51 protein-coding genes, 2 rRNA genes and 2 pseudogenes (1 of these 55 running past the window's edge) are annotated in these 55,585 nt (G+C 72.1%); 27 read left to right on the top strand and 28 right to left on the bottom strand.

All coding sequences use genetic code 11. The features are described 5' to 3' along the window. The 10 genes from ACQZOG_RS16395 to ACQZOG_RS16440 all read left to right on the top strand — a co-directional run. Window positions 1–2,628: ribosomal RNA gene (locus tag ACQZOG_RS16395) — 23S ribosomal RNA — on the top strand; it begins 496 nt to the left of the window's first position. An 84-nt stretch (window positions 2,629–2,712) separates the two neighbouring features. Then, a 5S ribosomal RNA gene (rrf, locus tag ACQZOG_RS16400) occupies window positions 2,713–2,829 on the top strand. Window positions 2,830–2,894: 65 nt separating this feature from the next. Continuing rightward, window positions 2,895–3,560: an HAD family hydrolase gene (locus ACQZOG_RS16405; protein WP_354796348.1), complete on the top strand. Its 666-nt coding sequence runs from the start codon at window positions 2,895–2,897 to the stop codon at window positions 3,558–3,560. Window positions 3,561–3,619: 59 nt separating this feature from the next. Further along, the gene (locus ACQZOG_RS16410; protein WP_387787244.1) at window positions 3,620–4,849 is read left to right on the top strand and encodes an MFS transporter; all 1,230 of its coding nucleotides are present in this window, start codon (window positions 3,620–3,622) and stop codon (window positions 4,847–4,849) included. Then, window positions 4,800–5,972 (top strand): acetoin utilization protein AcuC, encoded by a 1,173-nt coding sequence (locus ACQZOG_RS16415; RefSeq protein WP_079031498.1) that lies wholly within the window; start codon window positions 4,800–4,802, stop codon window positions 5,970–5,972. Before ACQZOG_RS16410 ends, ACQZOG_RS16415 begins: the two co-directional genes overlap by 50 nt. Before the next feature lie 221 nt (window positions 5,973–6,193). After that, entirely contained in the window at window positions 6,194–7,009 is an 816-nt protein-coding gene (locus ACQZOG_RS16420; protein WP_359520248.1) for a phosphatase, read from the top strand. A gap of 129 nt (window positions 7,010–7,138) precedes the next feature. Then, the gene (locus tag ACQZOG_RS16425) at window positions 7,139–7,351 is read left to right on the top strand and encodes a helix-turn-helix domain-containing protein (protein WP_157842153.1); all 213 of its coding nucleotides are present in this window, start codon (window positions 7,139–7,141) and stop codon (window positions 7,349–7,351) included. A gap of 155 nt (window positions 7,352–7,506) precedes the next feature. Next, window positions 7,507–7,605 carry a 30S ribosomal protein bS22 gene (locus tag ACQZOG_RS16430; RefSeq protein WP_003948845.1) on the top strand — a complete coding sequence of 33 codons (99 nt, stop codon included), beginning with the start codon at window positions 7,507–7,509 and terminating at the stop codon, window positions 7,603–7,605. 200 nt (window positions 7,606–7,805) lie between these two features. Continuing rightward, on the top strand, window positions 7,806–8,867 hold the full coding sequence (locus ACQZOG_RS16435) for an NAD-dependent epimerase/dehydratase family protein (RefSeq protein ID WP_163089509.1): 1,062 nt from the start codon (window positions 7,806–7,808) through the stop codon (window positions 8,865–8,867). Between the two features lie 14 nt (window positions 8,868–8,881). Next, complete coding sequence (locus ACQZOG_RS16440) at window positions 8,882–9,946, top strand: lysophospholipid acyltransferase family protein (protein WP_193455997.1); 1,065 nt, start codon at window positions 8,882–8,884, stop codon at window positions 9,944–9,946. Between the two features lie 195 nt (window positions 9,947–10,141). Here the strand turns inward: ACQZOG_RS16440 and ACQZOG_RS16445 are convergent, their stop codons facing one another. The 3 genes from ACQZOG_RS16445 to ACQZOG_RS16455 all read right to left on the bottom strand — a co-directional run bounded on the left by ACQZOG_RS16445 (window position 10,142) and on the right by ACQZOG_RS16455 (window position 13,703). Further along, complete coding sequence (locus ACQZOG_RS16445) at window positions 10,142–11,383, bottom strand: DUF5667 domain-containing protein (protein ID WP_365167133.1); 1,242 nt, start codon at window positions 11,381–11,383, stop codon at window positions 10,142–10,144. A 250-nt stretch (window positions 11,384–11,633) separates the two neighbouring features. Next, complete coding sequence (locus tag ACQZOG_RS16450) at window positions 11,634–12,410, bottom strand: ECF subfamily RNA polymerase sigma factor, BldN family (protein ID WP_078492972.1); 777 nt, start codon at window positions 12,408–12,410, stop codon at window positions 11,634–11,636. 381 nt (window positions 12,411–12,791) lie between these two features. Beyond that, window positions 12,792–13,703 carry an HAD family hydrolase gene (locus ACQZOG_RS16455; protein ID WP_051724340.1) on the bottom strand — a complete coding sequence of 304 codons (912 nt, stop codon included), beginning with the start codon at window positions 13,701–13,703 and terminating at the stop codon, window positions 12,792–12,794. 115 nt (window positions 13,704–13,818) lie between these two features. Here ACQZOG_RS16455 and ACQZOG_RS16460 point away from each other — a divergent pair, with 115 nt between their 5' ends. The 5 genes from ACQZOG_RS16460 to ACQZOG_RS16480 all read left to right on the top strand — a co-directional run bounded on the left by ACQZOG_RS16460 (window position 13,819) and on the right by ACQZOG_RS16480 (window position 19,536). Beyond that, a complete protein-coding gene (locus tag ACQZOG_RS16460) occupies window positions 13,819–14,091 on the top strand; it encodes a glutaredoxin family protein (RefSeq protein ID WP_033272641.1) in 273 nt (90 codons plus the stop codon). A 288-nt stretch (window positions 14,092–14,379) separates the two neighbouring features. After that, window positions 14,380–15,171 (top strand): redox-sensing transcriptional repressor Rex, encoded by a 792-nt coding sequence (locus ACQZOG_RS16465; protein ID WP_033272640.1) that lies wholly within the window; start codon window positions 14,380–14,382, stop codon window positions 15,169–15,171. After that, window positions 15,168–16,877 (top strand): glutamyl-tRNA reductase, encoded by a 1,710-nt coding sequence (locus tag ACQZOG_RS16470; protein ID WP_403257536.1) that lies wholly within the window; start codon window positions 15,168–15,170, stop codon window positions 16,875–16,877. Before ACQZOG_RS16465 ends, ACQZOG_RS16470 begins: the two co-directional genes overlap by 4 nt. Further along, window positions 16,874–17,833, top strand: coding sequence for a hydroxymethylbilane synthase (gene hemC, locus ACQZOG_RS16475; RefSeq protein WP_033272638.1), 960 nt, complete (start codon window positions 16,874–16,876; stop codon window positions 17,831–17,833). Before ACQZOG_RS16470 ends, hemC begins: the two co-directional genes overlap by 4 nt. After that, window positions 17,830–19,536 carry a uroporphyrinogen-III synthase gene (locus tag ACQZOG_RS16480; protein WP_037640928.1) on the top strand — a complete coding sequence of 569 codons (1,707 nt, stop codon included), beginning with the start codon at window positions 17,830–17,832 and terminating at the stop codon, window positions 19,534–19,536. Before hemC ends, ACQZOG_RS16480 begins: the two co-directional genes overlap by 4 nt. Window positions 19,537–19,600: 64 nt before the next feature. Here the strand turns inward: ACQZOG_RS16480 and ACQZOG_RS16485 are convergent. From ACQZOG_RS16485 to ACQZOG_RS16495, 3 genes and pseudogenes are all read right to left on the bottom strand, one after another. After that, window positions 19,601–19,825, bottom strand: a pseudogene (locus ACQZOG_RS16485) (nucleotidyltransferase family protein); the annotation flags it as partial. A gap of 127 nt (window positions 19,826–19,952) precedes the next feature. After that, on the bottom strand, window positions 19,953–20,312 hold the full coding sequence (locus ACQZOG_RS16490; RefSeq protein ID WP_430741584.1) for a DUF397 domain-containing protein: 360 nt from the start codon (window positions 20,310–20,312) through the stop codon (window positions 19,953–19,955). Continuing rightward, window positions 20,309–21,141: pseudogene (locus ACQZOG_RS16495) on the bottom strand (helix-turn-helix domain-containing protein). The gene ACQZOG_RS16490 and the pseudogene ACQZOG_RS16495 overlap by 4 nt, the downstream one beginning before the upstream one ends. Before the next feature lie 384 nt (window positions 21,142–21,525). Between ACQZOG_RS16495 and ACQZOG_RS16500 the strand changes: the two are divergent. Continuing rightward, entirely contained in the window at window positions 21,526–22,512 is a 987-nt protein-coding gene (locus ACQZOG_RS16500) for a helix-turn-helix domain-containing protein (RefSeq protein ID WP_430741585.1), read from the top strand. Window positions 22,513–22,523: 11 nt separating this feature from the next. On the opposite strand, the gene ACQZOG_RS16505 is transcribed toward ACQZOG_RS16500, so the two are convergent. The 10 genes from ACQZOG_RS16505 to ACQZOG_RS16550 all read right to left on the bottom strand — a co-directional run bounded on the left by ACQZOG_RS16505 (window position 22,524) and on the right by ACQZOG_RS16550 (window position 31,742). Beyond that, window positions 22,524–23,144 (bottom strand): DUF4232 domain-containing protein, encoded by a 621-nt coding sequence (locus tag ACQZOG_RS16505; RefSeq protein ID WP_430741586.1) that lies wholly within the window; start codon window positions 23,142–23,144, stop codon window positions 22,524–22,526. Window positions 23,145–23,393: 249 nt separating this feature from the next. Beyond that, window positions 23,394–23,921 carry an SMI1/KNR4 family protein gene (locus ACQZOG_RS16510; protein WP_430741587.1) on the bottom strand — a complete coding sequence of 176 codons (528 nt, stop codon included), beginning with the start codon at window positions 23,919–23,921 and terminating at the stop codon, window positions 23,394–23,396. Between the two features lie 37 nt (window positions 23,922–23,958). Next, a complete protein-coding gene (locus ACQZOG_RS16515) occupies window positions 23,959–24,624 on the bottom strand; it encodes a DUF4232 domain-containing protein (protein ID WP_430741588.1) in 666 nt (221 codons plus the stop codon). A 114-nt stretch (window positions 24,625–24,738) separates the two neighbouring features. Beyond that, window positions 24,739–25,947, bottom strand: a complete 1,209-nt coding sequence (locus ACQZOG_RS16520; protein WP_193456005.1) for a hypothetical protein — start codon at window positions 25,945–25,947, stop codon at window positions 24,739–24,741. A gap of 89 nt (window positions 25,948–26,036) precedes the next feature. Continuing rightward, complete coding sequence (locus ACQZOG_RS16525) at window positions 26,037–26,423, bottom strand: hypothetical protein (protein ID WP_387787225.1); 387 nt, start codon at window positions 26,421–26,423, stop codon at window positions 26,037–26,039. Window positions 26,424–26,585: 162 nt separating this feature from the next. Further along, on the bottom strand, window positions 26,586–28,058 hold the full coding sequence (locus ACQZOG_RS16530; RefSeq protein WP_430741589.1) for a PLP-dependent aminotransferase family protein: 1,473 nt from the start codon (window positions 28,056–28,058) through the stop codon (window positions 26,586–26,588). 14 nt (window positions 28,059–28,072) lie between these two features. Continuing rightward, entirely contained in the window at window positions 28,073–28,789 is a 717-nt protein-coding gene (locus tag ACQZOG_RS16535; RefSeq protein WP_430741590.1) for a B3/B4 domain-containing protein, read from the bottom strand. Continuing rightward, on the bottom strand, window positions 28,789–29,394 hold the full coding sequence (locus ACQZOG_RS16540; RefSeq protein WP_193469397.1) for a LysE family translocator: 606 nt from the start codon (window positions 29,392–29,394) through the stop codon (window positions 28,789–28,791). The genes ACQZOG_RS16535 and ACQZOG_RS16540 overlap by 1 nt, the downstream gene beginning before the upstream one ends. A 125-nt stretch (window positions 29,395–29,519) precedes the next feature. After that, on the bottom strand, window positions 29,520–30,284 hold the full coding sequence (locus ACQZOG_RS16545; protein WP_430741591.1) for an alpha/beta fold hydrolase: 765 nt from the start codon (window positions 30,282–30,284) through the stop codon (window positions 29,520–29,522). 81 nt (window positions 30,285–30,365) lie between these two features. Next, entirely contained in the window at window positions 30,366–31,742 is a 1,377-nt protein-coding gene (locus ACQZOG_RS16550) for an FAD-binding oxidoreductase (protein WP_033272624.1), read from the bottom strand. A 183-nt stretch (window positions 31,743–31,925) separates the two neighbouring features. Between ACQZOG_RS16550 and hemB the strand changes: the two genes are divergently transcribed. Beyond that, on the top strand, window positions 31,926–32,918 hold the full coding sequence (gene hemB / locus ACQZOG_RS16555) for a porphobilinogen synthase (RefSeq protein WP_037640943.1): 993 nt from the start codon (window positions 31,926–31,928) through the stop codon (window positions 32,916–32,918). 15 nt (window positions 32,919–32,933) lie between these two features. On the opposite strand, the gene ACQZOG_RS16560 is transcribed toward hemB, so the two are convergent. Together ACQZOG_RS16560 and ACQZOG_RS16565 are read right to left on the bottom strand one after the other, a co-directional pair. After that, entirely contained in the window at window positions 32,934–33,428 is a 495-nt protein-coding gene (locus ACQZOG_RS16560; RefSeq protein ID WP_430741592.1) for a hypothetical protein, read from the bottom strand. 155 nt (window positions 33,429–33,583) lie between these two features. Next, a complete protein-coding gene (locus ACQZOG_RS16565; protein ID WP_430741593.1) occupies window positions 33,584–34,351 on the bottom strand; it encodes a DUF4232 domain-containing protein in 768 nt (255 codons plus the stop codon). Window positions 34,352–34,564: 213 nt separating this feature from the next. Here ACQZOG_RS16565 and ACQZOG_RS16570 point away from each other — a divergent pair, with 213 nt between their 5' ends. Next, window positions 34,565–36,040: a helix-turn-helix domain-containing protein gene (locus ACQZOG_RS16570; protein ID WP_430741594.1), complete on the top strand. Its 1,476-nt coding sequence runs from the start codon at window positions 34,565–34,567 to the stop codon at window positions 36,038–36,040. A 117-nt stretch (window positions 36,041–36,157) separates the two neighbouring features. After that, window positions 36,158–37,372 carry a PLP-dependent aminotransferase family protein gene (locus ACQZOG_RS16575; RefSeq protein ID WP_033272620.1) on the top strand — a complete coding sequence of 405 codons (1,215 nt, stop codon included), beginning with the start codon at window positions 36,158–36,160 and terminating at the stop codon, window positions 37,370–37,372. Window positions 37,373–37,435: 63 nt separating this feature from the next. On the opposite strand, the gene ACQZOG_RS16580 is transcribed toward ACQZOG_RS16575, so the two are convergent. Further along, window positions 37,436–38,287 carry a helix-turn-helix domain-containing protein gene (locus ACQZOG_RS16580; RefSeq protein WP_033272722.1) on the bottom strand — a complete coding sequence of 284 codons (852 nt, stop codon included), beginning with the start codon at window positions 38,285–38,287 and terminating at the stop codon, window positions 37,436–37,438. Next, complete coding sequence (locus ACQZOG_RS16585) at window positions 38,284–39,087, bottom strand: peptidoglycan-binding protein (protein WP_033272619.1); 804 nt, start codon at window positions 39,085–39,087, stop codon at window positions 38,284–38,286. Before ACQZOG_RS16585 ends, ACQZOG_RS16580 begins: the two co-directional genes overlap by 4 nt. 318 nt (window positions 39,088–39,405) lie before the next feature. Between ACQZOG_RS16585 and ACQZOG_RS16590 the strand changes: the two genes are divergently transcribed. Then, window positions 39,406–39,849 carry a peptidoglycan-binding protein gene (locus ACQZOG_RS16590; protein ID WP_430741595.1) on the top strand — a complete coding sequence of 148 codons (444 nt, stop codon included), beginning with the start codon at window positions 39,406–39,408 and terminating at the stop codon, window positions 39,847–39,849. Window positions 39,850–39,925: 76 nt separating this feature from the next. Here ACQZOG_RS16590 and argS read toward each other — a convergent pair whose 3' ends face one another. After that, window positions 39,926–41,683, bottom strand: coding sequence for an arginine--tRNA ligase (argS, locus tag ACQZOG_RS16595; protein WP_033272617.1), 1,758 nt, complete (start codon window positions 41,681–41,683; stop codon window positions 39,926–39,928). A gap of 245 nt (window positions 41,684–41,928) precedes the next feature. Here argS and lysS point away from each other — a divergent pair, with 245 nt between their 5' ends. Then, entirely contained in the window at window positions 41,929–43,671 is a 1,743-nt protein-coding gene (lysS, locus tag ACQZOG_RS16600; RefSeq protein ID WP_037640945.1) for a lysine--tRNA ligase, read from the top strand. A gap of 68 nt (window positions 43,672–43,739) precedes the next feature. On the opposite strand, the gene ACQZOG_RS16605 is transcribed toward lysS, so the two are convergent. The 3 genes from ACQZOG_RS16605 to ACQZOG_RS16615 form a co-directional block, all read right to left on the bottom strand. Next, on the bottom strand, window positions 43,740–45,005 hold the full coding sequence (locus tag ACQZOG_RS16605) for a DUF2637 domain-containing protein (RefSeq protein ID WP_033272615.1): 1,266 nt from the start codon (window positions 45,003–45,005) through the stop codon (window positions 43,740–43,742). Window positions 45,006–45,093: 88 nt separating this feature from the next. Further along, complete coding sequence (locus tag ACQZOG_RS16610) at window positions 45,094–45,936, bottom strand: DUF3558 family protein (protein WP_084206919.1); 843 nt, start codon at window positions 45,934–45,936, stop codon at window positions 45,094–45,096. Between the two features lie 118 nt (window positions 45,937–46,054). After that, window positions 46,055–46,888, bottom strand: a complete 834-nt coding sequence (locus tag ACQZOG_RS16615) for a hypothetical protein (protein ID WP_033272613.1) — start codon at window positions 46,886–46,888, stop codon at window positions 46,055–46,057. A 216-nt stretch (window positions 46,889–47,104) separates the two neighbouring features. Here ACQZOG_RS16615 and ACQZOG_RS16620 point away from each other — a divergent pair, with 216 nt between their 5' ends. Next, complete coding sequence (locus ACQZOG_RS16620) at window positions 47,105–48,298, top strand: RtcB family protein (protein ID WP_261675420.1); 1,194 nt, start codon at window positions 47,105–47,107, stop codon at window positions 48,296–48,298. Between the two features lie 19 nt (window positions 48,299–48,317). Here ACQZOG_RS16620 and ACQZOG_RS16625 read toward each other — a convergent pair whose 3' ends face one another. The 4 genes from ACQZOG_RS16625 to ACQZOG_RS16640 form a co-directional block, all read right to left on the bottom strand. After that, entirely contained in the window at window positions 48,318–48,881 is a 564-nt protein-coding gene (locus ACQZOG_RS16625) for a dihydrofolate reductase family protein (protein ID WP_261675421.1), read from the bottom strand. A 49-nt stretch (window positions 48,882–48,930) separates the two neighbouring features. Beyond that, window positions 48,931–49,119, bottom strand: coding sequence for a hypothetical protein (locus ACQZOG_RS16630; RefSeq protein WP_203550350.1), 189 nt, complete (start codon window positions 49,117–49,119; stop codon window positions 48,931–48,933). After that, on the bottom strand, window positions 49,116–49,895 hold the full coding sequence (locus ACQZOG_RS16635) for an SDR family NAD(P)-dependent oxidoreductase (RefSeq protein ID WP_261675422.1): 780 nt from the start codon (window positions 49,893–49,895) through the stop codon (window positions 49,116–49,118). The genes ACQZOG_RS16630 and ACQZOG_RS16635 overlap by 4 nt, the downstream gene beginning before the upstream one ends. A gap of 87 nt (window positions 49,896–49,982) precedes the next feature. Further along, the gene (locus ACQZOG_RS16640) at window positions 49,983–50,318 is read right to left on the bottom strand and encodes a YnfA family protein (RefSeq protein WP_033272608.1); all 336 of its coding nucleotides are present in this window, start codon (window positions 50,316–50,318) and stop codon (window positions 49,983–49,985) included. 235 nt (window positions 50,319–50,553) lie between these two features. On the opposite strand from ACQZOG_RS16640, the gene ACQZOG_RS16645 reads away from it, so the two are divergent. From ACQZOG_RS16645 to ACQZOG_RS16665, 5 genes are all read left to right on the top strand, one after another. Then, complete coding sequence (locus tag ACQZOG_RS16645) at window positions 50,554–51,015, top strand: MarR family winged helix-turn-helix transcriptional regulator (protein ID WP_193469422.1); 462 nt, start codon at window positions 50,554–50,556, stop codon at window positions 51,013–51,015. Between the two features lie 64 nt (window positions 51,016–51,079). After that, entirely contained in the window at window positions 51,080–52,189 is a 1,110-nt protein-coding gene (locus ACQZOG_RS16650) for an LLM class flavin-dependent oxidoreductase (RefSeq protein WP_033272607.1), read from the top strand. Next, complete coding sequence (locus ACQZOG_RS16655) at window positions 52,186–53,043, top strand: FMN reductase (RefSeq protein ID WP_430741596.1); 858 nt, start codon at window positions 52,186–52,188, stop codon at window positions 53,041–53,043. The genes ACQZOG_RS16650 and ACQZOG_RS16655 overlap by 4 nt, the downstream gene beginning before the upstream one ends. Window positions 53,044–53,116: 73 nt before the next feature. Further along, window positions 53,117–53,845, top strand: coding sequence for a response regulator transcription factor (locus tag ACQZOG_RS16660; RefSeq protein ID WP_033272605.1), 729 nt, complete (start codon window positions 53,117–53,119; stop codon window positions 53,843–53,845). 48 nt (window positions 53,846–53,893) lie between these two features. Next, on the top strand, window positions 53,894–55,288 hold the full coding sequence (locus tag ACQZOG_RS16665) for a sensor histidine kinase (RefSeq protein ID WP_033272720.1): 1,395 nt from the start codon (window positions 53,894–53,896) through the stop codon (window positions 55,286–55,288). The last annotated feature ends 297 nt before the right edge of the window (window positions 55,289–55,585 follow it).

The following is a 55,585-nucleotide window of genomic DNA, read 5'->3' on the forward strand; positions in this document are numbered from 1 at the left end:
GGGACCACCCGCTAAGCCTAAATATTCCCTGGTGACCGATAGCGGATAGTACCGTGAGGGAATGGTGAAAAGTACCGCGGGAGCGGAGTGAAATAGTACCTGAAACCGTGTGCCTACAAGCCGTGGGAGCGTCGCGCAAGGACTTGTCCTTGCGTCGTGACTGCGTGCCTTTTGAAGAATGAGCCTGCGAGTTTGCGGTGTGTTGCGAGGTTAACCCGGGTGGGGAAGCCGTAGCGAAAGCGAGTCCGAATAGGGCGATTTTAGTAGCACGCTCAAGACCCGAAGCGGAGTGATCTAGCCATGGGCAGGTTGAAGCGGAGGTAAGACTTCGTGGAGGACCGAACCCACCAGGGTTGAAAACCTGGGGGATGACCTGTGGTTAGGGGTGAAAGGCCAATCAAACTCCGTGATAGCTGGTTCTCCCCGAAATGCATTTAGGTGCAGCGTCGTGTGTTTCTTGCCGGAGGTAGAGCACTGGATAGGCGATGGGCCCTACCGGGTTACTGACCTTAGCCAAACTCCGAATGCCGGTAAGTGAGAGCGCGGCAGTGAGACTGTGGGGGATAAGCTCCATGGTCGAGAGGGAAACAGCCCAGAGCATCGACTAAGGCCCCTAAGCGTACGCTAAGTGGGAAAGGATGTGGAGTCGCACAGACAACCAGGAGGTTGGCTTAGAAGCAGCCACCCTTGAAAGAGTGCGTAATAGCTCACTGGTCTAGTGATTCCGCGCCGACAATGTAGCGGGGCTCAAGCGTACCGCCGAAGTCGTGTCATTGCGATATGTACCCCCAACGGGGATCGTGATGGGTAGGGGAGCGTCGTCTGCCGGGTGAAGCAGCCGCGGAAGCGAGTTGTGGACGGTTGACGAGTGAGAATGCAGGCATGAGTAGCGATTCACACGTGAGAAACGTGTGCGCCGATTGACTAAGGGTTCCTGGGTCAAGCTGATCTGCCCAGGGTAAGTCGGGACCTAAGGCGAGGCCGACAGGCGTAGTCGATGGATAACCGGTTGATATTCCGGTACCCGCTGTGAAGCGTCAAACATCGAATCCAGTGATGCTAAGCCCGTGAAGCCGCCGGCTGAGTCTTCGGACGAGGTCGGAGTGGTGGAGCCGGTGACCCGAGCTGGTAGTAGGTGAGTGATGGGGTGACGCAGGAAGGTAGTCCATCCCGGGCGGTGGTTGTCCCGGGGTAAGGGTGTAGGACGTCAGGTAGGCAAATCCGCCTGACATGTGTCTGAGACCTGATGCCGAGCCGATTGTGGTGAAGTGGATGATCCTATGCTGTCGAGAAAAGCCTCTAGCGAGTTTCATGGCGGCCCGTACCCTAAACCGACTCAGGTGGTCAGGTAGAGAATACCGAGGCGTTCGGGTGAACTATGGTTAAGGAACTCGGCAAAATGCCCCCGTAACTTCGGGAGAAGGGGGGCCACAACCGGTGATCGGATTTACTCCGTGAGCTGGGGGTGGCCGCAGAGACCAGCGAGAAGCGACTGTTTACTAAAAACACAGGTCCGTGCGAAGCCGTAAGGCGATGTATACGGACTGACGCCTGCCCGGTGCTGGAACGTTAAGGGGACCGGTTAGCTCACTTTCGGGTGGGCGAAGCTGAGAACTTAAGCGCCAGTAAACGGCGGTGGTAACTATAACCATCCTAAGGTAGCGAAATTCCTTGTCGGGTAAGTTCCGACCTGCACGAATGGCGTAACGACTTCTCGACTGTCTCAACCATAGGCCCGGTGAAATTGCACTACGAGTAAAGATGCTCGTTTCGCGCAGCAGGACGGAAAGACCCCGGGACCTTTACTACAGTTTGATATTGGTGTTCGGTTCGGCTTGTGTAGGATAGCTGGGAGACTGTGAACTCTGGACGCCAGTTCAGGGGGAGTCGTCGTTGAAATACCAGTCTGGTCGTGCTGGATGTCTAACCTGGGTCCGTGATCCGGATCAGGGACAGTGTCTGATGGGTAGTTTAACTGGGGCGGTTGCCTCCTAAAGAGTAACGGAGGCGCCCAAAGGTTCCCTCAGCCTGGTTGGCAATCAGGTGTTGAGTGTAAGTGCACAAGGGAGCTTGACTGTGAGACCGACGGGTCGAGCAGGGACGAAAGTCGGGACTAGTGATCCGGCGGTGGCTTGTGGAAGCGCCGTCGCTCAACGGATAAAAGGTACCCCGGGGATAACAGGCTGATCTTCCCCAAGAGTCCATATCGACGGGATGGTTTGGCACCTCGATGTCGGCTCGTCGCATCCTGGGGCTGGAGTCGGTCCCAAGGGTTGGGCTGTTCGCCCATTAAAGCGGTACGCGAGCTGGGTTTAGAACGTCGTGAGACAGTTCGGTCCCTATCCGCTGTGCGCGTAGGAGTCTTGAGAAGGGCTGTCCCTAGTACGAGAGGACCGGGACGGACGAACCTCTGGTGTGCCAGTTGTTCTGCCAAGGGCATGGCTGGTTGGCTACGTTCGGGAGGGATAACCGCTGAAAGCATCTAAGCGGGAAGCCTGCTTCGAGATGAGGACTCCCACCTCCTAGAGAGGGTAAGGCTCCCAGTAGACGACTGGGTTGATAGGCCGGATATGGAAGCACGGTAACGTGTGGAGTTGACCGGTACTAATAGGCCGAGGGCTTGTCCTCAGTTGCTCGCGTCCACTGTGTTGGTTCTGAAACCACGAACAACCCCATGTGCCACACATGGTGCGGTTGAGTGTTTCATAGTGTTTCGGTGGTCATAGCGTAGGGGAAACGCCCGGTTACATTCCGAACCCGGAAGCTAAGCCTTACAGCGCCGATGGTACTGCAGGGGGGACCCTGTGGGAGAGTAGGACGCCGCCGAACAATTCTTATAGAGAAAGCCCCCGTGCCATTCGGCACGGGGGCTTTCTGCGTTTAGGGTCAGGTTCATGCGCTATGACCTGGTGATTTTCGACAACGACGGTGTCCTCGTCGACAGCGAGCCCCTTTCCAACCGGCACCTCGCCGCCTATCTCACCGAGGTCGGGCACCCCACCACCTACGAGGACTCCATCCGCGACTACATGGGGTCGGCCATGCACCGCGTGCACGACCTGATCGAGGAACGGACCGGGCAGCGGTTGCCGGCCGACTTCGACGACGTCTTCCACGCCCGTGTCTTCGCAGCGTTCGAGCGGGAGTTGAAGCCCGTGCCCGGGGTCGCCGACGTGCTGGAGAAGCTGACGGCGGACGGGGTGCCGTACTGCGTGGCGTCCTCGGGGAGCCACGAGCGGATCCGGGTGGGACACCGGGCGGCCCGGCTGGACCGGTTCTTCGACGACGCGCGGATCTTCAGCTCGCAGGACGTCGGCCGGGGGAAGCCCGCCCCCGATCTGTTCCTGTACGCGGCCGAGCGGATGGGCACGGCTCCCGAGCGGTGTGTGGTCGTCGAGGACAGCCCGCTCGGCGTCCAGGCGGCCGTCGCGGCCGGGATGGACGTCTACGGGTTCACCGCGATGGCGCCCGCGGAGAAGCTGGACGCCGCCACCCGACTCTTCGGCGACATGCGGGAGTTGCTGCCCCTGCTCGCGGCCGGCGACCGCCCCGGGAACTGAGCACGATTCATCTTTGACCGGATCTACCCACCGGTACCCCCGGGGCCTACGCTCCCGCCATGACTGATGTGCTGCGGCGCGGCAGGGCCTCGCTGGCGTTCAGCTTCCTGGTGCAGGGTGTCGCCTTCGCTCTGCTCGTGACGCGCATCCCGGGCATCCAGAACCGGTACGGGGTCTCGGACGGGATGCTGCCCGTCTTCCTCGCCGCCGTGCCCATCCTGGCCGGCATCGGCAGTGTCTCCACGGAGCGGCTGGTGCGGCGGGTGCCGCCGAGCCGGGTGCTGCGGTGGTCCCAGCCGGTCGTGCTGCTGGCGCTGCTGGCCGTCGGGGCCGGGCGGCAGATGGCCGTGCTCGCCCTGGCGCTGGCGGCGTTCGGGCTGGCCGTCGGCGCGCTGGACGCCTCGATGAACATGCTCGGGGTGAGCCTCCAGCGGGCGTACGGGCGGAGCATCATGCTGAGCTTCCACGCCGCGTACAGCCTGGGCGGGATCGTCGGGGCGTCGCTCGCCTGGGTGGGGGCGCACTACGGGCTGGCGCTGTGGGTGTCGTACCTGCCGGTGGTGCTGGTGCTGCTGCCGGCCGCGCTGGTGGGCAGCCGCTGGTACGTCGACGGGGAGGGCCGGGCGCCCGTGGAGAAGAGCGCCGGAGCAGGGCAGGGCGGTGGGCTGAAGTGGCTGCTGCCGCTGTGCCTGGTGATGACGGTGGCGTACATCGGGGACTCGACGGTCTCCAACTGGAGCGCCAAGTACCTGCAGGACGTGCTGGGCAGCTCCGAGCAGATGGCGACCGTGCCGTACAACGTCTACATGGTCACCACGCTGCTGGGGCGGACCGTCGGGGACGTCGGGGTGCGGCGGTTCGGGGCCGTGGCGGTCGTGCGGGCGGGGGCGCTGGTGGCGGCGGCCGGGTTCGCCGTGGTGGCCGTGGCGCCGGGTGCGTGGGTGGGAATGCTCGGGTTCACCCTGCTGGGGCTCGGGCTGTGCGTGCTGGTGCCGCAGACGTTCGCCGCGGCGGGGCGGCGGGCGGACGAGACGGGGCGGCCGGGGGCGTCGGACGCGGCCGTGGCACGGCTCAACGTCTTCAACTACGTGGGCTTCCTGGTCGGTTCCCCGCTGGTGGGGGCGCTGGGGGACGCCTGGAGCTACCGCGGGGCCATGCTGGTGCCGATGGTGCTGGTACTGGTGACGCTCGTGCACGCCCGTTCGTTCGCGCCGGGGGCCGACCGATACGGTGGCGGGCATGAGCGGCCGCGCACAGCTGATGTGGGACGAAGCAGTAACGGGCTATGACTTCGGCCGGGACCACCCGATGGACCCGGTCCGGCTGGCGCTGACCCGCAGCCTGGTCACCGCCCTCGGCCTGGACCGTGACGTGAACGTGGTCGCGGCGAAGGCGGCGGGGGAGTCGACGCTGCGGCTCGTGCACCGGGAGGACTACATCGACGCGGTGCGTGCCGCGTCGGCCGATCCCGAGGCGGCGGACCAGTCGTACGGGCTGGGGACCCTCGACGATCCGGCGTTCGCGGGGATGCACGAGGTGTCGGCGCTGATCGCCGGGCAGTCGGTGGGCGCGGCCGAGGCGGTGTGGCGGGGTGAGGCGCTGCACGCGGTGAACTTCGCGGGCGGGCTGCACCACGCGATGCCGGGCGCGGCGTCCGGGTTCTGCGTGTACAACGACGCCGCGCTGGCGATCGCGCGGCTGCTGGAGCTCGGTGCGGAGCGGGTGGCGTACATCGACGTCGACGTGCACCACGGGGACGGGGTGCAGGCGGCGTTCTGGGAGGACCCGCGAGTGCTGACGATCTCGCTGCACGAGCACCCGAGCACGTTGTTCCCGCAGACCGGGTGGCCGGGGGAGACGGGCGCGTCGGACGCGGAGGGCAGCGCGGTGAACGTGGCGCTGCCGGCGGGCACCGGGGACGCGGGGTGGCTGCGGGCGTTCCACGCGGTCGTGCCCGAGCTGATCGCGGACTTCCGGCCGCAGGTGCTGGTGACGCAGCACGGGGCCGACACGCACTTCGAGGACCCGCTGGCGCACCTGGCGGTGTCGCTGGACGCGCAGCGGGCGGTGCAGGCGGCCTGTCACGACCTGGCGCACGAGCACGCCGAGGGGCGCTGGGTGGCGCTGGGCGGCGGTGGTTACGCGGTGGTCGAGGTCGTGCCGAGGTCCTGGTCGCACCTGGTGGGTATCGCGGCCGGGCGGCCCGTGGAGCCGACGACGCTCGTGCCCGACGAGTGGCGGCACCAGGTGTACGCGCGGACCCGGCAGCCGGCACCGCACCGGATGACGGACGGCCGGTGGCCGGTGTCGTGGGCCGCGTGGGACGAGGGGTACGACCCGGCGGACCGGCTGGACCAGGCGATCCTGGCGACCCGGCGCGCGGTGTTCCCGCTGCGGGGGCTGCTGGCCTGACGGGCAGGTTGACCGCGGTGAGCCCGCCGGGCCGGGGCCAGGCGCCATTGCCGGGTAATGGCCGGCCCCTGCGGTGTCGTCGTCTCGAGACCGTTGCCCTCGGCGAGTTCCACGCGGACGAGGCCGGGCCGACGGGCCTGCGCGACGGTTGTTAGGCCGACCGTGGGGCGGGGGCCCCGTTCCGGTGCGCGGATGCGGGCCGGTGGCGCACCATCGCGAGTGTGGTGACCGCCGACCTCCTCCGCGCGCATCTTCTGACGTCCCGGCTCGCCGGGGTGGTGGGCACCACCCGGGAGGAGAGCCTGCGCAGCTACCGGCTGTTCGCCGCCCGGGACCCGCGGGTGCTGATCGGGCTCGATCCGGTCGGGGAGTGGGGCGAGCGGGAGGTGCTCGCGCTGATGGCGGACCGGTGCGGGGTGGCGGCGGATCCCGGGCGGGCGTCGGGGCCCGAGGTCATCGATCCGGAGCGTACGCTGGCCGCCCTGGACGCCTGTGCGGGCCGGCTGGCGGAGGCCGCGCGGCGCCGTGTTCCGGTGCTGCTGGGCACCGGGCACCCGCATCGGCTGCTCGGTTTCTACGCCGTGCTCGCAGACGCCTTGTCGGCGGCGGGATGTGAGATTCTCACCCCGGCGCAGGGTCGCTGTGTCGACATAACGACCCGGTTCGGCCTACGCACGGCCACGCTCGACTACGTCCGGGGGGTCGGACTGGTCCGGGGCGCGACCGCGCAGCGCCCCGGTGGTGAGCCGGGCGCGCACACGCACTCCCCCGTCCCGGTTCGGGCGGCCCTGGCGGCCGCCGCGGATGCCGGAGGGCCGTTGCCGGGGCTGGTGATCGGGGACCACGGCTGGATCTGCGGGGCAGGTCAGCTGGGGTTCGAGAGCGTCGGGCCGGCCGACGTGAACGACCCGGCGCCGTTCGTGGGGCAGGCCGAGGGGGCGGTCTCGGTGGTCGTTCCGGTTGACGACGGTGCGCGGTCCGATTACTACCTGCCGCTGACCCGCTACGTACTCAATCGAGCGTGTCTGTCACAGTAGGCCGCCGATGGGTGCACCTCTTCCCCACTCGCATCACCCGCCCCTACATTGGGGAGTGAGCACGCAACGACGAAGAGTCACCGGAAGGGGAAGCCGGTGGCCGTCGAGTGCGGAAGGTTCAGGTGTGTCATGGCTGCAGCTGGCGAGAGGCCTCTGAACGAGGTTCAGTTCCTTACCGTGGCGGAAGTCGCCTCGGTGATGCGAGTGTCGAAGATGACCGTGTACCGCCTGGTGCACAGCGGTCATCTGCCCGCGATCCGGGTGGGGCGGTCCTTCCGCGTCCCCGAGCAAGCGGTACACGAGTACCTCCGCGAGAGCTACGTGGGGGTGGACACGGCCTGACGGTGATCCCGGGAAGGCCCGTACCGGGCACTCATGGGCCTTCCCGGTCACCTCGATTACGACCTCAGCGCTCGGGCGGGTAGGCTGACCCCTCGAAGGTCGTGTGGGCCCATGGCGCCCAAACACCGAGTGATGAGAAGTGAGCGAGGGTAGTCGTGGGCTCTGTTATCAAGAAGCGGCGCAAGCGGATGGCCAAGAAGAAGCACCGCAAGCTGCTCAAGCGCACGCGCGTCCAGCGTCGCAACAAGAAGTAAGCGACAGCGCGAGAGCGTGTCCCAGTGGCCCCCCACCGCGATTCGGTGGGGGGCCACTGCCCGTTGGTACGCCCACCCCCTTGGTACGTCCGGTGTACGTCCCGGGGATGTTGTCACTTCACGTATCCGCTCGGCATCACAGGGCGACGGCGACCCGATAGGTTGGCCGTCGGCAGCAGGGTGAGAGGAAGGCGCTGATCTTGGGGAAGGTCGTGCTCGTGACCGGGGTGGCCCGGCAGCTCGGGGGCCGCTTCGTGCGGCGGATCCAGCGGGACCCCGAGGTGGACCGGGTGGTCGCCGTGGACGCGGTGCGGCCCGAGCACCATCTGGGCGGTGCGGACTTCGTCCAGGCGGACATCCGGCAGCCGACCGTCGCGCGGGTGCTGGCCGAGTCGGGCGCCGACACGGTCGTCCATCTCGACGTGACGGGCACGCCGCTGGGCGGCGGCGGCCGGGCGTCGCTGAAGGAGACCAACGTCATCGGCACCATGCAACTGCTGGGCGCCTGCCAGAAGTCGCCGAACGTCCGGCGGCTCGTGGTGAAGTCCAGCACCAACGTCTACGGCTCGGCGCCGCGCGACCCGGCGGTGTTCACCGAGTCGACGCCGCCCAAGTCGCTGCCCAGCGGCGGCTTCGCGAAGGACACGGTGGAGGTCGAGGGGTACGTGCGCGGCTTCGCCCGGCGCCGCCCGGACGTCGCCGTGTGCGTGCTGCGGTTCGCCAACATCCTGGGCCCGGCCGCGGACACCCCGCTCGCGTCGTACTTCGCGCTGCCGGTGCTGCCGACGGTGTTCGGCTACGACCCGCGGCTGCAGTTCGTGCACGAGGACGACGTGATCGAGGTGCTGCGGATCGGTGCGCACGAGCCGCGGCGCGGGACCCTCAACAGCGGCACGTTCAACATCGCCGGGGACGGGGTGCTGCTGCTGTCGCAGTGCTCGCGGCGGCTGGGCCGGCCGACGGTGCCGCTGCTGCTTCCCGCGGTCACCTGGGCGGGCTCCCTGATGCGTACGCTGGGAATGTCGGACTTCTCGCCCGAGCAGATCCGGCTGCTGACGCACGGGCGGGTGGTGGCGACGGACCAGATGCGGGAGACGCTGGGTTTCACCCCCAAGTACTCGACTGCCGAAACGTTTGCGGACTTCGTGCGCAGCCGCGGTCCGGGGCTGCTGCCGCCGGAGACCGTCGCGAGGGCCGTCGACCGGATCGCCGCGCTGCCCGTGCCGGGCAGCGGCCATGTGCCGGCGCACGGCGCCGACTGAGGAGCGCAGCAACGATGGCGGACGCCAAGGTCATTCCGTTCGACGACGACCACCGCTCCCGTGGGAGTGCCGCGTCGCGCCGCCGTGGCGCGGCCGGCCGCCGCCCGGGCGGGACGCGGCCCGCGGCGGTGGGGGAGGTCCAGCCCCTGCCGGGGACGGCCGCGGCGCGGGAGGATGATCCCGTGACCGGTGAGGACGAGCAGCCGCGTGAGCAGGCCGCGGACCGCGAGGGCGGTGACGGCGGCCTGGAGCGGCGCATCGCGAGCGGGCTGGCGTTCCTGCGTCGCCGGCTCACCGGGGACTACGACGTCGACGACTTCGGCTACGACGAGGAACTCACCGACCAGGTCCTCATGTCGCTGCTGCGCCCGATGTACGAGAAGTACTTCCGGGTCGAGGTGAAGGGCATCGAGAACATCCCGTCCGAGGGCGGTGCGCTGATCGTCGCCAACCATTCGGGGACGGTCCCGATGGACGGGCTGATGATGCAGGTCGCCGTGCACGACCACCATCCGGCCGGGCGGCATCTGCGGCTGCTGGCGGCGGACCTGGTGTTCGTGCTGCCGGTGGTGAACGAGCTGGCGCGGAAGCTGGGGCACACGCTGGCCTGTGCGGAGGACGCCGAACGGCTGCTGGCTCAGGGCGAGTTGGTCGGGGTGATGCCGGAGGGGTTCAAGGGCATCGGGAAGCCGTTCTCCGAGCGGTACAAGCTACAGCGGTTCGGGCGGGGCGGGTTCGTGTCGACGGCGCTGCGGCACGGGGCGCCGATCGTGCCGTGCTCGATCGTCGGGGCGGAGGAGATCTACCCGATGATCGGCAACGCGAAGACGCTGGCGCGGCTGCTGGGTTTCCCGTACTTCCCGCTCACGCCGACGTTCCCGTGGCTGGGGCCGCTGGGGGCGATTCCGCTGCCGACGAAGTGGACGATCCAGTTCGGGGAGCCGATCCCCACGGACGGATACCCGCCGGAGGCGGCGGAGGACCCGATGCTGATGTTCAACCTCACCGACCAGGTCCGCGAACAGATCCAGCACACGCTGTACAAGTTGCTGGTGCAGCGGCGGTCGGTGTTCTTCTGACGGGACCTTGCGCGGGGGCGTGGCGCTGAGCCGGCGGGCGGAGTCCGACGCAGCCGTGCGAAGCCTGCGGAGCAGTGCGAGGGCGGCAGACAGGAGGGGCCAAGCTGCTGGTGCAGCGGCGGTCGGTGTTCTTCTGAGGTTCTTCCTGGTCCGATGCGAACTGTGGGCGCCCCTCGGTGAGGGGCGCCCACAGTGCTACTCCCGGTCCTCCGCGTCGATGCCCAGACCCGGGAGGAGCCCGGGTAGGAGAGGTGGGAGCGTGACGTCGGGGGCGGGAGGCCGGGTGGCCGAGCCCGTCGGCGGCGGCGTACTGCTCTGGCCGCTCTCCTGGGGCGGGTCGAGGAGGCCGCCGGTGTTGCCGCCGAGCAGGCCGTCCTTCTCGCGCTCGGCGTCGGCGGAGTCGGTCGGTCCCGCGCTCGCCTCGCCCGTGCCGGAGCCGCCCCGTCCGGTGCCGGGGGACGTCGAGGGCTCGGCCTCCGACGGGGCGTCGGAGGCCGGTGCGGAGCCGCCGCGCCGCTTCCCGTCGTCCGCCCCGTCGCTCGGCGGCTGCGGCAGCAGGGACTGCAGCGGGGCGACGTCCTCGTCTATGGCGTCGAACACCGACGTGACCTGCTCACTGACGTCCCCGAGCTGCACGGGCAGCCGGTCGCGCAGACTGCCCCAGGTGTCGCGGTGGGCGCGGGAGAAGGAGGAGAGCGCCTGCATGGGGCCGAGCGAGTCCGGGTTGCGCTCGTAGGCCTCGCGGAGCAGCCGGTGGCCCTCCGAGGCGTCGTGGCGCATGCCGGACAGGGCGCGGCGGATGTCGTTCAAGGACTCGTGGTCGAGGGACCCGGCGCGGTCGCGCTCCATCAGCCGGCGGGCCTCGCTCAGCCGGGTGGAGGCGTTGTCGAGGTAGACCCGGCCGCGCTCGTCGTCGCCGTCTGCGAAGGTGAGCTTGACGTCCTCGATGCCGCGCTTGAGTCCGTAGAGGGAGTCGCCGGGGAGTGCGTCGGAGCTGGCGGCGGCGACTCCGCCGAGGGCGCCGGCGGCGACACCGACGGTGAGTCCGCCCGCGGTGAGCCCTTTGGCCAGCCGGGTCCGCGGCCGCAGCCTGCCCAGCGGGGTCGCCCGGTGGGCGCCCTTGGCGCGGCGCGAGCGCTGTTCGGGAACGGCCCGGTCCGTCGCCTCGCCTGCGGCGGTGCCCTCCTGGAGCATGGCCTCGAACGCGGCCACCAGCTGGGCTCGCTGGACGACCTTCACCTCGGGGTCGAGTTCCGGCCGGGGCAGCGCGCTCAGACCGGAGGCCAGCGTGAGCAGCTGGTCCTGTTCGGTCTCGGCGGCGGCCGCGGCCGGTGCCGGTCCTTCGGTTCGCTCGGCCGCCGTGCCCCGGTCGGACTGCTCCTCCAGGGCCTGGGCGAAGGCGTTCGCCCGCCGGTGCGCCGATACGTTCGCGATCACTGGCGGCACCTCCTCTCGTCATGACGGTCGACTCCCCAGGGGGTCTGAGGGTTCCCGAGCCCGGACGACGCCACACGATCGGGTGAGCGGAGCCGGTCAGCGGGTGACCACAGGGAGCCTGTATCCCGCACAACGACGGGCGCGGCACTTCGGTTACGGACACCGGTAGCCCGATTGAGGATTCCAACCGTGTTTCACTCAGGGTGAGTTGAGTGTCGCCCGCTGTGGACCGTCCGGTGGACGGGCCGGTTCAGCGGGCGTCGTCCGGGAGGAGCCGGGCCAGGGTGCGGACGGCCCGGTACTGGAGGGTCTTGATGGCGCCCTCGTTCTTGCCCATGACACGGGCCGTCTCGGCGACGGACAGCCCCTGGAGGAATCGGAGCGTGACGCACTCCTGCTGTTGGGGGTTGAGCCGACGTACGGCTTCGAGGAGGGCGGCGTTGGACAGGGACTCGAGAACGGAATCCTCGGGGGAGCGCTCGACCTCGTTGGCGTCGAGCATCTCCCCGGTGGTGACCTCGAGGCGGAAGCGGCTGGACTTGAAGTGGTCGGCGACCAGGTTGCGGGCGATGGTCACCAGCCAGGCGCCGAAGTCGCGGCCCTGCCAGGTGAAGGTGCCGATGCGGCGCAGCGCCCGCAGAAAGGTCTCGCTGGTGAGGTCCTCGGCGGTCGCCTTGCCGCCGACGCGGTAGTAGATGTAGCGGTAGACGGTGTCGCTGTACTGGTCGTAGAGCCGTCCGAAGGCCTCCGCCTCGCCGGCCTGGGCGCGCTCCACGAGGTCCATCATCCGGGCGCTGTCGCTGTCGGCGGCGGGACGGCGGGCAGCGGGAGCGCCGGACGGTCGTCCTCGTCTGCCGACCGCGGCCGTGCCCTCGGCGAGGGCGTAGCACGGGCCGGCGGGGACGGCGGCGAATGCGGGGACGGCGTGCGCGGGGGGGACGATTCCGCGCAACATGTCTCGGGCTGTCGCGACTGTCGCGCGCAGCGTAGCCAGGCCCGAGGCGTCAACCCCGACGTGTGGGTACACGGGACTCCCAGAGGCAGAGCTTCCATCACGTGCAGTGCGGGGCCGTTCACCCGTCGTGGCGAAGGGGTGGTCCCGGAATGCGTCTGAGGAGAATAACGCTTCGTACAGGCCCTGCTACACCGAGTTGCTCAAATCACCGATTAGGTCGCTTCCGTAACCGGTTGACGCATGTTCAGGGATGACAAGCTGACCGGTTGGTGACCGGAAGCTTTCGGATTCCGGATAAGTCCAGGGCGAAGTGTGGCCGTGTGCAGCCAAGAGGACTGCTCGGGCCGGTTGCGGGGTACGGCAGTCGGTTTGGGCGTGTCGCGGCCCGGCCCGGTCACAGCGGGCATGCGCGGCCCCGGTCGCGGGGCGTCAGCGCGCTTGCGGTGCGGGGCGTCAGCGGCGCTTGCGGTGCAGGGCGATGGCGGCGGCCGTGCCCCCGGCCACCGCGCCCACGCCGGCCGCGGCCGGGATGCCGACCTTGGCCGCCTTGCGGCCGGTGCGGTAGTCGCGCAGCCGCCAGTCCATCTGGCGCGCGTGCTTGCGCAGCTTGGAGTCCGGGTTGATCGCGTAGGGGTGACCCACCAGCGACAGCATCGGGATGTCGTTGTGCGAGTCGCTGTACGCGGCGCAGCGGCCGAGGTCGAGCCCTTCGGCGAGCGCGAGCGCGCGGACCGCCTCAGCCTTCGCGGGGCCGTGCAGCGGCTCGCCCACCAGTTTGCCCGTGTACACGCCGTCGACCGACTCGGCGACGGTGCCCAGGGCGCCGGTCAGGCCGAGGCGGCGGGCGATCACCGTGGCGATCTCCACCGGGGCGGCGGTGACCAGCCACACCCGCTGGCCCGCGTCGAGGTGCGCCTGGGCCAGCGCCCGGGTGCCGGGCCAGATCCGCTCCGCCATGTACTCGTCGTAGATCTCCTCGCCGATGGACTGCAGCTCGGAGACGCGGTGGCCCTGGACGATGGAGAGCGCCGAGTCGCGCGCCTCCTGCATGTGCTCGGGGTCCTCGACGCCGGCCAGCCGGAACCACGCCTGCTGCCAGGCGAACCGGGCCAGCTCGCGCGTGTCGAAGAACTTCCGCTTGTACAGGCCCCGCCCGAAGTGGAACAGGGCGGCGCCCTGCATGACGGTGTTGTCCAGGTCGAAGAACGCGGCGGCCCGTTCGTCACCGGGTACCGGGAACTCGGGTTCGCGTTCGGAAACTTCCTGGGTGGACTTGCGTGCGGCCTCCGCCGAGGCCTCGCCTGCCAACACGCTCCGCGCCGTGGCGGAGCGCCTACGGGGAGTGAGCCATCCGAGAGCGGCCATGGCGTGAGCATAGCCAGTGCGCACGCCCGTTCCGGTGCCGAGAGGTCGCCACGTCGTGAACTCTGTGTGTCCCGGGCGGTGTCCCGGCCTTGTCCCGGGCGGGACAATGACCCGTATGAGCCCTCTCTTCCGCCGCGCCGGACCCCCGCGGGACCGGCTCGTGACGCTGATCCGCAAGCCCGGCTGCCATCTGTGCGACGACGCCCAGGTGGTGGTGGAGAAGGTGTGCTCCGAGCTCGGGGTCCCGTGGGAGCGGAAGGACATCACCGAGGACCGGGAGCTGTACGAGAAGTACTGGGAGCAGATCCCCGTGGTGCTCGTCGACGGACGGCAGCACACCTTCTGGCGCGTGAACGAGGACCGTCTGCGCAAGGCCCTGGGTGACTGACCGGCCAGTTCAATCTGGCGGAAATTCGCTTAGGATCGATGGTGACTTGGTCTCGGGGGCGGGATTCACAGAGGAGAGTGTGCGGTTTTGCCCCTAGAAGCTAAGGGACGGCGGTGCAGGCGCGCCGGTTCCCCGTGCGTGCGCCGGGGGCGCGTGACCCCGGTCACGTTGGCCGGGCAAATCGGACACAATCTTTGTGCACGCGTTCACAAAGACATAGCCTGCATTCGACGGGGCGGTCCGGGGACGTATGACCGCCTGAAGCCCCGCTCTACCCGCAGGAGCACCGTGGCAACTGGCCGAACTCACCGACCGGCGACCCGTAGCCGAGGGATTCCCGAGGCCACCGTCGCCCGGCTTCCGCTGTACCTCCGCGCCCTGACCGCGCTCTCCGAGCGCTCGGTGCCCACGGTCTCCTCGGAGGAGCTGGCGGCCGCCGCGGGTGTCAACTCCGCGAAGCTGCGCAAGGACTTCTCCTACCTGGGCTCCTACGGCACCCGGGGCGTCGGCTACGACGTCGAGTATCTCGTGTACCAGATCTCCCGCGAACTGGGCCTCACCCAGGACTGGCCGGTTGTGATCGTCGGTATCGGTAACCTCGGCGCCGCCCTCGCCAACTACGGCGGGTTCGCCTCCCGTGGTTTCCGGGTCGCCGCGCTGATCGACGCCGATCCCGCGATGGCCGGGAAGCCCGTCGCCGGCATCCCCGTGCAGCACACCGACGAGCTCGAGGCGATCATCCGGGACAACGGCGTGTCCATCGGCGTCATCGCCACCCCGGCCGGCGCCGCCCAGCAGGTCTGCGACCGGCTCGTCGCCGCCGGCGTCACCTCCATCCTGAACTTCGCGCCGACCGTGCTGACCGTCCCGGACGGCGTCGACGTGCGCAAGGTGGACCTCTCCATCGAGCTGCAGATCCTCGCCTTCCACGAGCAGCGCAAAGCCGGTGAGGAGGCCGCCGCCGACGGCGCCCCCGCGCAGGCCGCCGGCACCACCAACAGCGCCGTCGCCGCCAAGCGCCAGGACTCCGCCACCGACCAGGGGCCCGACGGGGACGTACCCGCCGTGATGCCGGCATGAGCCTTCTCGTCGTCGGACTGAGCCACCGCAGCGCCCCGGTCAGCGTGCTGGAGCGGGCGTCGCTGAGCGTGGAGGCGCAGACCAAGCTGCTGCAGGACACGGTCGCCGCGGAGCCCGCCTCCGAGGGCGCGGTCCTCGCCACCTGCAACCGCATCGAGCTGTACGCCGACGTGGACAAGTTCCACGCCGGTGTCGCCGAGCTGTCCACGCTGCTCGCCCAGCACAGCGGGGTCGGCCTGGAGGAGCTCACTCCTTATCTTTATGTGCACTACGAGGACCGCGCCGTCCACCACATGTTCTCGGTGGCCTGCGGACTGGACTCGATGGTCGTGGGCGAGGGTCAGATCCTCGGCCAGATCAAGGACTCGCTGGCCCGCGCCCAGGAGACGCACACCGCAGGACGGCTGCTGAACGACCTGTTCCAGCAGGCGCTGCGGGTCGGCAAGCGCGCCCACTCCGAGACCGGCATCGACCGCGCCGGGCAGTCCCTGGTCACCTTCGGCCTGGAACAGCTCGCGCTCGGCACCCCCGTCGAGACCTGGGCCCGCGGCAAGAAGGCCCTCGTCATAGGCGCCGGGTCGATGTCCTCGCTGTCCGCGGCCACGCTCGCGCGCGCCGGGGTCGCCGAGGTCGTGGTCGCGAACCGCACGCCCGACCGCGCCGAGCGGCTGGTGCGGATCCTCACCGAGGGCGACGCCACGGACGTGGCGGCCCGCGCGGTCCCGATGACATCGGTGCCGTTCGAGCTGACACGTGCCGATGTGGTCGTTTCCTGCACGGGCGCGACCGGCCTGGTGCTGACCGCCGACATGGTGGCCGCGGGCGTCGAGGGACGCGTCGAGGCGGCGCCGGTCGTCGACCTCGACGCCGTCGCCGAGGAGGACGCCCGCGAGAGCGCCCCGCCCGCGCAGCCCTCCGCCGAGGACGGCTGCCCGGTGGACCTGCCCACGGTGCGGCCCGGCTTCTCCGTGATGGGGGAGGCGGCCGTCGCCGGGATGGACGCGGCCACGCTGGAGCAGCACGGCGCGTGGGCGGCGGGCTCCGCCGTCGACCGCCGGGACGCCGCACGCGGCACCGGCCCCGAGGCGGACGCCGAGGTCATCGGCGCGCTCGCCGCGGCCGCGTCCGCGATCGGCCGCATCCCCGAGCGCCGTCGGCCCGAGGCGGTCGACGTGCCGCAGCGCCCCGAGCCCGTGCTCTTCCTGCTGGACCTCGCCATGCCGCGGGACGTCGACGCGGCGGCGCACCGCCTGCCCGGCGTGCGGCTCGTGGACATCGAATCGCTCGCGGAGGCCTCCGCGGACGCTCCGATGGCTGCCGATGTGGACCAGGTCCGGCGTATCGTCTCCGACGAGGTCGCCGCGTTCGGGGCGGCACAGCGGGCGGCGCACATCACGCCGACCGTCGTCGCCCTGCGGACCATGGCGGCCGACGTGGTGGCCGGAGAGATGGCCCGCCTGGAGGGGCGGCTCCCCGGCCTGGACGACAAGCACCGCGCGGAGATCACCCAGACCGTGCGACGGGTGGTCGACAAGCTGCTGCACGCCCCGACGGTCCGGGTCAAGCAGCTCGCGGCCGAGCCCGGCGGAGCCGGGTACGCGGACGCGCTGCGCACCCTGTTCGACCTCGACCCCGAGACGGTGGCCTCCGTCTCCCGCGCCGAGGAAAGCACCGAGAAGAACGCAGAGAACCGAGGGCCGGGATGACTGAGAAGGCACTGAGGCTGGGGACCAGGCGGAGCAAGCTCGCCATGGCCCAGTCCGGGCAGGTGGCGGATGCCGTGAGCCAGGTGACCGGACGGCCCGTCGAGCTCGTCGAGATCACCACGTACGGCGACGTCTCGCGCGAGCACCTCGCGCAGATCGGCGGCACGGGCGTCTTCGTTGCCGCGCTGCGGGAGGCCCTGGCGCGCGGCGAGGTGGACTTCGCGGTGCACTCCCTCAAGGACCTGCCGACCACCCAGCCCGACGAGCTGGTCGTGGCGGCGATCCCGGTACGGGAGGACCCGCGGGACGTGATCATCGCGCGGGACGCGCTGAAGCTCACCGACCTGCCGCGCGGGGCGCGCATCGGTACCGGTTCGCCGCGCCGCATGGCGCAGCTGAACGCGTACGCGCGCACGCACGGCCTGGACTTCGAGACGGTCCCGATCCGGGGCAACGTCGACACCCGCATCGGGTACGTCACCAAGGGCGACCTGGACGCGGTCGTGCTGGCGGCCGCCGGGCTCAACCGGGTCGGCCGCAGCGACGAGGTGACCGACTTCCTGTCGGTCGACACGATTCTGCCCGCCCCCGGCCAGGGGGCACTGGCGGTCGAGACCACCGCGGACAACGCGGACCTCATCGCCGCGCTCGCCCAGCTCGACGACCCGCTCACGCGGGCCGCCGTGACGGCCGAGCGGTCCCTGCTCGCCGCTCTGGAGGCCGGCTGCAGCGCACCCGTGGGGGCGCTCGCCGACATTCTGACCGACGGGCAGATTGTCAAGGAAATGCGCCTGCGGGGCGTCGTCGGTTCGACCGACGGTTCCACGCTGGTGCAGTTGTCCACCACCGGTCCCGTGCCCGAGACGCACGAGGCGGCGACGGCGCTCGGTCGCGAACTCGCCACCGAGATGCTTGCGCAGGGCGCGGCCGGTCTGATGGGGGAGCGAGCACTTTGAGCCCCACCACTCTTCCCGCCCCTCCGGAACAAGGGCACGTCACCTTCCTCGGTGCCGGACCCGGGGATCCGGGACTGCTGACCCTGCGCGCCGTGGAGGCCCTGGCGAACGCGGACGTCCTCGTCGCCGAGCACGACGTGCTCGATGTCGTACGGACGCACGCCAGGCAGGGCGTCGCCGAGGTGCACACGGACGCGGACACCACTGCGTCGTCCACGCCGGGCACGGGCACGCCCCAGCTGACGGTCGTTGACGGCGCGTCAACAACCGCCGGTGTCCCCGCGAATAGGGATGCCGCACATCTTGTCATGGAGGCCGCGCGGGGCGGCAGGCGGGTCGTCCGTGCGGTGTCCGGCGACCCGGGACTCGACGCGTACGCCGCCGAGGAGATGCTGGCGTGCGCCTCGGCCGGGGTGCCGTTCGAGGTCGTGCCCGGTGTCGCCACCGCGGTCGGCGTGCCCGCGTACGCCGGTGTGCCGCTGCGGGACGCGCAGGGCACGGACGTGCGGTTCGTCGACGCGCGGACGGCGTCCGACCGGTGCTGGACGGAGGTCGGCGCCTCCGACGGCACGGTGGTCGTCTCCACCACGCTGGACTCGGTGGCCGCCGCCGCGGGCGAACTGGTGTCCGCCGGACGTAAGCCCGACACCCCGCTGACGGTGACCGTCGCGGGCACCACGACCCGCCAGCGCACCTGGACGGCGACGCTCGGCACGATCGCGCAGACGCTGAAGCAGGCGAAGGTGCTGCCCTCCCCGGAGGGCGGCCGCCCGGTGATAGCCGTGGTCGGTGAGCGTTCCGCCGCCGCCCAGCGGGACCGGCTGGCGTGGTTCGAGTCCAAGCCGCTGTTCGGCTGGAAGGTGCTCGTGCCGCGCACCAAGGAGCAGGCGGCGTCGCTCTCCGACCAGCTGCGGTCCTACGGGGCCGTGCCGCACGAGGTGCCGACCATCGCGGTCGAGCCGCCGCGCACGCCCCAGCAGATGGAGCGCGCGGTCAAGGGCCTGGTCACCGGCCGCTACGAGTGGATCGCCTTCACCTCGGTCAACGCGGTCAAGGCGGTCCGTGAGAAGTTCGAGGAGTACGGGCTCGACGCCCGTGCCTTCGCCGGGATCAAGGTCGCGGCGGTGGGCGAGCAGACCGCCAACGCGCTGATCGCCTTCGGCGTGAAGCCGGACCTGGTGCCGAGCGGCGAGCAGTCGGCCGCGGGCCTGCTGGAGGACTGGCCGCCGTACGACCCGGTCTTTGACCCGATCGACCGCGTCTTCCTGCCGCGCGCCGACATCGCCACCGAGACGCTGGTCGCGGGGCTCATCGAGCTGGGCTGGGAGGTCGACGACGTCACGGCGTACCGCACCGTGCGCGCGTCGCCTCCGCCGGCGGAGACCCGTGAGGCGATCAAGGGCGGCGGCTTCGACGCGGTGCTGTTCACCTCGTCGTCGACGGTCCGGAACCTGGTCGGCATCGCCGGCAAGCCGCACAACGTGACGGTGATCGCCTGTATCGGCCCGGCCACGGCCAAGACGGCCGAGGAGCACGGCCTGCGGGTGGACGTGATGGCTCCCGAGCCGTCGGTCCACAAGCTGGCGGAAGCTCTCGCGGACTTCGGCGCGCGGCGCCGGCTGGCCGCGCTGGAGGCGGGTGACCCGGTCACCCGGCCCAGTGAGCGGCGGCCGGGGGCGCGGAGGCGTCGTTCCACGACGTGAGGGCGTGAGGTGACCCGGGGTCTGTGACGGCGGGGCGTGTCTGCGGACACGCCCCGCCGTCGTCTCATGCCGTGGGCCACTCCAGCACGGTCAGCTCAGGCCACTGCCGCCGCCAGCGCGCGGTCTTCGCCTCGTACACGGCACGGGGCGCGAGGACGGGGTTGGGCCGTACGACGAGCCCGAACACGTCGGACAGCCCGTGCGGCGCGTACACCCGCCACCGGCCGTCGGGCGTGAGTCGGACGCCCAGACAGCAGGTGGTCGCGGCGAAGCTGTCGATCGCGGCTGATCCGCGCCGCGGCGGACGTCTTCGCGGACCTCCCCGCCGAGGTGGAGGTCCGCAACGAGGCTCGCGTGCACCTCTCGAGGGGTGTCCTGCAGCGCGGCGAGCTGCTCGTCCAGGGGGAGGCGGGTGGTCATCGCGTGCGCGAGGCGTAGGGGAGGAAAGTCGCCCAGGCGGTGGGGGTGAGGGTGAGGCGAGGGCCGTGGGGGGTCTTGGAGTCGCGGACGAGGATGTGGTTGGGGGTCGCGGCGGCTTCGACGCAGGAGGGTCCGTCGTCGGAGCTGTAGCTGCTCTTGGTCCACGCCGGGTGCATCGTCTCGATGAAGGCCGCCCACGCAGTGGGGGTGAGGGTGAGGTGAGGGCCGTGGGGGGTCTTGGAGTCGCGGACGAGGACCCTCGCGGGGGCGGTGGCCACCTCGACGCAGTCGGGGCCCTCGTCCGTGCTGTAGCTGCTCTTCGTCCACACGAGAGGGGTCTCCGCCTTCGGGGTCATGTCTCTCCCAGCACTTTCTCGATGAGGGCCAGTGATTCTCGCGGGCTGAGAGCCTGCGCCCGGATGGCTCCGTAACGCATCTCGAGAAGCTGTACTTCCTTCGGGTCGGCGATCACACGGCTGATGTGCTGCACCTCCAGATGCCCGACCGTCGTGCCGTCCCTCAGCCTCAGCAGCCGGAACGACCCGGCGAGGCCCGGGTTCTCCTCGTGGCTCAGCGGGAGTACCTGGAGGTCGACGTTCGGGAACCCGCCGACAGCCAACAGGCGTTCGAGCTGCCCGCGCATGACCATCCTGCCCCCGAGGGGCCGGCGAAGTGTCGACTCGCACTGGACGAAGCTGAAAAGTGGTCGGCTCGCCGTCTCACTGACGATCTCCTGGCGTGCGACGCGGGCGGACAGCCGTTGGTCGAGTTCGTCCGCCGTGAACGGTGGCCGACGGGCGCTGAAGACCGCCCGGGCGTACTCCGGTGTCTGCAACAGTCCGTGGATCACGGAGTTGTTGTAGGCGGCGAGCTCAACGGCCTCCGCCTCCAGCTTCTTCAGGTCCCGCACGGTCTTGGGGTACCTGATCTCCGCGACGTCCTTCTTCATCGCGGAGATCTTGCCGTCGGCGCCGAGCGCATCGTCCGCCGCGTCCAGATATTCAGGGCGGGAATGCGCCGCCCCCGCTCCACCGAGGAGACCAGTTCCTCGCCGTAGCCGATGGCCGCGCCGAACTCCGCCTGGGTGAGGCCGGCCGCCTCGCGCCACAGCTTGAGCTGTCGTACGACCGTCCGCATGACGGCCCCGGCCTCCTCGTCGTCCAGCCACGCTTCCCACCCGGTCATCCCGCCGCCCTCCCGTCGCGCCGTCCTTGCCCGATCAACGCGGGGGGAACGGGCTGGTCACCTGCCAGGCGGCCCGCCGTCGCGAGGGCGGTGTGCCGGAGCCGGGCGAGGCGGGATCCGGTGGTCCGGCGGGCGGGGCTTCGGGACGTAAAAAGACCTAAGTACCTAGGGTAAAAACCAACCAACCCCACCAAACCTCGTGTTGATCACTCGGCCGGGTGAAACGTGTCGAACTGGCTGGCGCGGCGGTGGTGCGGGCGGGCACTCTCGGCGCAGAGGGCCGGATCAACTCGGCGCTCGCACAACCCCGTACAGACGTCGGCCCCCGCCGGGACTAGCACTCCCGGGCGAGGGCCTGACCACAGAGGAAGCGAACCCTTCCCCATGGCTGAGCAGAAGCTTAGTGCTGCCCCGCGCCCGATTCAGGGTGTTCGACGATCCACCACCCCGTCCGGTGTCACACACGTACGTACGTACCAGTCCGGGCAGTACGTCGTCGTCGGCAACCACCTCGCCCAGCACCGCGAGTTGTCGCTGACCGCGATCGGACTGGCGACCCACATCTTCTCGGTGCCCGAGAGCACCCCGGTGGACATCCGCAGCCTCACCGAGCGCTTCCCCGAAGGGCGGGACCGGATCGCCTTCGCCTTGCGGGAGTTGGAGGCGCACGGGTACCTGCGGCGCGTCCGCGAGCGCACGGAGGACGGTCAGCTCGTGACGCGTACGTACGCCCACCACGCGCCGGTGGACGCGGCGTCCGCCGGTGTCACCGGGATCGAGCGGCGTCCCGTGGGTGGCCGCGCGCGTACGCGTGATGCCGTGGCCGACGCCGGTCGTGACGAGACGGCCCAGGAGGGTGACCAAGCGCCCTGTGAGGTGGTGGTGCCGTCCGAGAAGGCTGCCGCCGTGGAGCCTGACGTGGTCGCGCCTCCTGTGGAACCGCCGGAGGCACCCGCGCCTCGTGGGCCCCTTCACGAGAAGGCGGTCACGCTGCTCGCGGGTCTGCGGCGTGCCGACGAGCGGCTCACCCTGTCGCTGCGGGACGTGCACAGACTGGCCCCGGCCGTCGTCGACTGGCTCGAACGGGGCGCCGCCCCGGCGGCCGTGCTCCGCACCTTGACCGCCGACCTGCCCGTCACCATGAAGCACCCCGCGGGCGTGCTCGCCTACCGCCTGCGAGAGCTGCTGCCACCGCCCCTTCCCGCGGCCCCGGAACCTCCACCGGTCACGGCCGGTGTCCACCGACCGCATCCCTTCCAGGAGTGCGACGGCTGCGAGCGGGTCTTCCGCGCACCGGAGCCGGGCCGCTGCCGCGACTGCCGGTACGGGCAGGCGACAGCGGAGGGGACCAGGACCGTCAGAGCGGCGTGAAGCCGGACCGTTCAGCCGCCCTGGCCCGCACTGCCGATCGGGCCGACCTTCACCTGGGTGCCCGAGCCGTCCGTGACGGGAAGGGACGTGCCCGGCCAGTCGAGGGTGACGGACTTGGTCTCGTTCGGCGGGGTGACGACAAGGCCCGTGACGTCGACGCCGGAGCCGCCGGAGTCGTTGACCGGGTAGGTGACGGCGAACGACACCGACTTGCCGTCCTTGAGCACGACCGAGGGGGCCTCCTCGCCGGTGCGCTCCGCGGAGAGCGAACCCGCGTTCGTCTTCAGGTCGACGCCCGCGTAACCGGTCAGCGTGCAGTCGCGGCCGCCGCCGTTGGTGAAGGTCACCGCGACGGTGCCCACGGTGTCGCCGTCGATGGTGACGTTCTCGGCGGAGACCTCCAGCTCGTCGGTACGGCAGTCGTCCACCGTGCGGTCCTCGTTGCTGCCGGTCCCAGCGGCCGAGCCCTCCTGGCCCTTGTCCGTGTCGCCGCCGCCTCCTGTGGCGGCCTCGGCGGGGGACGAGGCGGCCGGCTTTGGGTCCGCGGCGATGTCCTCGCCGTTCTCGCAGGCCGTGAGCGACAGGCCCGCGACGACGGCCAGGGCGGCGACGGTGAGCTTGGTGGCGCGCATGGTGGTTTCCTCCGGAAGCGGCGGCGGCGGTGTCCTGGGTGACAGGGCGTCAGTACGACGTCCCGCTCATCTAGAACCGCTCCGCCCACCCCTCCGTTTCGCCTGGCCGCCTGCCCGTACACGCCTGTGACAGACCGGCGAACGCGCGGCGACATCCGTGCCGCGCCCGGCACGGTCCAGCGGCGTGACATGGGCGGTACGTCACTCGCCACGGTCCTTCAGCCGGCGGGCATGTCCACGGAGACGTGATCACAGGCGCAGATCACCGATGAAGGACGGGAAGTCCGGGAACTCCGCGCGGGCCGCCGCCTTGATCGTGCGGGGCTCACGGCGCGGGGTGGAGGCGTGGTGGGCGGCCAGGTCCGGGAGCGCGCCCGCGGGGTTCGGGGTGTCGTCGTCGAGGACGACCGCCTCCCAGGGGCCGATGCCGTCGGCGAGCAGCCACAGGAAGTCGGAGAGGTTGCCGGCGACGACCCCGCACTGGCCCTCCGAGCCGAGGAAGACCACGGGCTGCTCGGTGAGAGGCCGGCCGGGGCGGGCCTGCCACAGCGCGGCGAGGCCGCCTGAGCCGTCCTGGCCGAAGATGCGGAGGGTGGAACCGTCCGCCTCCGGTCTCCCCGTCCAGTCCCGCACCCAGGCCGTGGTCTCCTCCGCCGAGCAGAACTCCTCGTACGGCTCGAAGTCGATGCCCTTTCCGTCCGCGTAGTCGATCGGGGTGCGGGCCAGTTCGGCCAGGGCGGGCGGGAGGCGGCGGTCGTCGCCGGTGGTGTCGGTCATGCGCGGAACCGTAGTCGCGCACACCGACAACCGGAGGTCAGGACTGGGTGACCGGGCGCATCGCGAGGCCCTCCGTGGGCTGCCAGCCGGTGACCCGCTGGCCGTCGTCCGCCTGGAACGAGCCCTCCGTCGGCATCTCCAGTTCGACCGGCTCCTCCGCCTCCGCCTCCCCGCCCGGGCTGCCGAGGGTGAGCGTCATGAACGTCACCTCGTAGGTGTCCCGGTTCCCGCCGGTCGCGAGCACACCCGCGTACGCCTTCTCGCCGGGGGCGAGCGTGAACGGCTCGTCGGCTTCCGTGCCCTCCATGACCGGCGCCGGACCCTGCGCGTCGCCCAGCATGATCTCCGGGGCGTTCTGGATCTCGCACGCCTTGTCGCTCCCGTTGGTCGCGACCACCATGATGTGCCGGGCCGGCTCGCCCCTCTCGCCGTACTTCGACGCGGTGAAGGTGAGGTCCTTCATCGTGCAGAGGTCCGTGCCCACGGCGTCGTCCCCGTCCGTCGGGGCCTCGGACGCGTCGTCGTCCGGGGCCGGGGGCGTCGCCTGGCTCTGGCTCTGGCTCGCCGAGGCGGACGGAGGTACCGGTCCGCCCTCGTCGGAGTCGCCCTCGCACGCCGTGGTCGCCAGCAGCGCGGCGGCGACCGCCGCGCCGACGGCGTACGGCTTCCAGGTGCTGTGGGCTCTGCGGGCTGCGGTCCTCATCTGTGTCTCCCCGTGGTCGGACGGCTACGTGTGGTGCGTACGAACACGTGGATCCCGTGGCCCGCGGTTGCCCGCCGGCCCCCTCCAGCCGTGTTGTTACCGATCGGGCACATATCAGGCGACCTTCAAGGCGCGGGTCCGGTTCACGTACCGGCGCGAGGCCACCGTGACGCACACCGACACCGCCGCCAGCGCCGCGATCGTCACCGTCGGCGAGAACACCTGCGCCGTCCCGCCCGCGACCGCCGCGCCGATGCCCTGCCAGGTCATCCGGCCCGCCGACTCCACGCCCTGCACCTGGCCGCGCACCCGCTCCGGCGTGAGGGCGAGGAGCCGTTCCTGGAGGGGGAGCGTGGCCGCGAAGCCCGCGCTCGCCGCGAACACGGCGACCGCCGCCACGGCCGTCGGCGGGTGCAGGGCGAAGAGGAGGTAAGGCGCCGCGAGCAGCAGCCGGAGCGGGAACGCGCAGCGGCGGCGCCACTCGGCGGAGAGCAGGCGGCCGACGGTCAGGTCGCCGAGGAGCATGCCCGCGGACGCGGCGGCCAGCAGAAGGCCGGCGTCCTCCTGGGCGTACGGGATGAACAGCGCCTCGCAGCCGACGATCAGGCCGTTGGGCACCCACAGATTGAGGAGCAGGGCGCGCGGTCCGCCACGGGACAGGAGGGCCGCGTTGGTCGTCCACGTCTCGCGCAGGCCGGGGCGGCGGGGCGGGCGGATGGAGCGTTCCCGTACGGTCGCCGCCGTCACGGCGAGAGCCGCCGCCGTCAGTCCGGCCGCCGCGAGGAACAGGCCCTGCGGGGTGAGGTGACGCAGGAGCACCGCGCCGAGCGCGAACCCGAGGACGGAGGTGCCGCCCGCGGTGATGTTCATCAGCGAGCGGGCCGGGACGTACGCGGAGGCGGGCACCACCTCGGCGAGCAGGCCCATGCGCGTCCCCGTGTTGAGGGACTGGAAGAAGCCGAGCAGCAGGAGCAGGGCGAAGCGGGCGGCGAGCGGCATGCCGGGGGCCGCCTGTGCGCAGGCGCCCGCGAGGGCGACGCACTGGAGCGCGACCAGGGTGCGGCGCGGGCGGCTGCCGTCCGCGACCGACATCAGCGTGGTCGCGCCGAGCACCGTCGCGAAGGTCGCGCCGTACATGCTCACGGCGGTGAGGAGCGGGGAGCCGGTCGACCGGTCGACGAGTGTGCCGAGCGCGAAGCCGGAGAGGGTGCTCGCGCCGACGGTGAGGGTGAACCCGGCGTACAGGCCGGCGAACTCGGGCTTGCGGAGGAGGGATCGGTAACTGAGCTTGGTTTCAGGGGTGTGGGTGTCGTCGGAAGGCATGAAAAAAGCCTTTGGGCTGCCCTGCCGGGGCGCGCCAAAGGCTGACCGAGGGATCATAGCGGGTCCGGAGCCGCTGCCGGACCCGGTTCTCAGATCAGGCCGACCGACACCAGGCCGCCCGTCGCGGCGACCGTGGCCGCGAGGCCGCGCAGGGCCGGGGTGACGGCCCTGCGCCCGCCCCGCGTGGACAGCCGGAGCACGGCGTTCGCGGTGAACGCGGGAAGCAGCACGCCGAACATCGCGACGGTGGCGAGCGCGTCGAGGGTCGGTTCGACGGACGTCGTGAGGGCGCCGACCGCCATCGCCGCCGCGGCGATCCCGTACAGCGCCGCCGGAACGAAGGTGAGGTCCTCGCGCGGGTGCGGGGCGAGGCCGCGTCCCTTGGCGTGGGCCCAGTGACGTCGCTCGGTGCCGACCCGCGCCGACACCATGACGACCACCTCGACCGCGAGGACGATCACGGCGATGTGCTCCATCGACACAGCGTTCCCCTGTCCTGCCGTCACGTCGACGCCCGTACGCCCGTACGCCCGTACGCCGTACGTCCGTACTCGTACTGTCGACCGTACGCACCCCGGCGGCGGCCGGTGAAGCAACTTGAGGGAGTTCAGAGGCTTTTGCTCGGTCGAGGCGCCGGTTCAGGCCAGTCTGCGCAGTGCCCTGCCCAGCAGCGCCACGCCCTCCGTGAGGGTGCCGGGCGGGTCGGCGGCGTACCCGAGGACCAGGCCGGGGCTGCCGGGGAGCTGCCGGTGCCAGGAGAGGGGATGGCACTTGACGCCCAAGTCCAGGGCGGCGGACGCCACTTCGGTGTCGGGGACGTCCGGCGCGTACGTCACCGTCAGGTGCAGGCCGGCCGCCGCGCCGTGCACGGCCGCGCCCGGGAGGTGCTCGCGGACGGCGGCGATGACCGCGTCCCTGCGGCGGACGTGCCGGGCGCGCTGCAGCCGCAGATGCCGCTCCAGCTGCCCCGTCTCCATCAGCCGGGCCAGGACGAGTTGGGGCAGCACCGCACTGCCCAGGTCGGTGAAGCGTTTCGCGTCGGTCAGCGCCTCCAGGTGCCGCCGGGGCGGAAGCAGCCAGCCGATCCGCAGGGCGGGGGCGAGCAGTTTGGAGACGCTGCCCATGTAGCAGAGGCGGTCGGTGAGCAGGGAGCGCAGCGCCGGGACCGGCGGGCGGTCGTAGCGGTGCTCGGCGTCGTAGTCGTCCTCCAGGATCAGCCCGCCGTCCGCCGCCCACCGCAGCAGCTCGCGGCGGCGCTCCCCGCTGGTCACCACGCCGGTGGGGAACTGGTGCGCCGGGGTGAGCAGCACCGCCGGGGCGCCCGTCGCGCGCAGGGCGGTGACGTCAGGGCCGTGTGCGTCGACCGGGACGGGCGGCGTGGACAGGCCGCCGTGCGTGAGGTGCTGGCGGGTGCCGAGCGAACCGGGCTCCTCCACCGCGACCGCCGTGATCCCGTCCGCGCGCAGCACCGGGTGCAGCAGAGTGAGTGCCTGGGCGATGCCCGCCACGATCAGGACGCCGTCCGGGTCGACCGCGATGCCCCGGCTGCGCGCCAGCCGGTCGGCGACCGCGCGGCGCAGCCGGGGCGCGCCGCGCGGATCGCCGTAGCCGAGGTCGGCGCTGGACAGCTCGGCGAGCACGGCCCGTTCGGCGCGCAGCCAGGCCGTGCGGGGGAACGCGGACAGGTCGGGACGGCCCGGGGTGAGGTCGATCCGTGCGTCGGCGGCGCGCAGCGCGTCGAAGGTCCGGGAGTCGGGGGAGCTCACGAACGGCCTTACAGGCGACGGCTGTTCGGTGTAGGGCGGCAGCGGCGGCGGGGGCGTCGCGACCACCACCGTGCCGCCGCGTCGGCGCCCCTCCACCTGCCCGTCCTCCGCGAGCCTGCGGTACGCCTCGGTCACCACGCCCCGCGAGACGCGCAGTTCGGCGGCGAGCAGGCGGGTGGCCGGGAGCCTGCTGCCCACGGTCAGCCGGCGGTCGGTGATCGCCTGCCGTACCTGCCGCGCGAGCCAGGCGGCCTTGCCGTCCGCGGGCACGTCGTCCGCCCGCAGCTGCAGGAAGTCCGAGCCGTGCGGTGCCGCCGTGCCGTCCCTGTCGGTCACCGGACGCATGGTGCCATGTGCGACTACGGGACCCGGGCGGAGTCACCGAACGCGAACTCCGGTTCCTCGTCGGTGAGCAGGCCGGTCACAGGCGTGACCGGCCAGTGCGCGCCCAGCTCCTCCGCGAGGGTCTCCAGCACCCGCGCGACCGTTCCCGGCCCGCCCTCGTGCATCGCCTCCGCCACCACGAGGATCCGGCGCGTGCCGTCCCTCACCGCCGAGTGGCCGCTCTGCCGGTTCGTCCAGCGGCGGGCGTGCGCACGGCCCGCCGAATCGGCGTACGTCACCTCGCCGGGGGACGGGTGCTCGGTGCGGCCGTCGAAGGTCGTGTACGTCTCGTCGCCGCGCGCGGGCCGCACCTCCAGCAGCGGGCCCGTGATCCGGTCCGCGTCGAGCGCCGCGACCGGCACGGCGTACGCCACGGAGACCGCGTTGCACAGGTCGACGACCGGGTGGATGCGGGGCAGGGAGCCTTCCTTGCGCAGGCGGCGCAGCAGGGACTCGGAGGCGCAGCGGTACTGCGTCGGACGCAGCCCCAGACGGGCGAACGTCCGCCGCCACGCCAGCACTTCGGGGAACCGGCTCTCGGGGCCGTCGGCGAGCCGGGCGAGGGCGCGGGAGGTGTACTCCGCCACGCGCGCCCCGACGTCCGCCGTGCCGTCGACGCCCGTGGCGTGGAGCGCGCCCGCCGCCAGGCCCGGGTGGGCGGACCGGACCTCCTCCGCGTGCCTGAGGATCATCACGCCACCGCCATCCGGGCGCTCAGTCCGACGAAGCTCGCCGTGAAGACGGCACGCAGGCCGGTGGTGATCCGGGGGTGGGCCGACAGCCGGTCCCGGACCGCGGCCGCGCACACCCCGTACGCGGCGAAGACCACGAACGTCAGCGCCATGAAGACCCCGCCGAGCTGGAGCATCAGGCCGAGGGAGCCGGCGGAGCCGGCCGGGACGAACTGGGGGAGGAAGGCGACGAAGAACAGCGTCGGCTTCGGGTTCAGCACATTGATCAGCACCGCGGTCGTGATCACGCGGAACGCGGGGCGCGGCTCGGACTCCGGGCGCACGGTGAACGCCTCCTTGTCGTGCAGCATCCCCCACGCCATGTACAGCAGGTAGGCGACACCCGCGTACTTCACCACCGCGTAGGCGAGCGGGCTGGAGGCGAGCAGGGCGGCGAGACCGGTGACGGACGCCAGCAGATGGGGCACGACGGCGAGCGTGCAGCCGAAGGCGGCCACCAGGCCGGCGCGCCGGCCGTGGGAGAGGCCGGCGGCGAGCGTGTAGACCACGCCGGTGCCGGGGGTGACCACCACGGCCAGGGCGGCCAGCAGGAACGCGAGACTCAAGAGACCCTCCGGGGAACGTCGGTGTTCCCCCAGCATCGAGGCGCCGTGGACCGGTGGACAGAGCCAAAGAGGGGCCGCCCGACCGGGCCAAAAAGGTCCGCCGGACCGGCCCCGGTGCGGAAAGGTCAGGCCAGCGCCTCTGCCGTCGCGTGGGCGAAGCCCTCCGGGTTGTCCAGCATGATGCAGTGCCCGCAGTCCGGGACGGCGACGACGCGGACGCCCGCGGCCTCCAGCTCCTCCGCGCCCGGGACGGGGCCGTCCGGCTCCGGGTACAGGAAGGTGCGCGGAACCGGCAGGTCCAGCAGCAGCTCCCGCATGGTCGGGGTCGTGGCGCGGACCAGGTGCACGGCGCTGCGGTGCAGGGCCTCCCGGCCCGTCAGACGCATCGTCGCCCACCAGTCCGCGCCCGCCCGGTCGCGCACCTCCCGCCAGCCGCCCGCGAGGAACTCCTCCTCGCCGTACGACGCGATGTCCCGGCTGCCGTAGGCGCCCCGCTCCGGCGTCAGCGGGTCCAGGTTGGCGTCGACGAGGACCAGCCGCGACACCAGCTCCGGGTGGCGGGCGGCCAGTACGACGGCGACCGCGCCGCCCATGCTGTGCGCGATCACCTCGGCGCCGGCGACCTGCGCGGCGCGCAGGGCCGCGGCGAGCGCGTCCGCGTGGTCCTCCAGCGTGTAGGTGAACGACGTGGGCCGGTCGCTGTGGCCGTGGCCGAGCAGGTCGATCAGCAGCGAGCGGCGCCCGGCCAGCAGCGGGTGGACGGCGGTCTCGGCGAAGTACAGCGGTGAGGTGGCGCCCAGTCCGTGGACGTAGACGCGGGCCGGGTCCTCGCCCGGCAGTTCGGCCCAGCGGATATGGTCGCCCTCGGTCGTCACGGTGGCGCTGTGCACGGTCCGTTGCCCCCTCTGTCGTACGGCCGCGGAGTACGTCCGCGGAAGACGAGCACCGTATCCGACAGGTGCCGCGCCTGCTCAGGGGGTGTGGCCGAAGCGGAGCAGGCCGGCGGGGTCGTAGGCGTGCTTGAGGCGCAGCAGGTCGGCGTGGTCCCGCGGGGGCCAGGCGCGGGCCCGGTCGGCGGCGTCGCCCGGGGCGCCGTGCATGTTGGGCGTCGTCCGGCCGGTGCCGTAGGGGGACATCGCGGTGTGCAGCGCCGTCGCGGCCCGGTCGGCGGCCAGCGCCTTCGCCGGGGAGGCCACCACCGCGACCGTCTCCAGCAGATGGTCCGCGTCGCGGGCGCTCACCATGTCCGGGCCGGGCGAGGGCCGGGACAGGGCGCCGCCCAGGTGCCGGATCTCCACGAGCAGCAACGGGCAGTCGACGACGTCCGGGCCCACCCGGTCCAGGAACGTCCGGACCGCCACCGGGTTCAGCTCGTGCAGCAGCAACCCCGATTCCCGCACCGGGAACGAGCCCTGCGGGTCCATGTGGATGCGGTCGATCTCCGTGCACGGCATGACCTCCACCGTGTCGACGGCGGCCGGGGCGGCGGCCCGGACGGGCGCCAGCAGCGCCTCACCGTCGGCCGGGTCCCCGGCCCAGGCGACCGTGACCCGCGCCCAGAACCGGCCCCGCAGCGGCTCCGGGATCTGGGGGATCGGCGGCAGCCGCAGCAGGGCGAACGTCGTGCACATCTCGTCCGGCACCGTGCGGATCCATCCGCACCAGGCCGACAGCACCGCCTCCGCGTGCTCGCCGGGGAACCAGAGGCCGCCGCCGAGCAGGGTGCGCAGCGGCAGCAGCTCCGTGACCATCGACGTCACCACGCCGACGGCGTGCTTGCCGCCGCGCAGCGCCCGGAACAGGTCGGGCTCGCGGCCGGCGTCCGTCTCGTGGAGTGTGCCGTCGGGGGTGACGACCCGGAAGGAGCGGACCAGGTCGGAGGCGTACCCGTAGGCGCGGCCCAGGACGGGCAGGCCGCCGCCCACCGTGTAGCCGACCGCGCCCACGTCGGACGAGCTGCCGCACAGCCCCGCCAGGCCGTGCGGGGCGGCCGCCGCCATCACGTCCCGCCACCGCGCGCCGGCTCCCACCGTCGCGGTGCGCCGCTCCGGGTCGACCCGTACGCCCGTCATCCTCCTCGTGCTGATCAACAGCCCGTGGTCGACCGGGAAGTTGGCGCCGTGGCCGGTCGCCTGGACGGCGACGGGCGTCCCGGTGGCCGACGCCCAGCGCAGCGCGGTCACCACGTCGTCGGCGCCGGTCGCCCCGACCACCACGTCGGGGGCGCGCCGGGCGGCCACGTTGAACCCCGTGAGCTCCTCCGCGTAGCCGTCGTCGCCGGGGCGCAGCACCGGGCCGCGGATCTCCGAGAGGGCGAACAGGTCGGGCGTCCGGTGCAGGGTGACCATGTCGAACCTCCGCGGCGCGCGGTACGGAGGGACGGCGAAGCACGCCGCCGTCCCGGCCCTCCTCCAGCATGGTCCCGCCGCACCGGAGCCGCACGGCGGACCGCCGGGCCCCGCCCCGGCGCCGGTCGTGCGCCGACTGTGCGTCGGCAAAGGCACGGGCGGGGCGGGCGTAGCGTAGGTGGTATGACGACGTACGGATCCTTCCCCGGCACGCGCCCGCGGCGTCTGCGCACCTCCCCTGTGATGCGGCGCATGGTCGCCGAGACCCGCCTGCACCCCGCCGACTTCATCCTCCCGGCCTTCGTGCGCGAGGGCGTCGCGGAGCCGGTGCCGATCTCCTCGATGCCGGGCGTCGTGCAGCACACCCGCGACAGCCTGAAGAAGGCCGCCGCCGAGGCCGTCGCCGCCGGGATCTCCGGGATCATGCTGTTCGGCGTGCCGGAGGAGTCCAAGAAGGACGGCGCGGGCACCGCGGGCACCGACCCGGACGGCATCCTCCAGGTCGCCCTGCGGGACGTCCGCGCCGAGGTCGGCGACGACCTGCTCGTCATGTCCGACCTGTGCCTCGACGAGTTCACCGACCACGGCCACTGCGGCGTCCTCGACGCGCAGGGCCGCGTCGACAACGACGCCACCCTCGAGCGGTACGCCGAGATGGCGCAGGTCCAGGCCGACGCGGGCGCCCACGTGGTCGGCCCGAGCGGGATGATGGACGGGCAGATCGGCGTCATCCGCGACGCCCTCGACCAGATCGGCCGGGAGGACGTCGCGATCCTCGCGTACACCGCGAAGTACGCCTCCGCCTTCTACGGCCCCTTCCGGGAGGCCGTCGGCTCCTCGCTCCAGGGCGACCGCCGCACCTACCAGCAGGACCCGGCCAACCTCCGTGAGTCGATGCGCGAGCTGGAGCTCGACCTGGAGGAGGGCGCCGACATGGTCATGGTCAAGCCGGCCGGCCCCTACCTCGACGTCCTCGCCAAGGTCGCGGACGCCGTGGACGTGCCCGTCGTGGCGTACCAGATCTCCGGCGAGTACGCGATGATCGAGGCCGCCGCCGAGAAGGGCTGGATCGACCGCGACAAGGCGATCCTCGAGTCCCTCACCGGCATCCGCCGGGCCGGCGCGCGCAGCATCCTCACCTACTGGGCCACCGAGGTCGCCCAGACCCTGCGCTGACCCGGGCCCGCGGGTTCAGACCCACTGGAAGTACCGGTCGGCCCAGACCGGCGTGCGGTTCTCGTCCTCCTCGTCGTCGTCGGCCGCTTCGAGAGCCCGTACGAGCGCCTCGTCCTCGTCCGCCCAGGTCGGGGACGGGCCGTCGTACGGCTCCAGGAGCAGGTCGAGCGGGACGAACGTGCACCCCGCCGCCGTACAGACCGCGTCGAGCCAGGTGACGTACTCCGCGGGCAGGTCCGTGGCCGCGCCGGGCGCGTCCCAGGCGTCGCCCGTGCCCGCGGTGACGAAGCGGCCGAAGTTGCTCAGCTCGACCCACAGCGCCTTGCCGTGGCCCGTCGCCTCGGCGGGCACGCGGACGGCGCCGTGGACGCTCGCGTCCTGGAAGAAGCTCGTACGGCAGGACGGTCCGAAGCGCCCTTCGAGCGCCTCGGTGAGACGGGCGAAGCGCCGCACCGTCGCCTCCGCGTCGAAGTCACGGGGGACGTCGAGGTGACGTGGGTCGTCGTACACCCTCAAGAGGGTCCGGAGCCGGTCCCTGGACTGCACAGTGTTCCTCACATGGCCGTGGGCGGGTTCCCCCTCCCGCTGCCGCAGGGGGAACCTGCCCATCGTCGGCGTGGCGGCCGGCGCCCGCACCTGGATTACGGGCGTGGCCGGCGTCCCGCTCAGTAGGCGAGCGCGTCGTCCTTCGAGTACTGCCAGTACGTCACCGTCAGGCTGCTGTCGTAGTACACGCCCGCGGCCGGGAGGGACGGGATGGCGGCGGGGCCGCCGTCGCTGTTCGGGGTGCGGTTCTGGAAGCCGACGGCGAGCTTCTTGCCGGTGGTGCCGCCCGCTCCGCTGCCGTCGGCGGCCGACAGCATGACCCCCGCGTACCCCGACTCGCCCGGGGCCAGGGTGACCACGGCCTGCGGCTGGGAGTCCTCCACCGGCTGCGGCACCCACTGCATCTCGTCGAACCGCAGCACCGGGTAGTAGGTCAGGTCGCAGTACTTCGAGCCGGTGTTCTTCACCGTGATCAGCATGTGGTTCACCGGGCGGGACACCGGCTGGGCGGTGACGGAGGTGTTCGTGCCGTTGCAGGGGTTGAACCGCGCCGGGGCGTCGTCGGACCCGCCCGAGGCGGAGCCCTTGCCGGCCGAGGACCCCTTGCCGCCGCCGCTCTCACCGGAGCCGGCCGCGTCCCCGCCCGACCCGTTCCCGGTGGAGCCGTTCCCGGTGGAGCCGTTGGCGGTGGAGTCGTTCCCGCCGCTGCCGGAGGCGGACTCCTTCGGCGCCTGCGAGGAGGTGTCGGAGGGCGCCGACGCGACGGGCTGCGAGGCGGACGCGCCCCCCTCGTCGCGGGTGCCGGTGCCGTCCTGGCAGGCGGTCAGGGCGAGCGAGGCGACGGCGACACCGGCGGCGGCGAGCAGCTGGAGGCGAGAGGTGCGCATGGCGGATTCCTTGTCATCTGAAGGGACTTGGCGCAGCCGCTCGACCGGTCGGCGGGAGCGGCGTGCTTGGATGACCAGAGCGTGCGGTGTGATCCGTCCCGGCCGCCACCACCGGCGGGCGATCTGGGACGCTGGAACGCTCATACCGCTCTGACCTGGGGGAACGGCCGTCCCCTGGAACGGTGGAACGGGACACGGGGGAGTGGAGGAACGGTGTCGGAACAGACGGCCGCGGCGGATTTCGCCGCGCTGCTGCGGGAGCTGAAGGACCGGTCGGGGCTCAGCTACGGGGTGCTCGCCAAGCGGCTCCACATGAGTACGTCGACCCTGCACCGGTACTGCAACGGGGACGCGGTGCCGGCCGACTACGCCCCGGTGGAGCGGCTGGCCCGGCTGTGCAAGGCGCGGCCCGGGGAACTCGTCGAGCTGCACCGGCGGTGGGTGCTGGCGGACGCGGTGCGGGGGCGGAAGGGGGCTGCCGGGGCTGCCGCCGCCGAGACGCCCTCGGGGGATGCGGGTTCGGAGCCCGGGGCTGCGGCTCCCGAGGCCGGGGCTGCGGCTTCCGAGGCCACGCCTCCGGCGGAGGCGTCCCCGGCCGACGTGCCCCCGGCCGACGTGCCCCCGGCCGAGGGGCCGCGGGCCGACGCGCCGTCGGTGGGGGCGCCCGCGGCCGCCCCGGTTGGCGCAACGAATACCAGCCCCTCCGGAGCGGGGGCGCGGCCGAGCGCCCTCCCGCCCGCCGACGCACCCGACAGGACGACCCCCGCCCCCGCCCGCCGCCGCACCCGTACCGCCGTCCTCGCGGGCATCGCGGTCGCCGCCGTGGCCGCCGGGGTCACCTTCGCCGTCGGTCTGCCGGGCGGTGGCGGCTCCGGTGACGACGGCGACGGCGGACGGCACCGCCCGGTCGGCGCGGCCGGGGCGACCGCGGAGGAGAGCCCCTCGGCGTCGTCCTCGCCGTCGTCCACCGCCAGCGCCTCGCCGTCCTCCTCGGCCGAGGAGAAGAGCCCGGCCAGGACGCCGGCCGGGTCCGCGCCCGCCGGCGCCCCGGACGGCGAGGAGCGGAAGAGCGGTGTGCCGGTCACGGTGCGGGCGGCCCCGTACGCGTGGGAAAGCCCCTGCTCGCAGCGGTACCTGGTCGACAAGCCGGCGGGCGAGATGAAACCGCCGCCGGTGGAGGAGGGCGCCGCGGCCTGGGTGGCGGCGCACGGCGCGGTGTCCTCGGGGCAGCAGTACCTGAAGGTCACCGTGCAGGGCACCGGCCCCGAGACCGTGGTCGTCGACGGCCTCACCGTGCGGGTGGCGGGCAAGCGGGCGCCGCTCGCCTGGAACGACTACGCCATGGCCTACCCCGGCGTGGGCTGCGGAGGCGGCGTGCAGACGCGGGCGTTCTCCGTCTCCCTGGACTCGGCGCGGCCGTCCCTGACCCCGGAGGCGGGCAACGAGGACTTCCCGTTCAAGGTCAGCGAGTCCGACCCGGAGGTGTACTACATCACCGCCTCCGTCTCCGCGTACGACGTCGACTGGTACCTGGAGCTGAAGTGGTCCAGCGGCGACCGCAGCGGCACGCTCACCGTCGACGACGGGGGCCGGCCCTTCCGTACCAGCGGCAACAAGGGCCGTCCGGCGTACGAGTTCCCGATCGGCGGCGACGGCTGGGTGCCGGAGGGGACGACGAAGCTGGACTAGGACAGGCCCTCGGGGCCCGGCGCGGTGGGCGTCCGGATTCCGGAAAGGCGCGTGTAGAAGGCACGCGGTTTTCTAGGCTGCGGGGACGAGCCGCCACCCAGCCCCAGGAGCCGTGCCATGACCGTCACCGAGCCGTCCGCCGCCCCCGCACCCACCCCGCGGCTCGCCGCGCGGGCCTCGGCGGTCGGCGGCTCGCCCGTACGGGACATCCTGGCGGTCACCGCACGGCCTGAGGTGATCAACTTCGCGGGCGGTCTACCGGCCCCGGAACTGTTCGACGCGGACGGCATCGCGGAGGCGTACCGCGCGGTGTTCGCCGAGACGCCGGCGCGGGCCTTGCAGTACTCCACGACCGAGGGCGAGCCGGCGCTGCGGACCGCGCTCGCCGAACGCGCCGGCGCGCGCGGGCTGGTGACCGCGCCGGACGATCTCCTCGTCACCACCGGCTCCCAGCAGGCGCTGTCCCTCCTCGCCACGGCGCTGCTCGAACCCGGCGACACGGTGCTGGTCGAAGACCCCTGCTATCTCGCGGCACTTCAGTCCTTCGGCCTGGCCGGAGCGCGGGTCCTCGCGGTGCCGGGCGACGAACACGGCCTCGACCCCGAGGCGTTGGAGGAGCTGGTGGTCCGCGAGCGGCCCAAGCTGCTCTACACCGTGCCGACGTTCCAGAACCCCACCGGCCGCACCCTCCCCGCCGCCCGCCGGGCCGCCGTCGCCGAGGTCGCCGCGCGGCGCGGACTGTGGATCGTCGAGGACGACCCGTACGGCGAACTGCGGTACGAGGGCGAGCGGGTGCCGTGGATCGCCGCCCACCCGGGCGCGGAGGACCGCACGGTGCTCCTGGGCAGCCTGTCCAAGATCATGGCGCCGGGGCTGCGGCTGGGCTGGCTGCGCGCGCCGGAGGGGATCCGCCGCGCCTGTGCCGTCGCCAAGCAGGCCGCCGACCTGCACACCCCGACCGTCAACCAACTCGCCGCCGCCCGCTATCTCGCCGACCGCGACCTGGACGCGCACGTCCGCCGCGTGGCGGGCGTCTACGGCGAGCGCCGGGACGCCATGCTGGCCGGCCTCCCCGACGCGCTCCCCGCCGGCTCGGCCTGGTCGCGTCCCGAGGGCGGCATGTTCCTCTGGGTCCGCCTGCCGTCCTCGTACGACACCACGGCCCTGCTGCCCGAGGTGGTCCGCCACGACGTGGCGTACGTCCCCGGCGCCCCCTTCCACGCGGGCACCCCCGACCGCTCCACCCTCCGCCTGTGCTTCGTCACCCAGACCCCGGAGGAGATCACGGAGGGGCTGCGGAGGCTGGGGACGGCACTGCGCGAACGGGCGTGACGGCCCGCTGTCCGGGGTGGCCGAGCGGTGGATGGCCGAGCGGTGGGTGCGGCCGGAGCGCGCCTAACCGGCCCGTGATCCGTCCGGCCTGACCGGGGCGTCGAAGCACTCGTGCGCGCCCGCGCCCTCGGGCCGGAAGCAGGAGCGGATGACGCTGCCCGGCCGCGCCCGTGTCATCTCGGTGTAGACGTAGGCGTCCGCGTCGGCGCTGTCCACGACCCACACCTCCCGGACCGGGCCGCCCGTGGTGACGTCCACCCGGTCCCCGATGCGTGCGCCCCACATCCTGGCCCACGCCGCCCCACACGCCTCGCTGTACCGCACCTCCACCAGCGCGCCGGTGTCCGTGCGGTAGGTGGAGACCGTCTCGGGAACGACGGTGCAGGCCATGCGGACCGGGTCCTCGCCCTCGCACGAGGCACCGTGGCAGCGAGGCGCGACGACGTACGACGTGGCCGGGTGGGTCGCCGACAGCGGCTCACCGGGAGCGGTGTCGCGCAGGGGCGCCAGGAGCAACGCCAAAGCGACGCCTGCGGCGAGCACCACGTACGCCGAGGTCAGCGCCAGGAGTAGCTTGACCGGACTCCCCGGCGACCAGCGGGCTTTCGCGGGCGGCCCCGGCGCGACGGGCGGCGGCTGCGGCGGGGCGGGCTCAGCGGGCGCGATCACCGTCGCCCTCCCCTTCCACTCCGCCTGGGCCAGCTCCCACAGCGCCAGCAGCCGCTCCTCCGGCTCGCCGGCGGTCCGGCACAGCTCACGGACCGCCTGCCGGGGCGGCAGCGCCTTGCCGTTGACGTACCGCTCCCAGGTCGACTTGCTGTACGCGGTGGTCCTCGCCAGTGCCGCCAGGCTCAGGCCCGTACGTGCCCTCAGCGCGCGCAACTCCGTGGTCAACCGGGTGTGGGGCGTGCTCATGCCGCCCCCCATGTCCGCAGGGCCCGCCAGGTGTCCGGACCGACGACACCGTCCACGGTCAGACCTTCCCGGTCCTGGAACCGCCGCACCGCCCGCCGGGTCAGCGGCCCGTAGATCCCGTCGACGTCCCCCGGCGACGCTCCCGCCCGGCGCAGCAGGCACTGCGCCTCGATCACCACGGGTCCCGTGTGACCGTAGGTGGCGACGGCCCGCAGGGTGCGGCTGTGCCCCGCGTACCAACGGCCGTCGGTCCGTTCGAGCCGACAGGTGTGGAGCGACGGCAGCACGGCCGCTGGATCGGGCGTCGTCGCTCCGGCCGCGGCGACGGTGCCGGCACGGGCGGCCCTGGCGGCCTCCCGCGCCTCGGCCAGTTCGGCGGCGAGGACGAGCACCGCCGAGACGGACAGCACCAGGGCCGTCGCACCCGCCGTCAGCGCGACACGCATCGCGCGCCCGTACGGCCACGCCGCCACGGGCGCGGGCGGATTCTGCTCCGTGGCCGGCGGTGACGCGGACGGGGAGCCTCCGTGTGTCTCCCCCCAGTGGGCCGACGCCATCTCGTGCAGCACCAGCAGGCTGCCAGGATCGCCGCCGCACACCCGCGCCAGCGCCTCGACCGCCTCCCGGGGCGGCAGCGACCGCCCGCCGAGGTAGCGCTCCCACGACCTCGCGCTGTAGCCGGTTCTGGCGGCCACCTGGCGGGTGCTGTACTCGCTGCGGTCCTTCAGCCGGCGCAGGCGCACGATCAGGTGCCGTACCTGTGGGTGCAGTCCTGCGGGCAGCTCTTTCCCACGCGACATGAGTCCCCCGTTCGCGTTCGGGATCGCCGATCCCGGACCCCCGTGGGCCAGGTGGTCACCCGGGCCCACGCGACATTGTGCCCCAAGCGCCTGTGAGGACAAGGGAGTTGGCGGCGGCACCGGGCGCGGGATCCGGCCGTCGGGCGTCCCGTGGGACCGCCGACGCGAACGACGTCCCAGCAGCTCAGCGGCCGGGACGTCCCGGACACCCGTCACTTCCGCGTCAACTGTGGCGAGGCGTCGTGCCGGCCCAGCAGTCTCGATGTGGAGCCGGCCGCGACCGGTTCCGCCCATCGCACTTCAACGGAGGGAAATGGAATGCGCGTTCTGACGAAGACGCTCGTCAGTGTCACCACCGCCATCGGGATCGCCGCCGGCGGCCTGGCGACCGCGGGCACGGCCATGGCGGCTCCCGCGACGGCCCAGGAGCGGGTGGTCACCGCGGACGCGGGCACGCTCGCCGTGGTCAACCTGGGTCTGAGCTCCGCCCAGGCCAAGAACGTGCAGCGCTGGCTGAAGGCGCACCACGGGTACACGGGAGCCATCGACGGCCAGCTGGGCGAGAACAGCTGGAAGGCGTTCCAGCGCTGCCTGAAGAAGTACTGGGGCTACACCGGCGCCATCGACGGCATCGTCGGCGGCGGGACGGTCGCGGCGCTCCAGCGTCTCCTGAAGGCCAACGGGTACTACAACGGCCCGATCGACGGCATCGCGGGCGACGGCACCAAGAAGGCCTTCGCGCAGTGGGCCGACCGGATCTGACACCGGACACGACCGCGGCCCGTCCTCTCCCCCCGAGGGAGTGGACGGGCCGCGTGCCGTGCGGTGCCGGGAGGGGTCAGAGGCGCTCGGGCGTCCTGATGCCCAGCAGGGCCATGCCCTTGGTCAGCGTGCGGGCCGTGAGGTCGCACAGGAACAGCCGGTTCTCCACCTGCTGAGGCGAATCCGCCTTCAGCACCGGGCACTTGTCGTAGAACGACGTGTACAGCGACGCCAGCTGGTACAGGTACGCCGTCAGCTTGTGCGGCGCGTACTCGGCCGCCGCCTCGAACACCGTGTCCCCGAACGCGTCCAAGTGCAGTCCGAGCGCCCGCTCGGCCTCGTGCAGCTCCAGCTCCGGGTGCGCGGCCGGCCGTACGTCCCCGGCCTTGCGGAGGATCGACTGGATACGGGCGTACGCGTACTGCAGGTACACCGAGGTGTCGCCGTTGAGCGAGACCATCTGGTCCAGGTCGAACTTGTAGTCGCGGCTCGGCGACGTCGACAGGTCCGCGTACTTCACGGCGCCGATGCCGACCTGCGCGGCCCGCTCCTGGATCTCCTCCTCGGTGAGGTCCCGCGCCTTCTCCCGCACCACCTCGGCGGCCCGCTGCACGGCCTCGTCCAGCAGGTCCTCCAGCCGGACGGTCTCGCCCTCACGGGTCTTGAACGGCTTGCCGTCCGCGCCCAGCACCGTGCCGTAGCCCATGTTGTGCGCGGTGACGCCCTCGTTCAGCCAGCCGGCCCGGCGGGCGGTCTCGAAGACCATCTTGAAGTGCAGCGACTGCCGCACGTCCACCACGTACAGCAGGGTCGTGGCGTCCAGGTCGAGAACCCGGTTCCGGATCGCGGTGAGGTCGGAGGCCGCGTAGCCGAAGCCGCCGTCGGCCTTCTGCACGATCAGCGGGACCGGCTGGTCGTCCTTGCCGCGGATGTCGTCGAAGAACACCACCAGCGCGCCCTCGGAGCGCTCGGCGACGCCCATCTCCTCCAGCAGCCGCGCCGTCTCGGGCATGCCCTCGTTGTACGCGGACTCGCCGACGATCTCGTCGTCGCGGATCTCCATGTCGAGCTTCTCGAAGACCGAGTAGAAGTAGACCTTCGACTCGTCCACGAACTGCTGCCACAGCTCGAGGGTCTCCTTGTCGCCGGACTGCAGGGCGACGACCCGCTTGCGTGCCCGCTCCTTGAACGCCTCGTCGGCGTCGAAGAGGGCCCGCGAGGCCTTGTAGACCCGGTTGAGGTTCGACATGGCCTGCTCGCCGTCGACCTCGGAGGCCGGGGCCAGCTCGCCCGGGTGCTCCATCAGGTACTGGATGAGCATGCCGAACTGGGTGCCCCAGTCGCCGATGTGGTGCCGGCCGATCGTCTTCTCGCCGGTGAAGTCGAGCATGCCGCGCAGGGCGTCGCCGATCACCGCGGACCGCAGGTGGCCGACGTGCATCTCCTTGGCCACGTTCGGCTGGGCGTAGTCGATCACCGTGGTGCCCGGGTTCGCGGCGAGGGGCACGCCGAGACGGCCCGTGTCGTCCGCGTACCGCGCGGCCAGGTTCTCCAGGACGGCCCGGTCGGCGATCGTGATGTTGAGGAAGCCGGGGCCGGACACCTCGACGTCCTTGATCACGTCACCGGTGGTGAGGTGCGAGACGACCTCGGTGGCCAGGTCCCGTGGGTTGGCCTTCGCCTTCTTCGCCAGCGCGAGGATCCCGTTGGCCTGGAAGTCCGCCCGGTCGCTGCGTCGCAGCAGCGGGTCCGCGGACGCCTCCGGCCGGGTGGCGGAGAGGGCGGACGTGAGCTGCTTGCTGACGAGATCGGTGAGCGATGTGACCGAGGCCATGGAGTGGGTGCCGTTCTCCTCGTGGGTTCAGATAGACACGGTCAGTATCCCACGGGGGGTGAAGCGGTTTTTCCGTGCGCGGGGGGCGCGGACGGCCCCCCGCGGGCCCTCCCGGTCCGCGCCCGAGCCGCGGCCAGGGGCCCGCCCGGGCCGGTGAAAAGGCGTTTTCGCGGTGGCCGGGGGAGCTGGGAGAATGGCACGGTCAGCCGTGCGACCGTACCGGCTGCCCGAGCAGAAAGAAGGACGTGCCGATCGTGGCTCAGAGCACCGAGACCACCGACTGGGTCTCCCGTTTCGCGGATGAGGTCATCGAGGAGTCGGAGCGTCGGGCCCCGGGCAAACCGGTAGTCGTCGCGTCCGGTCTGTCCCCCTCGGGCCCCATCCACCTGGGCAACCTGCGCGAGGTCATGACCCCGCACCTGGTCGCCGACGAGATCCGCCGCCGCGGGCACCAGGTGCGCCACCTGATCTCCTGGGACGACTACGACCGCTACCGCAAGGTGCCGGCCGGTGTCCCCGGCGTGGACGAGACCTGGGCCGAGCACATCGGCAAGCCCCTCACCTCGGTCCCGGCCCCGAAGGGCTCCCCGCACCCGAACTGGGCCGAGCACTTCAAGGCCGCGATGACCGAGTCGCTGGCCGAGCTGGGCGTGGAGTTCGACGGGATCAGCCAGACGGCGCAGTACACCTCCGGCGTCTACCGCGAGCAGATCCTGCACGCCATGAAGCACCGCGGGGACATCGACGCGATCCTCGCGCAGTACCGCACCAAGAAGGCCCCGGCGAAGAAGCAGCAGCAGAAGCCGGTGGACGAGGCGGAACTGGAGGCCGCCGAGGGCTCCGGCGCCGCCGCCGAGGACGACGGCAGCTCCGGCTCGGCCGGGTACTTCCCGTACAAGCCGTACTGCGGCAACTGCGAGAAGGACCTCACCACGGTCACGTCGTACGACGACGACTCCACCGAGCTGACCTACTCCTGCACCTCGTGCGGCTTCTCGGAGACCGTCCGGCTCAACGAGTTCAACCGCGGCAAGCTGGTCTGGAAGGTCGACTGGCCGATGCGCTGGGCCTACGAGGGCGTCATCTTCGAGCCCAGCGGCGTCGACCACTCCTCGCCCGGCTCGTCGTTCCAGGTCGGCGGCCAGATCGTCGGGATCTTCGACGGCAAGCAGCCGATCGGCCCGATGTACGCGTTCGTCGGCATCAGCGGCATGGCGAAGATGTCGTCCTCCAAGGGCGGCGTGCCCACCCCGGCCGACGCCCTGAAGATCATGGAGCCGCAGCTGCTGCGCTGGCTGTACGCGCGCCGCCGGCCGAACCAGTCCTTCAAGGTCGCCTTCGACCAGGAGATCCAGCGTCTCTACGACGAGTGGGACCGCCTCGAGGCCAAGGTCGCCGACGGCTCCGCGCTGCCCGCCGACGTCGCCGCGCACTCCCGCGCGGTGGGCACGGCGAGCGGTGAGCTGCCGCGCACGCCCCGCCCGCTGCCGTACCGCACGCTGGCCTCGGTGGCCGACATCACCGCCGGCCACGAGGACCAGGCGCTGCGCATCCTCAGCGACCTCGACCCGGCGAACCCGCTGACCTCCCTCGACGAGGCCCGCCCGCGCTACGACAAGGCCGAGGCGTGGATCAACACCCACGTCCCCGCCGACCAGCGCACCATCGTCCGCGACGAGCCCGACACCGAGCTGCTGAAGTCCCTGGACGAGCAGGCGCGGGAGTCCCTGCGGCTCCTCCTCGACGGCCTCGCCGACAACTGGTCCCTGGACGGCCTGACCCACCTCGTCTACGGCGTCCCGAAGGTCCAGGCCGGCTTCTCCGCCGACGCCACGCCCAAGGAGCTCCCCCCGGAGATCAAGACGGCCCAGCGGTCCTTCTTCGCCCTCCTCTACCAGCTCCTGGTCAGCCGCGACACGGGCCCGCGCCTGCCGACCCTGCTGCTGGCGGTGGGGCAGGAGCGGGTGCGGCACCTGCTCGGCGCGTAACCGCTCGCACGACGAGGGGCCCCCGGATCACCGGGGGCCCCTCGTCGTGCCCGTGTATGTGCGCCGGGTCAGGCGATGTGGTCCTCCTCCAGCTCCGCGGCGTGGCGGGCCTGGAAACGGTCGACGAGGTCCTTCAGGGCGCTCGGGCTCAGCGTCACGCCGTAGGTCGCCTCGATGTTGTCGCCGAGGACGCGGGGGGTCGGGTAGCTGCCGTCTATCGACTGCCGGAAGACCTGGTAGAAGTCGTCCTCGCCCGGTTCCGTGTCCGGCGCCGCGCCGCCTTCGCCCAGATCCCGGGTGCGCCCGCCCGGGATGACCGGGATGGGGAAGGTGCCGGTCTCCTCCGGGGCGGGTTCCTGGAGGGGCGGCTCCTCCTGGTACTGGTCCTCGTACTGCTCCGCCTGGCGCTGTTCGGCCATCCAGCGGGCGTACTCGTCCGGGTCGAACTCCGGGTCGTAGCCGCCGTGGTACTCCACGGACTGGGGGTCGCGGGCGTGCAGCCAGGGGTTGGACGGCTCCTCGTCCCTGCGCTCGGGCTCGAGTTCCAGGCGCTGCTCGCCGGACGGCACCTGAACCTGTGCCGCCGCAGCGGTACGACCGCCCGCAGCCGCGGTCATCTCCGGCGCCGGAGGGATCAGCGCCGGCTCGATGCCCGCCGCCGCCAGGCCCGCCGGGGCCGTCTCGGCCAGGGGGACGCCGTACTTGGCGAGGCGGAGCGGCATCAGGGACTCGACCGGGGCCTTGCGGCGCCAGGCGCGGCCGAAGCGGGAGCGCAGACGGGCCTGGTAGACCAGCCGCTCCTGCTCCAGCTTGATCACCTGCTCGTAGGAGCGCAGCTCCCACAGCTTCATGCGCCGCCACAGCAGGAACGTCGGGACGGGCGACAGCAGCCAGCGGGTGAGCCGCACGCCCTCCATGTGCTTGTCGGCGGTGATGTCGGCGATCCGGCCGATCGCGTGCCGGGCGGCCTCCACGGAGACCACGAACAGCACGGGAATCACCCCGTGCATGCCCACACCGAGCGGATCCGGCCAGGCCGCCGCGCCGTTGAAGGCGATCGTGGCCGCCGTCAGCAGCCACGCCGTCTGCCGCAGCAGCGGGAACGGGATGCGGATCCACGTCAGCAGCAGGTCCAGCGCCAGCAGGACGCAGATGCCGGCGTCGATGCCGATCGGAAAGACGTAACTGAAGTCGCCGAAGCCCTTCTTCAGGGCCAGCTCACGGACCGCCGCGTACGAACCGGCGAAGCCGATCCCGGCGATGACGACGGCACCGGAGACGACCACGCCGATGAGAATTCGGTGCGTCCGTGTCAGCTGAATGGGCGCGGCCACCCGTACTCCCCTCCCAGTGCGTGTTGTTGCGCGCAACAGAGTGGCACATGTGTACGGGGAACGGGTGGCCGGTTCCGGTTGGGCGAGGTCAGCTCTTGCCGGAGGCGGACGCCGAGGGCGCCCCGGAGGCCGACGCGGACGGCCGGCCCGACGCCGGGGCGGACGGCGAACCGCTCGCCCCGGCCGGGCCGTTGGCCCGCGTCACGGACAGCACGGCCTCCCGGGCGGCCTTCTTCGCGTCCGACAGCAGCGCGGCGGCGTCCGGTGTCTTGTCGCCCGCCAGGCCCGCGCCGTTGTAGTCGAGGGTGACGACCACGTTCTCCACCCGCGCCACGACCGTCTGCTGCTTGAAGGTGCCTTCCTTCTTCTTCAGGTCGTAGCGCACCGCGGTCGCCTCGTCGCCGGTGCCGGCCACCGCCTGGGCGTTCAGGCCCTTCGCGCCCGGCGTCGCCCGGACCTCACGCACCTGCTTGTCGTAGTACTCCTGGGCCAGCTTCTCGCCCGGGCCGCGCGTGGTGTCGGACTCGAAACGCAGCAGCGACACGTTCAGCCAGCGGAACTGCGAGCCCTTGACGCCGTTGTTGTCCAGGCTGCTCCAGGAGCAGCTGGCCCGCGACGCCACGTCGTCCGAGGTGCCCTCCTTGCCGGACTTGGCCTTGGGCGCCAGATCCTTGAGGGTCTTCTTGCTCAGCACCCCGCACGCCTCGGGCAGCGTCCGGTACGCCGCCGCCTGCACCGTCGGCGACGGGCTCGCCGACGCCGAGGCGCTCGCCGCCTTGTCGCCGCCGTCGTCCGATCCGGAATCCGAGGAGCAGCCGGTGGCGACCAGCATCACGGGGACGGCTGCCGCGCAGACAAGGACGCGGGTCAGGCGCTTGGCTCGCTCGGGCTGCTCTCGCTGTGCTCGTCGCTGCATGGTTCCTTCACTCATGACGCTCGTGTTCCCTGCGGTCGGAACGGTGTCCGAGGGGTCACGGTACGCGCCCTGTCACCCGTACGGCCGTACTTCGCGGGCCTCGCGGAGAGCGTGAAGGGGCGGTGAACGACGGTCAGCCGCCGAGCGAGTCGGACAGCTCGGCGGCCAGTTTCCGGGCCCTGTCCTGCATTTCCTTGCTGTCCGGGACCGCTCCGACGGTCACCGGCTGCTCCGCGTACTCGATGGTCACGATGACGTTGGACGTGCGGAACGCCACAGTGACGGTGCGCTCCTGGACGGTCGATCCGGAGCTGCTGAGCGCGTCGTCGAGGAACGCCTCGTCGCCCAGGTCCTCCAGGACCCGCGGCTGGAGCTCGGACGGGGCGACGGAGGGCGACCCGGTCGCCGACGGTGCCGAGGGCGAACCGGACGCCGCTGCCGACCCGCTCGGGTCCGCCGGGCCGGTGCTCGCGCCGGAGCCGGTCGGGGAGGGGGAGCCGGAGCCCGTCACCGTCGGCGCGGGCAGCTGCGCCGCCGTCCGCCTGCGGGCGAACAGCTCCTCGGCCTGGGCGTCGTCGCTGACCGCGTTGTCGTAGGAGACGACCCGTTCCAAGTCGACCAGCAGCCGGTCGGTCGCCGCGAGCGACTCCACCTTCCAGCGGCAGCCCACCTTGCGGTCGGTGTCGTAGGTGAGCGTCGCCTCGCCCGCGTACGCCTTCTCCCGCTGCTGCTGGTCCGTCAACTCCGTGAGCCCGGGCAGCAGTTCCTCCAGCGTACGGTCGCCGACCACGCCGCACGGCTCGGGAAGGGTGGCGTACCGGCCGGGCTGGGCCGCCTGGGTCGCCGTGCCGGCGCTGCCCGGGTTGGAGTCGTCCGCCTGTCCGCCGCTGTCCGGGCTGCCGGTGCAGCCGGCCAGTACGGCCGCGAGGAGTGCGGCGACGCCGGGTCCGTACGCCTTCCGCTGCACGGTCCAGGTCCTCTCGACGGTGGATGCGGGCCGCTGCCCGCCGGGTCCTTCCAGTGTCCCCGCTGGTTATTCGCTTGCCGCAGGGGGGAGCCGTTCGCAGACAATGTGTATCGCACGCACTGCCGCGGACGCCGGTCCGGTATCCCTTTTCATCGACCTTGGCGCCGGTTTTGCGTTATGAGACTTGTGTTGTGTTACCGGGGGAATGAGGACGTCGTGTCGTACGTGGAACTGCCGGGCGCGAAGGTGCCGATCCGCATGTGGACGGACCCGGCGACGGTGGAGGAGGGCGCGCTCCAGCAGCTGCGCAACGTCGCCACCCTGCCGTGGATCGAGGGCCTGGCCGTCATGCCGGACGTCCACTACGGCAAGGGCGCGACGGTCGGTTCGGTCATCGCGATGCGGGGCGCGGTGTGCCCGGCGGCGGTGGGCGTGGACATCGGCTGCGGCATGTCCGCGGTGAAGACGTCCCTGACGGCGAACGACCTGCCCGGCGACCTGTCCCGGCTGCGCTCGAAGATCGAGCAGGCGATTCCGGTGGGCCGCGGCATGCACGACGACCCGGTGGACCCCGGCCGGCTGCACGGCTTCGCGACGGGCGGCTGGGACGACTTCTGGACCCGCTTCGGCGGGGTCGCGGACGCGGTGAAGTTCCGCGAGGAGCGGGCGACGAAGCAGATGGGGACGCTCGGGTCCGGGAATCACTTCGTCGAGGTGTGCACCGATACCGAGGGTTCCGTCTGGCTGATGCTGCACTCCGGATCGCGCAACATCGGCAAGGAACTGGCCGAGCACCACATCGGCATCGCGCAGAAGCTTCCGCACAACCAGAACCTGGTCGACCGCGACCTCGCCGTCTTCGTCGCGGACACCCCGCAGATGGCGGCGTACCGCAACGACCTGTTCTGGGCGCAGGAGTACGCCAAGTACAACCGCACGATCATGATGGCGCTCCTCAAGGACGTGGTCCGCAAGGAGTTCAAGAAGGCGAAGCCCACCTTCGAGCAGGAGATCAGCGCGCACCACAACTACGTGGCCGAGGAGCGTTACGAGGGCATGGACCTGCTCGTCACCCGCAAGGGCGCGATCCGCGCGGGGTCCGGCGAGTACGGGATCATCCCGGGCTCGATGGGCACCGGTTCGTACATCGTGAAGGGGCTGGGGAACGCGGCGTCCTTCAACTCCGCGTCGCACGGCGCCGGCCGGCGGATGAGCCGGAACGCGGCCAAGCGGCGCTTCACGGCGAAGGACCTGGCCGAGCAGACCCAGGGCGTGGAGTGCCGCAAGGACTCCGGCGTCGTGGACGAGATCCCGAGCGCCTACAAGCCGATCGAGCAGGTCATCGACCAGCAGCGCGACCTCGTCGAGGTCGTGGCGAAGCTGAAGCAGGTCGTCTGCGTCAAGGGCTGAGCGCGCGCCGCGTGCGGGGTCACCTCCGCACGCGGTGCCGCATGTAGACCGTCTGCGAGGCGAGGACGCGGGTCTCCACCAGGTCCAGGTGGACGCGGTGCTCGTCGTGGGGGAAGTAGCGGGTGCCGCCGCCGACCAGGACCGGGTGGACGACCGTGCGGTACTCGTCGATCAGGTCCGCCGCGGCCGCCTCGGCGGCGAGTGCCGCGCCGCCGATCGCGATCCCGCCCGCGCCCGGCTCCTTCCGCAGCCGCGCGATCTCCTCGGCGACGCTGCCGGTGGCCAGGCGGGCGTTGCCGCGCACCTCCGTCAGCGTGCGGGAGAAGACCACCTTGGGCAGGGGGTTCCACACCTCGGTCCACTCGCGCTCCGCGTCACCGAGCGACGGGTCGTCGGCGGCGGTCTCCCAGTAGAGCATCGTCTCGTAGAGCCGCCGGCCGAGCAGATGGACGCCGAGCTCGCGGGTCTCGTCGATCCAGAAGCGGAAGACCTCCGGGTCCGGCGCCGACCAGTCGAGGCCGCCGTCCGGCCCGGTGATGTAGCCGTCGAGCGAGATGCCCATCGCGTAGGTCACGTCGCGCATGGCCGGTCCTCCTCGGTGTCGGGGTCCCCCGTACCCGTACAGGATGGCCCTACTTGGCGTGCCGCACCGCGTAGATCATCACGAACGCCACGATGTGGATGCCGAAGAGGAAGTAGCCGAGGTACAGCCAGACGTAGCGCTCGCGCTTCTTCTCCAGGGCGAGGCGGCGCCGCTCGCCGTCGGTGGTCCCGCCGCCGTCCGCGGCGGCGCCCTCGGGCGTCCCGCCGTCCGTCGTCACCGTCCCTCCCGGTGCACCTTGGTGTTGGACGCCTGGGCGCGCGGGCGGACGACGAGCAGGTCGATGTTGACGTGCGGCGGCCGGGTCACGGCCCAGGCGATGGTGTCGGCCACGTCGTCCGCGGTGAGGGGCTCGGCGACGCCCTCGTAGACCTTGGCCGCCTTGTCCGCGTCGCCGCCGAACCGGGTCAGGGCGAACTCCTCCGTCTTCACCATCCCGGGCGCGATCTCGATCACCCGCACCGGGCGGCCGACGATCTCCAGGCGCAGGGTCTCGGCGAGGACGTGCTCGGCGTGCTTGGCGGCCACGTAGCCCGCGCCGCCCTCGTAGGTGGCGTGCCCGGCGGTGGAGGAGACCACCACGACCGTGCCGTCGCCGCTCGCGTCCAGCTTGGGCAGCAGGGCCTGGGTGAGGTTGAGGGTGCCGATGACGTTGGTCTCGTACATCGTGCGCCAGTCCTGCGGGTCGCCGGTGGCGACCGGGTCCGCGCCGAGCGCGCCGCCCGCGTTGTTGACCAGCACGCCGACGGTGCGGAACGCGGTGGCGAACTCGTCGACGGCGGCGCGGTCGGTGACGTCGAGGGGGTACGCCGTCGCGGAGTGCCCGGCCGCGGTCAGCTCCTCGGCGAGCGCCTCGATGCGGTCCTTGCGGCGGGCGGTGAGGACGACGCGGTAGCCGGCCTCGGCGAGCCTGCGCGCCGTGGCGGCGCCGATTCCGCTGCTCGCGCCCGTGACGACGGCGATACGGGACGCGGCGGGCGGTACGGCGGTGGCCATGAGCTGCTCCTCGGGCGGTCGGGGGCCGTGCCCGGCCAGCATAAGCGGCGGTGCGAAGGGGGCCGGCGGGCCCTCGGGCGGCGCTCGTCAGCCGTTCCGCGGGGCCCACATGATGACCGCCATGCCGGCCAGGCACACCAGCGCGCCGGTGATGTCCCAGCGGTCCGGGCGGTAGCCGTCGGCGACCACGCCCCACAGGATCGAGCCGGCGACGAAGATCCCGCCGTACGCGGCGAGCACCCGGCCGAAGTGGGCGTCGGGCTGGAAGGTGGCGACGAAGCCGTACGCGCCGAGGGCGAGGACGCCGCCGGCCGCCCACATCCAGCCGCGGTGTTCGCGTACGCCCTGCCAGACCAGCCAGGCGCCGCCGATTTCGAGGATCGCGGCGAGGACGAACAGGGCGGCGGAGCGGAGGATCAGCATGGCGGCAGCTTCGCACGGGCCGCCCGCGTCACCTGTTGGAGGGCGCCTGCGCCCGTGCGGTGCGAGGGATACATGCCCCGTGACGGACGCAGCGGACGGACGGACCGGGGACATGACGACGACGGCGGGGCGGCCCGGGGAGCGGAGGGCGGCGGAGTCACCGGGCTCGCCGGGCTCGCCGGGGGAGAGGCGGGCGCGGCTGACGGCGGAGCTGGCGGTGGTGGCCCGGCGGTACATGGCGTCGTATGCGCTGCTGAACCAGGCGCTCGCCGACCGGCTCGGCCTGCACCCGACCGATCTGCAGTGTCTGAACCTGCTCACCCTGGAGCCCGGTCCGGTGACGACCGGGCGGATCGCGGAGCTGACGGGGCTGACCACCGGGTCTGCGACGCGGCTGGTGGACCGGCTGGAGCGGGCCGGGTACGTGGTGCGGGCGCGGGACGCGGGCGACCGGCGGCTGGTGCTGGTCGCGCCGGTGCCGGAGCGGGTCGCCGAGGTGGCGCGGGTGTGGGAGCGGGTCGGCAGCGGCTGGTTCGCGCTCTTCGACGACCTGGACGACCGTGAGCTGGCCCTGTTCGTCGAGCACATGCGGCGCACCACGGAGTACGGGGCCGAGCAGGCGGCCCGGCTGCGGGCGGGGGAGCCGATGCCGGTGGGGGCGGGGGGTCGGGAGGCCGTGTCGGGGCAGACGGAATAGGAGGAGGCCGGGCGCCGTTCCAGGGGTATAGTTGAACCATAAACAACCTGGAGGGTGAGCGGCCATGCAGTTCGGGATCTTCAGCGTCGGGGACGTCACCCCCGACCCGACGACGGGGCGTACGCCGACCGAGCGCGAGCGGATCAAGGCCATGGTCGCCATCGCGCTGAAGGCCGAAGAGGTCGGCCTGGACGTGTTCGCGACCGGCGAGCACCACAACCCGCCGTTCGTGCCGTCCTCGCCGACGACCATGCTCGGCTACATCGCGGCCCGCACCGAGCGGCTGCTGCTGTCCACCTCCACCACGCTGATCACCACCAACGACCCGGTGAAGATCGCCGAGGACTACGCGATGCTGCAGCACCTGGCCGACGGCCGGGTGGACCTGATGATGGGGCGCGGCAACACCGGCCCGGTCTACCCCTGGTTCGGCCAGGACATCCGGCAGGGCATCAACCTCGCGATCGAGAACTACGCCCTGCTGCACCGGCTGTGGCGGGAGGACGTCGTCGACTGGGAGGGACGCTTCCGCAGCCCGCTGCAGAGCTTCACCTCCACGCCCCGCCCGCTGGACGGCGTGCCGCCGTTCGTCTGGCACGGGTCCATCCGCTCGCCGGAGATCGCCGAACAGGCCGCGTACTACGGCGACGGCTTCTTCCACAACAACATCTTCTGGCCGGCCGACCACACCAAGCGGATGGTCGAGCTGTACCGGAGCCGGTACGCCCACTACGGGCACGGCACCCCCGAGCAGGCGATCGTCGGGCTCGGCGGGCAGGTGTTCATGCGGAAGAACTCGCAGGACGCGGTGCGGGAGTTCCGGCCGTACTTCGACGTCGCGCCGGTGTACGGGCACGGGCCCTCGCTGGAGGAGTTCACCGCGCAGACCCCGCTGACCGTGGGCTCCCCGCAGCAGGTGATCGAGAAGACGCTGTCCTTCCGCGACTACGCCGGCGACTACCAGCGCCAGCTGTTCCTGATGGACCACGCCGGGCTGCCGCTGAAGACCGTGCTGGAGCAGCTCGACCTGCTCGGCGAGGAGGTCGTGCCGGTGCTGCGGAAGGAGTTCGCGAAGAACCGTCCGGCCGACGTGCCGGAGGCGCCCACGCACGCCTCGCTGCTGGGCGCCGCGCGGAAGGGCGCCGACGCCGGCCGGGAAGGGGCGCGGACATGAGGATCGTCGTCGTGTCGGCCGGGCTGAGCGTGCCGTCGTCCACCCGGCTGCTGGGCGACCGGCTCGCCGCGGCCGCGGCCGAGGCGTCCGGCGCCGGGCCCGGCGACGTCCGGGTGGTCGAGCTGCGGGACCTCGCCGTGGAGATCGCGCACACCTTCACCAACGGCTTCCCCGGCCCCGCGCTGTCGGAGGCGTTCGACGCGGTGAGCGGGGCGGACGGGCTGATCGTGGTCACGCCGGTGTTCTCGGCGTCGTACAGCGGGCTGTTCAAGTCCTTCTTCGACGCGCTGAGCTCCACCGACCCGGACGCCCTGACCGGCATGCCGGTGCTGATCGCGGCGACCGGCGGCAGCGCGCGGCACTCCCTGGTCCTGGACCACGCGCTCCGTCCCCTCTTCTCCTACCTCCGCGCGGTCGTCCTCCCGACGGGCGTCTACGCGGCCTCGGAGGACTGGGGCGCGGAGGGGCTGGACGCCCGGATCGGGCGGGCGGCCGGGGAACTGGCCGCGTGGGCGACGGGCACGGTCCGTCGCCGGCCGGCCCCGGCCGGCGTACCGGGCCCGCGTGACGTCCCGGTCCTGACCGGTACGGAGTCCGCCCTGGGCGGCCCGGCCCCCCGGCAGGCCGCCGCCTCGGCCGACGACACGGGTCCGGACGGCCGTCCGTCGCCCGCGACGCCTCTCTCGACCGGCGGGGCGGAGCCTGGTGAGGCGCCCGGCGGGAGGGCGGCCCAGCACTCCGGGGGCGGGTCCCGACACGGGACGCCCGGGGGCGCGCCCCTCCCCAAGAAGGACACGTTCGAGAACGTCACTCCCTTCGAGGAACGGCTCGCCGCGCTGCGCCCTGGTGGGTGAGACGGCGGTAAGAAGCGGGGGCCCGGACGGCCGGCGGGGCCGCCGGGTCCCGGCGGCTTGGCACACTGGGCGGGTGCCGCACACCGTTCTGCTCGCCGAAGACGACCGCGCCATCCGCAACGCGCTGGAGCGCGCGCTGACCCTGGAGGGCTACCACGTCACGGCCGTCGCCGACGGCGTCGAGGCCCTCGCGCAGGCCCACCGCAGCCGGCCCGACGTGCTGGTGCTCGACGTGATGATGCCCGGCATCGACGGGCTCCAGGTGTGCCGGGTGCTGCGCGCCGAGGGCGACCGCACCCCGGTGCTGATACTGACCGCGCTGGTGGAGACCGCCGACCGGATCGCCGGGCTCGACGCGGGTGCCGACGACTACGTCGTCAAGCCGTTCGACGTCGAGGAGGTCTTCGCCCGGCTCCGGGCCCTCCTGCGCCGCGCGGCCCCCGCGCCCGCCGAGCCCGAGCCGCCCGCCGCCCAGGAGGCCGAGGCGCCCGCGCCGGCCGGCCGCATCCTGGAGGCGGCGGGGCTCCGCATGGACCCGCAGGCCCGCCGCGCCTGGCGCGGAGACCGCGAACTGGAGCTGACCCGCACCGAGTTCGAGCTGCTGGAACTGCTCGTCCGCCACGCCGGCGTGGTCCTCGAACACTCCACCATCTACGACCGCATCTGGGGCTACGACTTCGGCCCCGGCTCCAAGAACCTCGCCGTCTACGTCGGCTACCTTCGCCGCAAGCTCGACGAGCCCGGCGCCCCGCAGCTCATCCACACGGTGCGCGGGGTGGGCTACGTGCTGCGGGAGGGCTGAGTGGCGGCCGGCGGCGGTGCGCGCGGGCCGTCGGTCCCGCGCCACCGGATGCGGCTGCTGTCGCTGGGCACCACCTTCGCGGTCGCGTTCGCCGCGGTCACCGCGACCGTGACGCTGCTGGTCGGCTTCCTGTCGTACAACGCGGCCGCGCGGCTGGTGCGGGTGGACCAGCAGTCCGTCTTCGACGAGGTGGTGGAGGACCTGAGCGCGGAGGTCCGGCGGAACCGGATGTCGCCGCACGACTTCTCCTCCGCCGCGCCCGGCCACGACCTGGTGCGTCCGGCCCGCACCGACGTGCAGGTGCTCGGCCCGGACGGCGGGGTCGTCGACCCCGGCAGCCCGGGGCTGCCCGTGGAGGACGACGACCGCCGGATCGCGGGCGCCGCGGACGCCGGGCGGGTGGTCGTGCACGCCGGGGTGGACGTCGGCGACGACGTCTACCGGGTGGCGACCGTCTCCCTGGGCGGCGGCCGGGGCGCGGTGCAGGTCGCGCAGGAGTTCAGCGACACGGAGGACCTGCTGCGGGCCCTGCAACGGCGCACGTTCCTGCTCATGGCGGCCGTGGTGGTCGCCGCCGGGCTGTTCGGCTGGTGGCTGGCCCGGCGCATCACCCGCCGCCTCGTGGTGCTCACCAACACCGCCGAGGCCGTCGCCCGCACGCGCCGCCTCGGCATCCAGGTCCCGGTCGCCGGCTACGACGAGGTGGGGCGCCTCGGCCGCGCCTTCGACCGGATGCTGGGCCGGCTCGCCCAGTCCGAGGAGGACCAGCGCCGGCTGGTCCAGGACGCGGGACACGAACTGCGCACCCCGCTCACGTCCCTGCGCACCAACATCTCCATGCTGCGCCGCATCGACGAGCTCCCGCCCGACAGCCGTGAGGAGCTGGTCACCGACCTCGCCCAGGAGGCGCGGGAGCTGACCGACCTGGTCAACGAGCTGGTCGACCTGGCGGCCGGTCAGTCCGACACGGAACCGCCGCAGCGGATCGACCTCGCGGACGTCGCCGAGGAGGTGGCGGGCCTCGCCCGGCGGCGCACGGGCCGCGAGATCCAGGTCCACGCCAGCGGTGACACGACGACCCACGGACGGCCCGGGATGCTCACCCGGGCGCTGTCCAACCTGGTGGAGAACGCGGTCAAGTTCGACCGCGAGGGCCGGGCGCCGGTCGAGATCCACGTGGCCGGTCCGGCCCGCCCGGGCACGGTGCGGGTGGAGGTCCGCGACCGGGGGCCGGGCATCGCCGACGACGACCTGACCCGTGTCTTCGACCGCTTCTACCGGGCCGCCGACGCGCGCGCCCTGCCGGGCTCGGGCCTGGGCCTCTCGATCGTCCGCGAAGTGGCGCTCGCCCACGGCGGAGCTCCCTACGCCTTCCACCGGGAAGGCGGCGGCACGGTCACCGGCTTCACGGTGGCGGGGGCGACGGGGGAACGGGAGACGTAGCCGCTCCGCGGCCACCCACCGACCGGCCTGATCAGGCACGCGCCTCCGCACGGGCCGCCCGTGGACGCTCGGGCCGGGACCGGGCCCCGCTCCCGCCCGTGCACCGGACCGGTCGCGGCTTCGCCCTGGGGCGCCCTTGAGGCGGCCCAAGCACGTGCTCCCGGGCAGCAGCCGGTGGCCGGGGTGTCGTGCGGGCGTCTCCCGGTCAGGTGGGGGACTGGCCCGTCCGGCAGGACAGGCACCACGGTCCACGGGACGGCGTCGGTGTCGGTTCCGGCGTGTCTCAGCGGGCCGTGC

This window comes from Streptomyces sp. P13-3-3, from assembly GCF_050571355.1.
In the GTDB taxonomy this organism is placed as follows: domain Bacteria; phylum Actinomycetota; class Actinomycetes; order Streptomycetales; family Streptomycetaceae; genus Streptomyces; species Streptomyces althioticus.

What these genes read in the sequence shown, in the direction of transcription:
- ACQZOG_RS16405 (WP_354796348.1), top strand. Translation starts at nt 2,895, where the DNA reads ATGCGCTATGACCTGGTGATTTTCGACAACGACGGTGTCCTCGTCGAC.
- ACQZOG_RS16410 (WP_387787244.1), top strand. Translation starts at nt 3,620, where the DNA reads ATGACTGATGTGCTGCGGCGCGGCAGGGCCTCGCTGGCGTTCAGCTTC.
- ACQZOG_RS16415 (WP_079031498.1), top strand. Translation starts at nt 4,800, where the DNA reads ATGAGCGGCCGCGCACAGCTGATGTGGGACGAAGCAGTAACGGGCTAT.
- ACQZOG_RS16425 (WP_157842153.1), top strand. Translation starts at nt 7,139, where the DNA reads ATGGCTGCAGCTGGCGAGAGGCCTCTGAACGAGGTTCAGTTCCTTACC.
- ACQZOG_RS16440 (WP_193455997.1), top strand. Translation starts at nt 8,882, where the DNA reads ATGGCGGACGCCAAGGTCATTCCGTTCGACGACGACCACCGCTCCCGT.
- ACQZOG_RS16455 (WP_051724340.1), bottom strand. Translation starts at nt 13,703, where the DNA reads ATGGCCGCTCTCGGATGGCTCACTCCCCGTAGGCGCTCCGCCACGGCG.
- ACQZOG_RS16460 (WP_033272641.1), top strand. Translation starts at nt 13,819, where the DNA reads ATGAGCCCTCTCTTCCGCCGCGCCGGACCCCCGCGGGACCGGCTCGTG.
- ACQZOG_RS16470 (WP_403257536.1), top strand. Translation starts at nt 15,168, where the DNA reads ATGAGCCTTCTCGTCGTCGGACTGAGCCACCGCAGCGCCCCGGTCAGC.
- hemC (WP_033272638.1), top strand. Translation starts at nt 16,874, where the DNA reads ATGACTGAGAAGGCACTGAGGCTGGGGACCAGGCGGAGCAAGCTCGCC.
- ACQZOG_RS16490 (WP_430741584.1), bottom strand. Translation starts at nt 20,312, where the DNA reads ATGACCCCGAAGGCGGAGACCCCTCTCGTGTGGACGAAGAGCAGCTAC.
- ACQZOG_RS16500 (WP_430741585.1), top strand. Translation starts at nt 21,526, where the DNA reads ATGGCTGAGCAGAAGCTTAGTGCTGCCCCGCGCCCGATTCAGGGTGTT.
- ACQZOG_RS16505 (WP_430741586.1), bottom strand. Translation starts at nt 23,144, where the DNA reads ATGCGCGCCACCAAGCTCACCGTCGCCGCCCTGGCCGTCGTCGCGGGC.
- ACQZOG_RS16510 (WP_430741587.1), bottom strand. Translation starts at nt 23,921, where the DNA reads ATGACCGACACCACCGGCGACGACCGCCGCCTCCCGCCCGCCCTGGCC.
- ACQZOG_RS16515 (WP_430741588.1), bottom strand. Translation starts at nt 24,624, where the DNA reads ATGAGGACCGCAGCCCGCAGAGCCCACAGCACCTGGAAGCCGTACGCC.
- ACQZOG_RS16520 (WP_193456005.1), bottom strand. Translation starts at nt 25,947, where the DNA reads ATGCCTTCCGACGACACCCACACCCCTGAAACCAAGCTCAGTTACCGA.
- ACQZOG_RS16525 (WP_387787225.1), bottom strand. Translation starts at nt 26,423, where the DNA reads ATGGAGCACATCGCCGTGATCGTCCTCGCGGTCGAGGTGGTCGTCATG.
- ACQZOG_RS16530 (WP_430741589.1), bottom strand. Translation starts at nt 28,058, where the DNA reads ATGCGTCCGGTGACCGACAGGGACGGCACGGCGGCACCGCACGGCTCG.
- ACQZOG_RS16535 (WP_430741590.1), bottom strand. Translation starts at nt 28,789, where the DNA reads ATGATCCTCAGGCACGCGGAGGAGGTCCGGTCCGCCCACCCGGGCCTG.
- ACQZOG_RS16550 (WP_033272624.1), bottom strand. Translation starts at nt 31,742, where the DNA reads ATGGTCACCCTGCACCGGACGCCCGACCTGTTCGCCCTCTCGGAGATC.
- hemB (WP_037640943.1), top strand. Translation starts at nt 31,926, where the DNA reads ATGACGACGTACGGATCCTTCCCCGGCACGCGCCCGCGGCGTCTGCGC.
- ACQZOG_RS16565 (WP_430741593.1), bottom strand. Translation starts at nt 34,351, where the DNA reads ATGCGCACCTCTCGCCTCCAGCTGCTCGCCGCCGCCGGTGTCGCCGTC.
- ACQZOG_RS16575 (WP_033272620.1), top strand. Translation starts at nt 36,158, where the DNA reads ATGACCGTCACCGAGCCGTCCGCCGCCCCCGCACCCACCCCGCGGCTC.
- ACQZOG_RS16580 (WP_033272722.1), bottom strand. Translation starts at nt 38,287, where the DNA reads ATGAGCACGCCCCACACCCGGTTGACCACGGAGTTGCGCGCGCTGAGG.
- ACQZOG_RS16585 (WP_033272619.1), bottom strand. Translation starts at nt 39,087, where the DNA reads ATGTCGCGTGGGAAAGAGCTGCCCGCAGGACTGCACCCACAGGTACGG.
- ACQZOG_RS16590 (WP_430741595.1), top strand. Translation starts at nt 39,406, where the DNA reads ATGCGCGTTCTGACGAAGACGCTCGTCAGTGTCACCACCGCCATCGGG.
- argS (WP_033272617.1), bottom strand. Translation starts at nt 41,683, where the DNA reads ATGGCCTCGGTCACATCGCTCACCGATCTCGTCAGCAAGCAGCTCACG.
- ACQZOG_RS16610 (WP_084206919.1), bottom strand. Translation starts at nt 45,936, where the DNA reads ATGAGTGAAGGAACCATGCAGCGACGAGCACAGCGAGAGCAGCCCGAG.
- ACQZOG_RS16625 (WP_261675421.1), bottom strand. Translation starts at nt 48,881, where the DNA reads ATGCGCGACGTGACCTACGCGATGGGCATCTCGCTCGACGGCTACATC.
- ACQZOG_RS16635 (WP_261675422.1), bottom strand. Translation starts at nt 49,895, where the DNA reads ATGGCCACCGCCGTACCGCCCGCCGCGTCCCGTATCGCCGTCGTCACG.
- ACQZOG_RS16640 (WP_033272608.1), bottom strand. Translation starts at nt 50,318, where the DNA reads ATGCTGATCCTCCGCTCCGCCGCCCTGTTCGTCCTCGCCGCGATCCTC.
- ACQZOG_RS16645 (WP_193469422.1), top strand. Translation starts at nt 50,554, where the DNA reads ATGGCGTCGTATGCGCTGCTGAACCAGGCGCTCGCCGACCGGCTCGGC.
- ACQZOG_RS16650 (WP_033272607.1), top strand. Translation starts at nt 51,080, where the DNA reads ATGCAGTTCGGGATCTTCAGCGTCGGGGACGTCACCCCCGACCCGACG.
- ACQZOG_RS16655 (WP_430741596.1), top strand. Translation starts at nt 52,186, where the DNA reads ATGAGGATCGTCGTCGTGTCGGCCGGGCTGAGCGTGCCGTCGTCCACC.
- ACQZOG_RS16665 (WP_033272720.1), top strand. Translation starts at nt 53,894, where the DNA reads ATGCGGCTGCTGTCGCTGGGCACCACCTTCGCGGTCGCGTTCGCCGCG.